The 57,671-nt window shown below is 61.1% G+C and carries 53 protein-coding genes and 4 pseudogenes; 19 read left to right on the top strand and 38 right to left on the bottom strand.

Going from position 1 to position 57,671, the window contains the following annotated elements; genetic code table 11:
* Positions 1-86: 86 nt before the first annotated feature.
* From radC to P0Y64_18310, 8 genes and pseudogenes are all read right to left on the bottom strand, one after another.
* Positions 87-716 carry a DNA repair protein RadC gene (gene radC / locus P0Y64_18345; GenBank protein WEK43250.1) on the bottom strand — a complete coding sequence of 210 codons (630 nt, stop codon included), beginning with the start codon at positions 714-716 and terminating at the stop codon, positions 87-89.
* Entirely contained in the window at positions 659-1,099 is a 441-nt protein-coding gene (locus P0Y64_18340) for a hypothetical protein (GenBank protein WEK43249.1), read from the bottom strand. The genes radC and P0Y64_18340 overlap by 58 nt, the downstream gene beginning before the upstream one ends.
* A gap of 53 nt (positions 1,100-1,152) precedes the next feature.
* On the bottom strand, positions 1,153-1,497 hold the full coding sequence (locus P0Y64_18335; protein WEK43248.1) for a hypothetical protein: 345 nt from the start codon (positions 1,495-1,497) through the stop codon (positions 1,153-1,155).
* Positions 1,498-1,973: 476 nt separating this feature from the next.
* Positions 1,974-2,561, bottom strand: a complete 588-nt coding sequence (locus P0Y64_18330) for a LuxR C-terminal-related transcriptional regulator (GenBank protein WEK43247.1) — start codon at positions 2,559-2,561, stop codon at positions 1,974-1,976.
* Positions 2,562-2,851: 290 nt separating this feature from the next.
* A pseudogene (locus tag P0Y64_18325) lies at positions 2,852-3,052 on the bottom strand (IS3 family transposase).
* Between the two features lie 374 nt (positions 3,053-3,426).
* Entirely contained in the window at positions 3,427-3,537 is a 111-nt protein-coding gene (gene cydX / locus P0Y64_18320; GenBank protein WEK43246.1) for a cytochrome bd-I oxidase subunit CydX, read from the bottom strand.
* Positions 3,538-3,618: 81 nt separating this feature from the next.
* Positions 3,619-4,767, bottom strand: a complete 1,149-nt coding sequence (gene cydB, locus P0Y64_18315; GenBank protein WEK43245.1) for a cytochrome d ubiquinol oxidase subunit II — start codon at positions 4,765-4,767, stop codon at positions 3,619-3,621.
* Between the two features lie 12 nt (positions 4,768-4,779).
* Positions 4,780-6,357: a cytochrome ubiquinol oxidase subunit I gene (locus P0Y64_18310; GenBank protein WEK43244.1), complete on the bottom strand. Its 1,578-nt coding sequence runs from the start codon at positions 6,355-6,357 to the stop codon at positions 4,780-4,782.
* A gap of 116 nt (positions 6,358-6,473) precedes the next feature.
* Here P0Y64_18310 and cydD point away from each other — a divergent pair, with 116 nt between their 5' ends.
* Complete coding sequence (gene cydD, locus P0Y64_18305) at positions 6,474-8,039, top strand: thiol reductant ABC exporter subunit CydD (protein WEK43243.1); 1,566 nt, start codon at positions 6,474-6,476, stop codon at positions 8,037-8,039.
* On the top strand, positions 8,036-9,730 hold the full coding sequence (locus P0Y64_18300; GenBank protein ID WEK43242.1) for an ATP-binding cassette domain-containing protein: 1,695 nt from the start codon (positions 8,036-8,038) through the stop codon (positions 9,728-9,730). The genes cydD and P0Y64_18300 overlap by 4 nt, the downstream gene beginning before the upstream one ends.
* 65 nt (positions 9,731-9,795) lie before the next feature.
* On the opposite strand, the gene P0Y64_18295 is transcribed toward P0Y64_18300, so the two are convergent.
* Complete coding sequence (locus P0Y64_18295; GenBank protein ID WEK43241.1) at positions 9,796-10,548, bottom strand: VIT family protein; 753 nt, start codon at positions 10,546-10,548, stop codon at positions 9,796-9,798.
* A gap of 343 nt (positions 10,549-10,891) precedes the next feature.
* On the opposite strand from P0Y64_18295, the gene P0Y64_18290 reads away from it, so the two are divergent.
* Complete coding sequence (locus P0Y64_18290; protein ID WEK43240.1) at positions 10,892-13,270, top strand: phosphoketolase family protein; 2,379 nt, start codon at positions 10,892-10,894, stop codon at positions 13,268-13,270.
* A gap of 24 nt (positions 13,271-13,294) precedes the next feature.
* Here the strand turns inward: P0Y64_18290 and P0Y64_18285 are convergent, their stop codons facing one another.
* From P0Y64_18285 to atpD, 8 genes are read right to left on the bottom strand one after another with little or no spacing between them, the layout of a single operon-like run.
* Positions 13,295-14,167, bottom strand: coding sequence for a F0F1 ATP synthase subunit gamma (locus P0Y64_18285; GenBank protein WEK43239.1), 873 nt, complete (start codon positions 14,165-14,167; stop codon positions 13,295-13,297).
* Positions 14,164-15,621 carry a F0F1 ATP synthase subunit alpha gene (locus tag P0Y64_18280; GenBank protein WEK45115.1) on the bottom strand — a complete coding sequence of 486 codons (1,458 nt, stop codon included), beginning with the start codon at positions 15,619-15,621 and terminating at the stop codon, positions 14,164-14,166. The genes P0Y64_18285 and P0Y64_18280 overlap by 4 nt, the downstream gene beginning before the upstream one ends.
* Positions 15,622-15,665: 44 nt before the next feature.
* Positions 15,666-16,403 (bottom strand): hypothetical protein, encoded by a 738-nt coding sequence (locus P0Y64_18275; GenBank protein WEK43238.1) that lies wholly within the window; start codon positions 16,401-16,403, stop codon positions 15,666-15,668.
* 12 nt (positions 16,404-16,415) lie between these two features.
* Positions 16,416-16,658, bottom strand: coding sequence for a F0F1 ATP synthase subunit C (locus tag P0Y64_18270; GenBank protein ID WEK43237.1), 243 nt, complete (start codon positions 16,656-16,658; stop codon positions 16,416-16,418).
* A complete protein-coding gene (locus P0Y64_18265) occupies positions 16,655-17,347 on the bottom strand; it encodes a F0F1 ATP synthase subunit A (protein WEK43236.1) in 693 nt (230 codons plus the stop codon). The genes P0Y64_18270 and P0Y64_18265 overlap by 4 nt, the downstream gene beginning before the upstream one ends.
* Complete coding sequence (locus P0Y64_18260) at positions 17,344-17,634, bottom strand: AtpZ/AtpI family protein (protein WEK43235.1); 291 nt, start codon at positions 17,632-17,634, stop codon at positions 17,344-17,346. Before P0Y64_18260 ends, P0Y64_18265 begins: the two co-directional genes overlap by 4 nt.
* Positions 17,631-18,047 (bottom strand): F0F1 ATP synthase subunit epsilon, encoded by a 417-nt coding sequence (locus P0Y64_18255; GenBank protein WEK43234.1) that lies wholly within the window; start codon positions 18,045-18,047, stop codon positions 17,631-17,633. Before P0Y64_18255 ends, P0Y64_18260 begins: the two co-directional genes overlap by 4 nt.
* On the bottom strand, positions 18,044-19,378 hold the full coding sequence (gene atpD / locus P0Y64_18250) for a F0F1 ATP synthase subunit beta (protein WEK45114.1): 1,335 nt from the start codon (positions 19,376-19,378) through the stop codon (positions 18,044-18,046). Before atpD ends, P0Y64_18255 begins: the two co-directional genes overlap by 4 nt.
* A 571-nt stretch (positions 19,379-19,949) precedes the next feature.
* On the opposite strand from atpD, the gene P0Y64_18245 reads away from it, so the two are divergent.
* The 5 genes and pseudogenes from P0Y64_18245 (at position 19,950) to P0Y64_18225 (ending at position 25,993) form a co-directional block, all read left to right on the top strand.
* On the top strand, positions 19,950-21,749 hold the full coding sequence (locus P0Y64_18245; protein ID WEK43233.1) for an alpha/beta fold hydrolase: 1,800 nt from the start codon (positions 19,950-19,952) through the stop codon (positions 21,747-21,749).
* A 43-nt stretch (positions 21,750-21,792) separates the two neighbouring features.
* Positions 21,793-22,704: pseudogene (locus P0Y64_18240) on the top strand (bifunctional enoyl-CoA hydratase/phosphate acetyltransferase).
* Positions 22,697-23,917 (top strand): acetate/propionate family kinase, encoded by a 1,221-nt coding sequence (locus P0Y64_18235; GenBank protein ID WEK43232.1) that lies wholly within the window; start codon positions 22,697-22,699, stop codon positions 23,915-23,917. The pseudogene P0Y64_18240 and the gene P0Y64_18235 overlap by 8 nt, the downstream one beginning before the upstream one ends.
* A 95-nt stretch (positions 23,918-24,012) precedes the next feature.
* On the top strand, positions 24,013-24,537 hold the full coding sequence (locus P0Y64_18230) for a GNAT family N-acetyltransferase (protein WEK43231.1): 525 nt from the start codon (positions 24,013-24,015) through the stop codon (positions 24,535-24,537).
* Positions 24,538-24,679: 142 nt separating this feature from the next.
* Positions 24,680-25,993 carry a divalent metal cation transporter gene (locus tag P0Y64_18225; protein WEK43230.1) on the top strand — a complete coding sequence of 438 codons (1,314 nt, stop codon included), beginning with the start codon at positions 24,680-24,682 and terminating at the stop codon, positions 25,991-25,993.
* 157 nt (positions 25,994-26,150) lie between these two features.
* On the opposite strand, the gene P0Y64_18220 is transcribed toward P0Y64_18225, so the two are convergent.
* Both P0Y64_18220 and P0Y64_18215 read right to left on the bottom strand, forming a co-directional pair.
* Positions 26,151-26,765, bottom strand: a complete 615-nt coding sequence (locus tag P0Y64_18220) for a response regulator (GenBank protein ID WEK45113.1) — start codon at positions 26,763-26,765, stop codon at positions 26,151-26,153.
* On the bottom strand, positions 26,755-28,629 hold the full coding sequence (locus P0Y64_18215) for a PAS domain S-box protein (GenBank protein WEK45112.1): 1,875 nt from the start codon (positions 28,627-28,629) through the stop codon (positions 26,755-26,757). The genes P0Y64_18220 and P0Y64_18215 overlap by 11 nt, the downstream gene beginning before the upstream one ends.
* Positions 28,630-28,821: 192 nt before the next feature.
* On the opposite strand from P0Y64_18215, the gene P0Y64_18210 reads away from it, so the two are divergent.
* The gene (locus P0Y64_18210) at positions 28,822-30,288 is read left to right on the top strand and encodes a CHAD domain-containing protein (GenBank protein ID WEK43229.1); all 1,467 of its coding nucleotides are present in this window, start codon (positions 28,822-28,824) and stop codon (positions 30,286-30,288) included.
* Positions 30,289-30,664: 376 nt separating this feature from the next.
* Here P0Y64_18210 and P0Y64_18205 read toward each other — a convergent pair whose 3' ends face one another.
* The 4 genes from P0Y64_18205 to P0Y64_18190 form a co-directional block, all read right to left on the bottom strand.
* Entirely contained in the window at positions 30,665-32,257 is a 1,593-nt protein-coding gene (locus tag P0Y64_18205; GenBank protein ID WEK43228.1) for an MBL fold metallo-hydrolase, read from the bottom strand.
* Positions 32,258-33,050: 793 nt separating this feature from the next.
* On the bottom strand, positions 33,051-33,707 hold the full coding sequence (locus tag P0Y64_18200) for a BON domain-containing protein (protein WEK43227.1): 657 nt from the start codon (positions 33,705-33,707) through the stop codon (positions 33,051-33,053).
* 17 nt (positions 33,708-33,724) lie between these two features.
* Positions 33,725-34,423 carry an ATP-binding protein gene (locus P0Y64_18195; protein WEK43226.1) on the bottom strand — a complete coding sequence of 233 codons (699 nt, stop codon included), beginning with the start codon at positions 34,421-34,423 and terminating at the stop codon, positions 33,725-33,727.
* 192 nt (positions 34,424-34,615) lie between these two features.
* A complete protein-coding gene (locus tag P0Y64_18190; protein WEK43225.1) occupies positions 34,616-35,653 on the bottom strand; it encodes a zinc-dependent alcohol dehydrogenase family protein in 1,038 nt (345 codons plus the stop codon).
* Between the two features lie 174 nt (positions 35,654-35,827).
* Between P0Y64_18190 and P0Y64_18185 the strand changes: the two genes are divergently transcribed.
* From P0Y64_18185 to P0Y64_18170, 4 genes and pseudogenes are all read left to right on the top strand, one after another.
* The gene (locus P0Y64_18185; GenBank protein ID WEK43224.1) at positions 35,828-36,391 is read left to right on the top strand and encodes a DUF308 domain-containing protein; all 564 of its coding nucleotides are present in this window, start codon (positions 35,828-35,830) and stop codon (positions 36,389-36,391) included.
* 27 nt (positions 36,392-36,418) lie between these two features.
* On the top strand, positions 36,419-37,432 hold the full coding sequence (locus tag P0Y64_18180) for a zinc-dependent alcohol dehydrogenase family protein (GenBank protein ID WEK43223.1): 1,014 nt from the start codon (positions 36,419-36,421) through the stop codon (positions 37,430-37,432).
* A gap of 49 nt (positions 37,433-37,481) precedes the next feature.
* Positions 37,482-39,020 (top strand): AAA family ATPase, encoded by a 1,539-nt coding sequence (locus P0Y64_18175; protein WEK43222.1) that lies wholly within the window; start codon positions 37,482-37,484, stop codon positions 39,018-39,020.
* Position 39,021: 1 nt separating this feature from the next.
* Positions 39,022-39,257: pseudogene (locus tag P0Y64_18170) on the top strand (HU family DNA-binding protein).
* Positions 39,258-39,394: 137 nt separating this feature from the next.
* Here P0Y64_18170 and P0Y64_18165 read toward each other — a convergent pair.
* The gene (locus tag P0Y64_18165; protein WEK43221.1) at positions 39,395-40,051 is read right to left on the bottom strand and encodes an NAD(P)H-dependent oxidoreductase; all 657 of its coding nucleotides are present in this window, start codon (positions 40,049-40,051) and stop codon (positions 39,395-39,397) included.
* Between the two features lie 132 nt (positions 40,052-40,183).
* Here P0Y64_18165 and P0Y64_18160 point away from each other — a divergent pair, with 132 nt between their 5' ends.
* From P0Y64_18160 to P0Y64_18145, 4 genes are all read left to right on the top strand, one after another.
* Positions 40,184-40,978 carry an NAD(P)H-dependent oxidoreductase gene (locus P0Y64_18160; protein ID WEK43220.1) on the top strand — a complete coding sequence of 265 codons (795 nt, stop codon included), beginning with the start codon at positions 40,184-40,186 and terminating at the stop codon, positions 40,976-40,978.
* A gap of 261 nt (positions 40,979-41,239) precedes the next feature.
* Complete coding sequence (locus P0Y64_18155; protein ID WEK45111.1) at positions 41,240-41,611, top strand: response regulator; 372 nt, start codon at positions 41,240-41,242, stop codon at positions 41,609-41,611.
* 90 nt (positions 41,612-41,701) lie between these two features.
* Positions 41,702-42,508: a universal stress protein gene (locus P0Y64_18150; GenBank protein ID WEK43219.1), complete on the top strand. Its 807-nt coding sequence runs from the start codon at positions 41,702-41,704 to the stop codon at positions 42,506-42,508.
* 151 nt (positions 42,509-42,659) lie between these two features.
* Complete coding sequence (locus P0Y64_18145; GenBank protein WEK43218.1) at positions 42,660-43,253, top strand: hypothetical protein; 594 nt, start codon at positions 42,660-42,662, stop codon at positions 43,251-43,253.
* Between the two features lie 182 nt (positions 43,254-43,435).
* Here P0Y64_18145 and P0Y64_18140 read toward each other — a convergent pair.
* The 3 genes and pseudogenes from P0Y64_18140 to P0Y64_18130 all read right to left on the bottom strand — a co-directional run bounded on the left by P0Y64_18140 (position 43,436) and on the right by P0Y64_18130 (position 45,966).
* Positions 43,436-43,669 (bottom strand): annotated as a pseudogene (locus tag P0Y64_18140) (DNA polymerase ligase N-terminal domain-containing protein).
* A 625-nt stretch (positions 43,670-44,294) separates the two neighbouring features.
* A complete protein-coding gene (locus P0Y64_18135; GenBank protein ID WEK43217.1) occupies positions 44,295-45,122 on the bottom strand; it encodes a universal stress protein in 828 nt (275 codons plus the stop codon).
* A gap of 49 nt (positions 45,123-45,171) precedes the next feature.
* A complete protein-coding gene (locus P0Y64_18130) occupies positions 45,172-45,966 on the bottom strand; it encodes a universal stress protein (GenBank protein ID WEK43216.1) in 795 nt (264 codons plus the stop codon).
* A gap of 128 nt (positions 45,967-46,094) precedes the next feature.
* On the opposite strand from P0Y64_18130, the gene P0Y64_18125 reads away from it, so the two are divergent.
* Positions 46,095-46,325 carry a hypothetical protein gene (locus P0Y64_18125; GenBank protein WEK43215.1) on the top strand — a complete coding sequence of 77 codons (231 nt, stop codon included), beginning with the start codon at positions 46,095-46,097 and terminating at the stop codon, positions 46,323-46,325.
* Here P0Y64_18125 and P0Y64_18120 read toward each other — a convergent pair.
* From P0Y64_18120 to P0Y64_18070, 11 genes are all read right to left on the bottom strand, one after another.
* On the bottom strand, positions 46,285-47,430 hold the full coding sequence (locus P0Y64_18120) for a glycoside hydrolase family 130 protein (GenBank protein ID WEK43214.1): 1,146 nt from the start codon (positions 47,428-47,430) through the stop codon (positions 46,285-46,287). The genes P0Y64_18125 and P0Y64_18120 overlap by 41 nt on opposite strands.
* Before the next feature lie 143 nt (positions 47,431-47,573).
* Positions 47,574-47,927, bottom strand: a complete 354-nt coding sequence (locus P0Y64_18115) for a hypothetical protein (protein WEK43213.1) — start codon at positions 47,925-47,927, stop codon at positions 47,574-47,576.
* The gene (locus P0Y64_18110; GenBank protein ID WEK43212.1) at positions 47,924-48,094 is read right to left on the bottom strand and encodes a hypothetical protein; all 171 of its coding nucleotides are present in this window, start codon (positions 48,092-48,094) and stop codon (positions 47,924-47,926) included. The genes P0Y64_18115 and P0Y64_18110 overlap by 4 nt, the downstream gene beginning before the upstream one ends.
* 67 nt (positions 48,095-48,161) lie before the next feature.
* Positions 48,162-49,124 (bottom strand): lysylphosphatidylglycerol synthase transmembrane domain-containing protein, encoded by a 963-nt coding sequence (locus tag P0Y64_18105; GenBank protein WEK43211.1) that lies wholly within the window; start codon positions 49,122-49,124, stop codon positions 48,162-48,164.
* Between the two features lie 130 nt (positions 49,125-49,254).
* Positions 49,255-49,905 carry a BON domain-containing protein gene (locus tag P0Y64_18100; GenBank protein WEK43210.1) on the bottom strand — a complete coding sequence of 217 codons (651 nt, stop codon included), beginning with the start codon at positions 49,903-49,905 and terminating at the stop codon, positions 49,255-49,257.
* 46 nt (positions 49,906-49,951) lie between these two features.
* The gene (locus P0Y64_18095) at positions 49,952-50,428 is read right to left on the bottom strand and encodes an Hsp20/alpha crystallin family protein (protein ID WEK43209.1); all 477 of its coding nucleotides are present in this window, start codon (positions 50,426-50,428) and stop codon (positions 49,952-49,954) included.
* A gap of 449 nt (positions 50,429-50,877) precedes the next feature.
* The gene (locus P0Y64_18090; protein WEK43208.1) at positions 50,878-51,684 is read right to left on the bottom strand and encodes a universal stress protein; all 807 of its coding nucleotides are present in this window, start codon (positions 51,682-51,684) and stop codon (positions 50,878-50,880) included.
* Between the two features lie 399 nt (positions 51,685-52,083).
* The gene (locus P0Y64_18085; protein WEK43207.1) at positions 52,084-52,278 is read right to left on the bottom strand and encodes a hypothetical protein; all 195 of its coding nucleotides are present in this window, start codon (positions 52,276-52,278) and stop codon (positions 52,084-52,086) included.
* 561 nt (positions 52,279-52,839) lie between these two features.
* Complete coding sequence (locus tag P0Y64_18080) at positions 52,840-53,652, bottom strand: universal stress protein (protein ID WEK43206.1); 813 nt, start codon at positions 53,650-53,652, stop codon at positions 52,840-52,842.
* A 504-nt stretch (positions 53,653-54,156) separates the two neighbouring features.
* The gene (locus P0Y64_18075; protein ID WEK43205.1) at positions 54,157-54,972 is read right to left on the bottom strand and encodes a universal stress protein; all 816 of its coding nucleotides are present in this window, start codon (positions 54,970-54,972) and stop codon (positions 54,157-54,159) included.
* Between the two features lie 225 nt (positions 54,973-55,197).
* The gene (locus tag P0Y64_18070; GenBank protein WEK43204.1) at positions 55,198-55,854 is read right to left on the bottom strand and encodes a BON domain-containing protein; all 657 of its coding nucleotides are present in this window, start codon (positions 55,852-55,854) and stop codon (positions 55,198-55,200) included.
* Positions 55,855-56,229: 375 nt separating this feature from the next.
* On the opposite strand from P0Y64_18070, the gene chrA reads away from it, so the two are divergent.
* Positions 56,230-57,414: a chromate efflux transporter gene (gene chrA, locus P0Y64_18065; protein ID WEK43203.1), complete on the top strand. Its 1,185-nt coding sequence runs from the start codon at positions 56,230-56,232 to the stop codon at positions 57,412-57,414.
* The last annotated feature ends 257 nt before the right edge of the window (positions 57,415-57,671 follow it).

Here is a 57,671-nt window from a genome sequence, read left to right as displayed (position 1 = left end):
CGCAACTTGGCCATCGCCCTCGACCAAGTCGCGGTCCGAATGGATTTGCTCGCTCCCGCTAAGGGCAACGCTATCCGCAGGCGAGCTCATAGATACCCGGCCTTACGGAAACTGGTCCAACCATGTTTTGCCACCACGAGGTGATCGTGGAGGACGACGTCGAACCAGCGGGCCGCGCTTGCGATGCGATCGGTCAGATCGAGATCCGCCTTCGAGGGCGCGGGATTGCCGGAGGGATGATTGTGCACGAGCAGGAGCGCGGTGGCACCAAGCTCGAGGCAGCGTTTCAATATCTCGCGCGGATAGGCGTGAACCGACGATACGGTACCGACGCCCATGATTTCGTCAGCGAGTAGCTCGTTCGCCGCGTTGAGAAACAGCACGCGAAATCGCTCGACCGGTTCATAGGCCATGCGGCATCGAAGATAATCGAGGACCGCCTGATCGCTGGACAGCACCGGGCGGCGCGCGAATTGGTCGCTCAACATATGAATCAGCGCCAGTTGGACAGATTGCAGCATCTGCTCGATCTCTGGCAGTTGATCGAGGACCGGCGCCCGATCTGCGGCGTGCGCGGAAATCACTTCGCCGAACGATCCGAAACGCTCTATCAGCCGACCTGAAAGCTCCCGCGCACAATCGGGGCGGGTCAGCCCGATCAGGGCTTCCAGGGCGCGTCGGCACCCAGATCCATCTGCCGGCGCTTCGTTCGCCATGTCGCAACGATCAGCATCAATTGCGCGATCCAGCCCCATAGCGCTGTCGCATCCATGTAAGCCTTCCAAGGGACACTCGGCGCAATGACCAAGCCGATGTGGACGATTACCTCCGCAGTCAGCATCGCGGCGATCCAGATTGGCCAGAAACGCGTACATCGAACGGAAAGCCATAGGAAAACACCCAATATAGCTACATCGGTCACAAGGACGCCGCTCTCGATATGAAAGAAGCGCAGGCCCAGCGGGTGCACGACGAGAGTGCTGATCCAGGCGCCAGCGAACAGGGTGGCCGCCCCGATTTGCTCAGGGCGACCGCCTCGCAGCACCGCATAAAGGGTGCTGACAACCAGCAGCACCAGGAACGCGATCTGTCTCGTCATGACGTTATCGAAACAAGAACTGTCGAGCTAGTCAACCGCTCGGACCGCAGGTCTCATGCGGCACGCAGGTGCGGCGCGTGGGGTTCCAGCGCGGCCTTGTTGGGTTTGATAAGGTCGCCATAGCTGACTTCGGCGAGGCCGATATCGTCGCTGGCCTGTTTGAGATTGGTATGCGTCGCGACGATTTTCGCGCGGGTTTTGGCGATGAGTTTTACCGCGGACGCTGAACTGTTGAGTGCGTCCTGTCCGACGACGGCCGAAAGGCCGACGTTCAGTCGGGCGAGAGGCAGGGCGGCATTGAGTTCGGCGATCCGCGTCGCCGCGACGTCGAGGGCCTCCTCAGCTGCGAAGAGGCGCTCGGCAACGGTGCGGGCAATGGCTTGGCGTTGAGCACGCATAGTTTTCCTATTCCCGCTTTCGAAAAAAAAGCGGGCCTTTTGCTGGATAATGACAGGATGGCCGCTCCGATGATGTGGGCTGTTCAGCCCAGAGCAGCGAATGATGGAACCGACATCGGCGGAGCCGGGCCGGTTGCGATCGCGGTCGCGATCAAAGCTTTCCTGGAATTCAGGTCATTGGCGCTTCTCCCACCCGTTTTGGGCGAACCGGGAGCGGGGAGGCGTTGGTCGGCTTAGCGCCATACGTTCGCTTCTCTGCATGACCGGTGCGTCCGTGTGGCCATCGATGGAGCGAGGAGAGGCGCAATTGCTGGGATCGGGAAGGCCTAAGAAATAGGTCTATAAATATACCAATAAGATCAGACAGTTGGCGCATTTTTTGGCGCGTCCACCGTGGAAATCGTCGCGGCCGGCTTGGTTGTCCGCGTGATCGACCGCCTCGGTGTTCATCGACTCTTACGGGAAACTTGCAGCGATTAGCGCAGCAGCCCGCTCAAACTGGTGAGCAGCGATACGGCGGACCCCAGTGCCACTAACGCCGCTGCGGCGAGGACTGCGATCGTAACGAGCGTTTCCCTCGGCGGCAGGTGGTTCGCCTGCTTTCCCCCAACGCGCAGCGGGACAAGCGTGGAGACGCGCGATACGACGTAAGATCGCTGCGGCTCGGCGAGGGGCGGCCCCGCCGTCACCGGTTCATCCGATCGATCCTGATCGCTGCGATCGTGCGGTGCGAGGATGTCGGGCACTTGCGCTCTTGGCGGGTGGGACTGCGCTGCGGCAATCTGCTCTTGCCGAGTCTCCCATTCTACGAACAAGCGTGCCACCGAGCCCCGATACTCGCCGTGGAGACTGCTGCGGATATCGAAGATGATCTTGTTGATCGTATGCTCGGAAAGCTCGAGGTGCCGGGCAATTTCCTTGGTCTTATAGTTTCGGGCAACCAGACGCAGGCAATTTCGATCACGCTCTTTAAGGGCGGCGAAGCACAAGTCGCAATCCTCCACGGTCAATGGACCGGCGCGGTGATTCATGTCGACGCTCGCAATCGTCGCTAACTCGCTCAAGCATCGCCGCGCGAGATGACGACCTTTACCTATAATATTCTTGTCACCAATCCGTAATGAAGTGCAACAAAATAATCCGATGGCTTACCCGTCCGGGTGCTGGCGCCCATGATTGGAAATTCGATGTGATTTCCCACCAGCGGCGCCGATCTGCCCCCCACGGGAGACAGAGATGGCCACCCAAATCATTGGAGAATTGCAGTGACACGTAGCTGAACGCGCCTCTCACCCCTCCATCAGTAGCAGCGGTGCGTCCTGCTCCTCGCGCGCAGCGCCCAACCAGTCGCGGGCAACCGCGCATTCTCCTTGTCGAGATCCTTCATCCGCCGCGCCTGGTCCGTCTTCAGACCACCATATTCCGATAATTAGGTCTGCTTACTGACCGCGATCCGCCGACATGCCTCAGGGGTCTAGGTGCCCTGCGCCAAAACGATCTCCGCTTCACGCAGTTTGGCGATGATCCCCTCCGGCTTGTGCTTCTTGAACGGCATTCCCAATCTCCTTCGTGATCCAAAATAACAAAGATTCTCGACCACTCAGAAGGGGGTGGATCACTCGGTGGGGGCTGATCACTCGCCAAGCCGATTGCGTGAACCTGGAAAACGCTTTTGGCGAGATCGAGATCTACGGTGATAATATCCCGCGACATCGAACGGCTCCTTTGACCTAGCTCAACGGCCATATCATCGCACACCTACGCTGGTGCAAAGGCCGACCACAGCATCAGGTCAGGAGCAGGTCAATGGATCAAGATCGTATCTAGATTATCATAAAGCGGGGTTGTCAGAACCTACGTTTAGAATCAATTTTTCAAGATTGCGGAGTGACGCTGCGTGCCCCCCCGTGCATCATTCTGAAGACAAGATCAAAAAATCACGTCATCATCCGGATCGGAATGGAATTCGTGCCATATTCCATTGAGTATGCCGAAGGCGACGGCGAGGCCGAGCCCCAATATCCAGCTAAAATACCACATGCGTCACCTCGTTGAGTCTGGGAAATGTCCTGTTTTTGTGAGTTCCGATTCCGCGATGATTCCATCTGGCCCGAAATCAATCTAGTAGAAATCGGGGTTGCTGCCGACCTCCTCGAGCGTCACGCGTCCAAACATCACGCGATAGGCCCAGGCGGTGTAGAGCAGCACGATCGGCAGGAAGATCAACGTCACCAGCAGCATGATGAACAGGGTCATCTGGCTGGACGACGCGTTCCACACCGTCAAACTCGAGGCCGGGTCGATTGAACTGGGCAAGATGAAAGGAAACATCGACAATCCGACGGTTACAATGATCCCGAACGCGCTAAGTGAGGATCCGCCAAAGGCCAATATTTCGCGCCGCATGCGAATGCCAATCAGCGCGATCACCGGCCCCAGCAGGCCAAGCAGCGGCGCGACCAGCATCCAGGGGTGGGTGTGGTAATTATCGAGCCAGGCGCCCGCCGCGGCAACGGTCGCGGTCAGGTGTGGATTGGACGGGCCCGCCGTGTCAACGACAGCGCTCACGCGAAAACCCATGCCCGTCGTCGCTACCATCAATCCGCCGGCCGCGAATAGCACGATCGACAGGATGGCGGCGAATTGGCCGAAACGGGCAGCCCGATCATGGACGGCGCCGTGCTCGACCTTGATGGCGAGCCAGCTCGATCCGTGGAGCACCAGCATCGCCACCGATAACAGGCCGGCGACTAAGGCAAAGGGGTGGAAAAGACCGAGCAGGCTACCCTCGTAGAAAGATCGCAAATCGCTATCGAGGCGAAACGGAATACCGGTCAGTACATTGCCGACCGCCACGCCGAAGACCAGGGCAGGCACGAGGCCGCCGACGAACAATGCCCAGTCCCAGCGGTTGCGCCACACGGGATCGGGGCGTTTCGAACGATATTTGAACCCGACGGGCCGCAGAATGAGCGCGGCAAGCAGCAGGAACATCGCCAGGTAAAGGCCCGAAAAGCTCACCGCATAGACGAACGGCCATGCCGCAAAGATCGCGCCGCCGCCGAGGATGAACCATACTTGGTTGCCTTCCCAGGTCGCGCCAATGGTGTTGATGACCATGCGGCGCTCCACATCGTCCCGCGCGACGAAGGGGAGCAGTGCGGCAACGCCGAGGTCGAAGCCGTCGGTCAGCGCGAAACCGATCAGCAGCACGCCCATCAGCACCCACCAGATCAGGCGAAGCGTCTCATAGTCGATCGGAGGTACCATGTCCGGGGCTCCTTATTCGGCGGGAAGCGGCGCATAGCCAGGGGTGGATGGGGACTCCGCATCCGATACGTCCTGTTGCTCGATCGGCCCCTTGCCGATGGTCGCGAGCATCAGGCGAATCTCGATCACCGCGAGCGCGCCGTAGATCAGCGTGAAGCCGATGATCGTGGTCCATAATGCCGGCACGCTGAGGCTAGATGCGCCGAGGAATGTCGGCAGCACGCCATCGATTGCCCATGGTTGGCGCCCGATCTCCGCCAATATCCAGCCGAACTCGATGGCCAGCCATGGCAGCGGAATGATCCATACGGCGGCGCGCAAAAACCAGCGTGCGTCGAAGCGCCGGACGGTCGAGAAGTAAAAGGCCAGCAGGAAGAATGCGATAAAGAAGAAACCGAGCCCTGCCATGACGCGGAACACCCAGAACATCACCGGCACATTGGGTACTGTCGACCACGCCGCCTGCACGATCTGCTCAGGCGAGGCGGTGCGTGGATCGGCGACGTAACGCTTGAGCAGGAGCGCGTAGCCAAGATCGAGCTTGTGTCGTTCGAACTGTTCGCGCGCTGCAAGGTCGTTGCGGTTGAGCTTGAGCTTCTCGACCGCATCATAAGCCTCAATCCCGTCTTCGATCCGCACCTGCGCCCTGGCGACAAGTTCGGTGATGCCGGAAACTTCGCCGGTCAGGCTGCGGGTGGAGATCAGGCCCAGTAAATAAGGAATCTTGATTTCGTAGCGTGTGTGGCGCCCTTCCAGGCTCGGAATGCCAAATATGGCGATTCCTGCGGGAGCTGGTTCGGTGTGCCACATCGCCTCGAGCGCGGCGAGTTTCATTTTCTGGTTGTCGGTAAGCGCGTAACCGCTTTCGTCGCCCAGCACGACGACCGAGAGGGACGACGCCAGGCCAAAGGCGGCAGCGACGGTAAAGGAGCGGCGGGCGACCGCGACCCATTTGCCCTTGAGCAGATACCAAGACGATACGCCGAGCACGAACACCGAGGCGGTGACATAACCCGCGCTCACCGTATGGACGAACTTGGCCTGCGCCACTGGATTGAACAGCACCGCCGCAAAATCCGTAACCTCCATGCGCATCGTCGCGGGATTGAACGCTGCGCCGACCGGATGCTGCATCCAGCCATTGGCGATGAGGATCCAGAGCGCCGAGAGGTTCGATCCCAGCGCGACCATGAAGGTCGTGAAGAGATGCTGGCGCTTGCTGAGCTTGTCCCAGCCGAAGAACATCAGCCCGACAAAGGTCGCCTCGAGGAAGAAGGCCATCAGTCCCTCGATCGCGAGCGGCGCGCCGAAGATGTCGCCCACATAATGCGAATAATACGACCAGTTGGTGCCGAATTCGAATTCCATGGTCAGGCCGGTGGCGACGCCAAGCACGAAATTAATGCCGAATAATTTGCTCCAAAACCGGGTTACCGTCCGCCAGATCGGCCGTCCGGTCATCACATAGATACTCTCCATGATGACCAGCATGAAGGATAGGCCGAGCGTCAGTGGCACGAACAGGAAATGATAGAGTGCAGTCAGCGCGAACTGGAGCCGTGAAAGCTCAATGACAGCCATGTCGACCATGTCGATGCACTCCCTGCAATTTTTTCAGGCCGTCCGAGTGCGTGACTCGGTTCTCTTCCAACAATAAACAATGATGCCAATTGTGCGTGTGTTCAATGGATATTAGGCAAACAGGCATGGCACGGTCCCACCTCTTGTCTCCCTGGCTGTTCGATGGCGTCGTTGCGATAGCTCTGGCGGCCGCGATCGCTATCACTGCTTCGGTCAGCGCGCGGTATTGCGGAATATACGTAATGGCCCTTGCCGGCATCGTTGCGGCGGGAATTGCGCGGGCGATAGTGGAATACCGCGCGGCGACGCGGGGACAGGATACCGCAGCCGCCGCCAAAAATACCTGGCGCGCCCGGATATTCCCGACGGTTCTGACTGCGTCGGCCGGCTCTCGGCACATGCTCGGTGAGCAGATCGCCGATGCTACCGATCGTATCGAAAGCCTTGATGGCTATCACGCGCGATTCCTGCCGTTGCGCCACGCGGCGGTGGTGACGCCGCTGTTGATCGCGGCGGCGGCCGCTCCGGCGAGCTGGGTCGCGGCGCTGATCATGCTGGTGACGCTGATCCCGTTCGCGATCGGCATGGCGCTGGCCGGTTCCGCCACCCGCCGCGCCGCTGCCCGTCAACTTGCGGCACTGGGCCGGCTGTCCGGACTGTTTGTCGATCGCGTGCGGGCGATGCCGGTCATTGTCGCCTTTGGTGCCGAGGAAAGGATCACCCGCCAGCTCGACAAGACCACGCGGGATGTCGCGGCGCGGACCATAACCGTGCTGCGTATCGCCTTCCTGTCGGGCGCGGTGATCGAATTTTTCGCCGCACTTTCGGTTGCGCTCGTCGCTGTTTACTGCGGCTTCAGCTTGTTGGGGCTGCTGCCCTTTCATGCCCCCGAACAGCTCGATCTTGGCCGCGCGCTGTACGTGCTGATTCTCGCTCCGGAATTCTATCTGCCCATGCGGCGACTGGCGGCGGCCTATCATGACAAGCAGTTGGGCGAAGCTGCGATGGAGCGACTGAATGCGCTGAAGGCTCCCGAACGCCCGGCGCCTTCGCCTGCGCAATTCGCGCGGCCGCCCGCGCTGGCTTTTGAGCAGGTGGTCATCGATTATGGTGAGCGTCGGGTAGGCCCTTTCAGCTTTGACGTTCCGCGCGGCCGGACCACCGTTTTGTCCGGCGAGACGGGCTGCGGTAAATCGAGCCTGCTCCACGCTCTGCTCGGGCTGGCGCCGCTTGCCGGTGGGCGGATATCGCTCGATGGCGAGCCGTTGGTCCGCGATCTGCGTGGCTGCGTGAGCTGGGCCGGGCAGGCGACCATGCTGCTTCCAGGAAACATTGCGGACAATATCCGGATGGCATGGCCGCAAGCCAGCGACGACGAGATCGACCGCGCCGCGCGACAGGCTGGTCTTGGCGCGTTGCTTGCTTCCCGCGCGGACGGCTTCGGCACGATGATCGACCCGCGCGGCTCCGGGGTGTCGGGCGGGGAGCGCCGTCGGATCGGCTTGGCGCGGGCGTTGTTGCGTGATGCGCCGCTGTGGCTGTTGGACGAGCCGACCGCGGATCTCGACGCCGTCGCGGCAGCGGGCGTGATAGAAACGATCGGCGGGATGGGCGGCCGCGCAACGATCCTTCTCGCGACGCATGACCGAAATCTGTGCGCTCGTGCTGACCATCATGTGGTGCTGGGGTGAAGCGCGAGGAGCTCGATCTGCTGTGCGCGGAGGCGCTGCGTCCACATGCGGCAGCGCAGCGTCTTTCCAGGCTGTGCGCGGCGGCCGCCGCGACAACGGGAATCCTACTGCTAGGCATCGCCGGCTGGTTCATCACCGGCGCGGCACTGGCCGGTGCTGCCGGTATCCTTGCGGTTCAGGCTTTCAATTATCTCTTGCCGAGCGCGGGCATCCGGCTGCTCGCCATCCTGCGCACCGTCTGTCGTTATGGCGAGCGGCTTTATGGGCACCAGGCGGCGCTTGGCGCGATGGCGACGATCAGGGTGAAGTTGTTTGCGCGCCTGCTTGGGACGCCCGACGCGCCGCTGGCGTCGGGCACGGTCGCGGCTGCGCTCGTGCAGGACGTCGATATCCTTGAGGACCGCTTCGTTCGTGAGCCGTCTCGGGTCGCGGCGATCGCTGCTGTCACCGCCATGTTCGTGCTCGCGATACCGGCGGGAGCAGGTGCCATTGCCGCGCTGGCGCTGATCACGCTTACGATCGTCGTGGTGGCCAAGACATGCGCGCCGCTTATCCTGCCGACGCGTGCGCATCGCCTTCAGGAAGCTGTCGCGACCCTCAAGCGCGACATGGTCGAATTTGCCTCCGCCTCTCCGGAGATCGCCGCTTATGCCATGGCGCCCGCCGTCGAGCGGCGGCTTCACCGCCTCGCGCGCGAGGTGGACGACAGCCGAAAGGCGCTTGTCGCCGCCGAAGCCATGCTCGCCGCGTTGACTACGGTGTGCTCGGCGCTAGCGATTGCAGTCACACTTGCCTTCTCAACGACGGGCCGGGCACTGACCCTGCTTGCCGCGCTTTCCGCAGCCGGCGCGATGGAGGTGATCGGCGCCTATGTGCGTTCGGTTGGGCGGGACGCAATCGTCGCCGCAAGCCTGACAAGGCTCGCGAGCTTGATGGGCCCCTCTGTAGTAGCGAAATTCGGGGGCGCGCCGGCCGGCACGAATATCCGGCTAGGTCAGGCCTCTGCCGAAATCATCCTTACCGCAGGCGACCGCCTCCTCGTGACCGGCCGATCGGGCGCAGGCAAGACGAGCCTGCTCGAATGTCTCGCCGGGTTGCGCACATTGTGCAGCGTGCCGATCATTATCGATGGCGCGCCGGTCGCCAACATGGCCCCGGGCGCACGTCGCGATCTGTTCGCGCTTGCGCCGCAGGACGGCCTGATGATTGCTGGAACGGTTGCGGACAATCTCAGGCTTGCGCGTTCGGGGCTCACCGAGGAGGCGCTTTGGGCCGCACTTGAGGCTGCCTGTCTCGATGGGGACGTGCGCGCCATGCCTCAGGGGCTACTGACCTGGATCGGTGACAATGGCGTGCAACTGTCGGGTGGGCAGCGCAAACGGCTCTCGATCGCGCGCGCACTGCTGGCGGAACGCCCCTGGCTGTTGCTCGACGAGCCGAGTGAGGGGCTGGATCCGAGAACCGAGGCGGCGTTGCGCGCGAATCTCGATCGCTGGCTCTCACGCACTGGCGCGGGCTTAATTCTCGTTACGCATCGGCCCGCGCTGCATTCGCTAGGCCAGCGGCATTTGGTGTTGGATCCGGAGACAGAGGTTGTGACTGGTGATGTACACGCAGAACCGCGCGAACATGGCACATTCCCGACCATGCCGATCTTGCCGCTGGTCAACCCGGTCAGCACTGGCCGTTGATAGTAGCTCATCCGGCGATAATTTTTAGTAGGCCTTCTTAGCGATCCTGCGGAGCATATGGGGACCTAGATAATCGTGCCGAGCAGTCGCCCAATGCCGGCGGTCACCAACATCGCCGATACCCCCCAGAAAGTAACGCGCACAACCGCGCGAGCGGGATTTGCTCCGCCCTCTTTTGCCCCTACCATGCCGAGGACGATCAATAGTATGATCGAGACGGCGGCAACCGCCGGCACCACCAGTGGTGTCGGCGCGAGAAGCGCTAGAGCGAGGGGAGGTAAGGCACCTGCGGTGTAGGTCGCGGCTGATGTTATCGCAGCCTGAATCGGTCTTGCGGTCAGCACCGGAGAAATGCCCAACTCGTCGCGAGCGTGCGCACCAAGCGCGTCGTTTCTCATCAGTTGTTTAGCGACCTGATCGGCCAGATCCCGGTCTAGCCCGCGCGACACGTAGATGCCGGCCAACTCGCGAAGCTCCGCCACCGGATGAGCCTGGAGCTCCGAACGCTCCTGGGTAAGGGCAGCCGCTTCGGCGTCCGCTTGTGAACTGACCGATACATATTCGCCGGCTGCCATGGACATCGAACCTGCAATCCATGCAGCACAGCCGGCGACCAGGATTTCCTTGCGGCCCGTTGCAGCCGCAGCAACGCCGATGATCAGGCTGCCTACCGATACGATCCCGTCATTGGCACCGAGCACGGCTGCGCGCAGCCAACCGATCCGGTCCACGAGATGCTGTTCCGCGTGTTTTTTGCTCAATCCTTCCTCCTGTACGATGTGACAGTGTGTCTCGGTCGGGTTCAGCGAACTCGGCATGCCTGTCTCCGTATGCGCAAGGCCGTGCGCCCCGGGAAAACCAGTGCTGGCAGACTAACTCATTGGTGTCGTTGCCTCGATGGGCAGAAGGATTGCCATCCGCAAAGCTACGCAGGTTTTCAATCCGCGATCCCAAGTCGTCGCTCTGGCGGAAGACGCTGCGTGGCCTGCTCTAATGGCGGCGAGGCGCGCGACCTCGGTCTTGCTGGCTGATTGCGTAGCAATACGCATGGTGTTCGGCGCAGCCGCTGGCCAGTATCCGAATGAGGCTGCTTATGCGGCGCCCGCCTAGGGCTGGCTGACTGGCCTCCATCTAGCCACGGAGGCGACATTGGCGAGCATATTGAACGACCGTATCCTCGCGGCGGACGCCGTCGAGGATTATGGACTTCTCGATCGCTACTGGCGCGCTGCTAACTACCTCTCGGTTGGCCAGATTTACCTGCTGGACAACCCGTTGCTCAGGACGCCCTTGACGGCAGAACATATCAAGCCGCGATTGCTCGGTCATTGGGGCACGACCCCGGGCTTGAATTTCATTTATGCTCATCTCAACCGGGTGATCCGCCAGCGCGATACGGATGTGCTGTACGTCTGCGGGCCTGGACACGGCGGACCGGGAATGGTGGCTAACACCTGGCTCGAAGGAACCTATTCGGAAATTTACCCCGAGATCGAACAGAATGCGGAAGGCATGAAACGCCTGTTCCGCCAATTTTCCTTTCCCGGCGGAATACCCAGCCATGCGGCGCCAGAGACGCCCGGTTCGATCCATGAGGGCGGCGAACTCGGTTACGCCCTTGTCCACGCTTTCGGCGCCGCCTTCGACAATCCGGCGCTGGTGGTGGCCTGTGTGGTGGGCGATGGCGAGGCGGAGACGGGCTCGCTCGCGGCGTCCTGGCACGGCAACACGTTTCTCGACCCAGCGCGGGACGGGGCGGTCCTGCCGATCCTGCATCTCAACGGGTACAAGATCGCCAACCCGACAATCATGGGCCGCATGGAGGACGGGCAGTTGCATCGGCTGTTCGAGGGCCTCGGCTACAACCCCCTCTTTGTCGAGGGAAGCGATCCCATGGCGATGCATGAAGCGATGGCCGCCACCTTGGACCACGCTTTCGATCAAATCCGCGCGATCCAGGACGATGCGCGCCATGGCAACGGCGTGCAGGGCGTGCCGCTGTGGCCAATGATCATTCTGCGTAGCCCCAAGGGTTGGACGGGGCCAAAGGAAGTCGACGGCAAGAAGGTCGAAGGCTTCTGGCGCGCGCATCAGGTGCCGATCGCCGACCCCCGGGGAAACGAGGCGCATCGACACCTGCTCGAAACCTGGATGCGCAGCTATCGCGCCGAGGAATTGTTCGACGAACAAGGGGTGCTGAGATCGGAATTGCGAGCGCTCGCACCGGCCGGCGACAAGCGGATGGGAGCAACACCTTATGCCAATGGCGGTCGGTTGCGAACGGTGCTCAAGAGGCCAGACTGGCGCGATTTTACCCTCGAGGTGCCGGCGCCGGGTGACGTTGATGGCGAGGCGACCCGGGCGCTCGGTGCTTATCTTGCCGAAGTGATGCGGCTTAACGCCGATGCAAGAAACTTCCGGGTGATGGGGCCGGACGAGACTGCTTCCAATCGTCTTGGTGCGTTGTTCGATGTAACTGATCGTGTCTGGATGGAGCGGATTGAACCCTATGATGAGAGCCTGGCACAGAGCGGTCGGGTGATGGAAGTTTTGTCCGAGCACCTTTGTCAGGGCTGGCTGGAAGGATATCTTCTTACCGGGCGCCACGGCCTGTTCAACTGCTACGAGGCGTTCGTCCACATCGTCGATTCTATGTTCAACCAATATGCCAAATGGCTCAAGGTGTCGCGTGCACTGGACTGGCGCCGGCCGATTTCATCCTTCAACTATCTGTTGTCGAGCCATGTCTGGCGCCAGGACCACAATGGCTTCAGCCATCAGGATCCGGGCTTTATCGACCATGTCGTGAACAAGCAGGCGGACGTGGTCCGCGTGTATCTGCCGCCTGACGCGAACTGCCTGCTGCGGGTCGCCGATCATTGCCTCGCAACCTACGATCGGATCAATGTGATCGTTGCCGGCAAACAGCCTCAACCGCAATGGCTTACTGCGGAACAGGCCGAGACCCACTGCGCGAGCGGGATCGGCATATGGGAATGGGCAGGCTCCGATAGTGACTGCAACGCGCCGGACGTGGTGATGGCTTGCGCCGGCGACGTGCCGACCCTCGAAACGCTGGCCGCCGTCAAGCTGTTACGGGAGCATTTGCCGAAGATCAGGATACGCGTGGTGAATGTCGTCGACCTGATGACGCTTCAACCTCATTTCGAACACCCTCACGGGCTGACCGACGCTGCATTCGACGCGCTCTTCACGAATGATCGTCCAGTCATCTTCGCCTTCCATGGTTACCCTCATCTGGTCCAGCGGCTCATTTATAGTCGGAGCAACCACGCCCATTTTCATGTGCATGGATTCATTGAGGAGGGCACCACCACGACGCCCTTCGATATGGTGGTGCGTAATCAACTCGATCGTTTTCATCTCGCGATGGATGTGATCGATCGCGTGCCCGACCTCTGTGTCAGTGCAGCGCATGCCCGCCAATCTTTCCGGGATCGGCTGGTCGAGCACAAACATTATATCTGCGTGCACGGCGAGGATATGCCGGACATTGAGGGCTGGCACTGGCAACCATGATCGCCGGAAGAGCGGGCCTGAACGTCACCGCCTGATCGGGCGCGTGCTCGCCGAATGTCTCCGCGCACCAGCACCTGCGGCCAGTTCGACAACCTCGGCGGTGATCTCCTCCTGGCGCGTGAGCCGCTCGGCGGCGCGCAGGTCGGTCAGTCTGTGTTCAATGCTACTGGCTGCGGATGCCATCGTGGCAACCCGGCACTCATTCTCGGCGGCGAAGGTTTCGGCCGTGCCCTCGCACAGGCGTGCGAACAGATGTTCGTCTGCCAGTTCGGCCAGTAGACGCTGGAGGGGAATCTGGATGAGTGGCGGCAAACCGCAGGACGTGGTGGCGATAGCGGCTGTATTGACTGGAAGAAGTGTTTGGTTATCGATGCTAAGCCGTTGACCATCGGTCCAGCGCGGCAGGATCATCGCAACGTGCGGATGCGATGCCTGTTCGAGCCACGCCGCGACAGCGTCTCCCATGCGGGTCGCCAGTGCGGTGAGGCCCGCCGCGCGGGTCGGCATCGCGAAGCCCTGTGCAAATTCGAGACCGCGATCACTGGCAAGCGATGCCAGTCGGCTGCCCACCACCAGAACATATGAACCGGCGAAAAGTGGCGCCGCGACTTCAAGGAGGCGATCAGCCAGCGCACCGCAGAACCCCTGCTCCGGGCCGAAGACGACGAGGCAGCGCGTTGGTGTAGCTGCCGCATTTGATATCGGTGTGGCATTGTCGACGCGCATCGCGGCAGCGATCGCCTGGGTCGCCACCGCCTCATACGCATGCACTGCCGGGATAAGCGCGCGGGCCTGAGCGGCATGGGCCGCCGCCATGCCGCGCATCGCATTGACCACCGCACCGAGCTGCGCGACCGTCCCGATATGATGACGAACGTCGGAGAGCCTGTCGGTCATGGCTGGGCCACCAGGCGCCTGAGCGCGTCAAGCAGCATCGCGCGATCCGCGTCCGGCAACAGGCCGGTCTGGCCGATCCTGTCACAGCTTTCCTGGCATTCGGCATCGAGCCATGAAGGCAAGCGGTGGCGCAGTGCCGATATCGCTTCGGCCGGAACGGAATCGAGCACGCCTTCGGAAACCGCGAGTGCTAGTGCGACCTGATCGGCAAGCCGGAGCGGTTCGAACTGTGGCTGGCTGAGCACTGCGCGCAGCCGTCGTCCCCGATCGATCTGGGCCTGGATGCGTGGCTCAGGCTTTTCCCCGAAGCGCGTGAACATTTCGAGTTCGAGAAACTGGGCGTATTGCAATCTGAGCGACCCTGAAACCGCGCGCAGCGCCTGTGACTGCGCCTTGCCACCGACCCGGCTAACACTGGTGCCTACATCGACCGCCGGCTTCTGGCCGGCTGCGAACAATTTGGCGTCGAGTACTATCTGTCCATCGGTGATCGAAATGAGGTTGGTGGGGATATAAGCGCTAAGATTGCCGGCGTCGGTCTCGGCGATCGGCAAGGCGGTCAACGAGCCGCCGCCTTTGGCGGCGGAGAGTTTCGCCGCGCGTTCGAGCAGCCGAGCGTGCAGATAGAATATGTCGCCGGGATAGGCTTCGCGCCCGGGCGGCTGACCGGTGAGCAATGCGATTTCGCGATGCGTGGCGGCATGTTTGCTGAGATCGTCCAGCACGACCAGCGCATGCCCGCCGCTATCGCGGAAATATTCGGCCATGCTGAAACCCGCAAACGGGGCGATCCATTGCAGCCCGGGAGCGCCAGCCGGACTCGCGACCACGAAAATGCAGCGTTCGAACGTACCATGCGTGCGCACCTGCTCGATCACGCGCGCGACATCGGAGGATTTTTGGCCGATGGCGATATAGACGCAGATGATATCGCTTGTGCGCTGGTTGATGATCGTATCGACTGCCAACGATGTCCTTCCGGTCGCGCGATCGCCGATGATGAGTTCGCGCTGACCACGCCCCAGTGCGAACAGCGCATCGATGGCGAAGCTGCCGGTCTGGACGGGCTGGGTGACGAGATCGCGGTCGACAATCGCGGGCGCGGGCTGGTCGATTGGACGCTGTTGCGCAGCCTCGATTGGGTTTCCTCCATCGAGCGGCCGTCCGAGCGGATCGACCACGCGGCCGAGCAAAGCGGGGCCGACAGGGGTACGAACTATCTCGCCTGTCCCGATGACCTCGTCGCCTGCTCGGATTGTATCGGCAGCATCGAGCAGGACGCACCCGATGCGATCAGTGTCCAGCGTCTGGACGAAGCCATATTGTCCGTCAGCGAAACGAAGCACCTCGTCGAGCCGGGTGTTGGGCAACCCCGAGATAATGGCGATACCGTCGCCGGAGGATTCGACGCGTCCGGTTTCGCAAAACCGGGGCGATAGCGCAGCGGCCTGCACAGCCCTGCCGGCGCGCTCAAGCCATGTTTCGGGCGGTGGCGCCGTCACTCGCCCTCCTTTTCAAGCTCTTGCAGGATGTCGCCCAGATCGGTCTTCCAGCTGTTGCGCACCGTCATATGGGGCGTTCGCAGCTCGCATCCGGCCAGCATGTCGGCATCTTCGGTGAAAACGATATCGGTTGGTTGCGGCAGGACGGTCGCCAGCGCGGCGGTCCAGGCCTGCCGCCGCCGCGCGTCGATCACTGCAGGTGTCGCCAACTTGCAGGCACCTGTGGAAGACAGCGCGGCGTGCGCATCCGGTGTGGCGTGGCGGAGCTGATCGAGCAGTGCCTCGAACATCGCATCCTGAACCACCGTCTGCGGCAGCCGCAACAACAAGCGTCGGGCGATGCCGGCCGCAAGCGTCGCGGCATCCGTTTCGAGCGCGCTACGGCGCGCCGCAAGCTCCACGTCAGCGGCATCATGGGCATTTCGGCGAATATCATCGGCTTGTACCCGGGCAAGCGCGAGGAGCCGGTCGCGCTCTTCGGCGGCGGCGGCGATCGCATCGGTGCGCATCCGCTCGGCGTCGTCGGCCAGCTGCTTCTGCTGCCCGGCCAATGCCGTCTCATGCTCCTTCGTGCGCTGTAGGGCTGCGCCGGCATCGTCGAGCAGTTTGTCCGACGCGCGCTGGCGCGCGGTGATCGCCGCGACGATCGGCCGGTAAAGAAACCGACCCAGCAGCCAGACGAGTACGAGGAAGTTGATCGCCTGAAGCACCAAGGTCCACGCATTCAGGCGCATATCCCGGCGTCTTCAGGCGTAAGGGTTGGCGAACAGCAGCAGCAGCGCCACCACCAGGCAGTAGATCGCGAAAGTTTCGATCAGCGCAAGGCCGACGAACAACGTGCGCGTTATCGCACCCGCCGCTTCTGGTTGTCGTGCGATCGCGTCCAGTGCCGAACTTACCGCGCGCCCTTGTGCAAGCGCAGGCGCGATGGCTCCCGTGGCAATGGCCAGTGCGGCACCAATGATGCTTGCCAGATGGATCCAGTTCATGTGGAAATCTCCTTGTTCTGAGGGGCGGAAGTGTCGCCGAGTGCGCCTGCGATGAAGACCGTCGCCAGCATGGCGAAAATATATGCCTGCACCGCGCCGATCAGCACTTCGAGTGCCATCAACGGGATCGGCACCAATAGCCCGGCGAGGCTGAGCACGATCCCGATGATGAACATGCCGCTCATGATGTTGCCAAACAAGCGAACGGTCAGCGACAGGCTGCGCGTGAGCAGTTCCACCATGTTGAGCGGCGCCATGAACAGGCTGGGGCGGGCGAAGGTCCTGAGATAGCCGATCAAGCCGAGACCGCGCACGCCGAACCATATGGTGGCGCCAAGCACGATGAGCGCGAGCGCAGCGTCGGTCTCGATCGTTGCCGTGGGGGCCTCGAGGCCGGGGATCAGCGAGGTCCAGTTCGCAGTGAGCAGGAAAAGAAACAGGGTCCCGACCAGCGGCAGATAGGGCGCGGGGTCGCTCCCGATTGTGTCGCCGATCTGGTTCTGGATCGTCTCGATCACAAGCTCGAGTCCCGCCTGTGTTCGCGAAGGGCGGTCTGCAAGCCGTTTGGTCGCAAGCCATGATCCGGCAACGAGCGCAATCATGATCGCCCAAGTGGTGACGACCGCCGTTACCACCGGCACAGGGCCGACGTGGAACAGGACATGCTGATCGAATGGCGACGCGATCATCGCCGGGTGATCCAGCGCCAACCCGACCAGCAACCTGCCGCCAGCCCGATCAGGAGAAGCGGCGCGGTCCAGAATATTCGGCTGCCGGTCTCGCGATCGAGCCACCGGCCAATGCCTAATCCGATCAGCGCAGGCAAGATGATGGTCCAGCCCAATGCGCCAATCTGGCCAAGATTGCGCCCGATGGACCCTTCCCCGAAGAGCCGCCATCGCCGCCGCCGGTCGGCGCGTTTGCGGGCGACCTCGGCGAGCCGCTGTCGCGGATCCGGCGGGGGATCGACGGTCATGGTCGCGGTTCGCTCGGCATGCCGTCACCGCGCAACGCCATCACCATCTGGCGGATCGCGCGCATGCGCACCTTCGCGGCAGCGATGCGCGACTGGCGTTCGGCTTCGTCGCTCTCCTTGAACTCGGCCACGATCACCTGCTCAAGCGTGTCGAGATCGTCGCCGAGATGCCCTTCGCGCGTCGCGATGGCGACCTCGCGTCCTTCGGTCACCGTCAGAATGCCGCCACGGACTGCACAGAAACCAAGCTTGCCCGACAGTTCCTTCCACGAAACGATAGAATCGACGAGTCTCGTCAGCAGGCCGGTATGGCCAGGCAGGATGGCGAAGCAACCGCTCTCGTCTTCGGCGCGCACGGACGCCACGGGGAGGTCGGCGACAATTCGCATCGGCTCGGTGATCAGCAGCCTCATGGCATTGGCTCCGCCTGCTTGGCGCGGGCTTCGTCGAGGCCGCCGATCATGTAGAGCGCGCTTTCTTGCCAATTGTCGGTCTCGCCCGTCAGGATGGCGCGGCACCCGGCCAAGGTCTCGGCGAGCGGTACCGACCGCCCAGCCATACCGGTGAAGGCTTCGGTCACGGTGAATGGCTGTGTCAGGAAACGCTGCAGACGCCGCGCGCGGCCGACAGCGAGACGATCGGCCTGGCCAAGCTCCTCGACGCCGAGCAGCGCTATGATGTCCTGCAATTCCCGGTAATGCGCGATCGTTTCGCGCACCTGCTCGGCGATGTCGAAATGCTCCTGGCCGACCACCAGCGGATCGAGCAGGATCGACGACGATCCAAGCGGATCGATCGCGGGATACATGCCTTCGGCAGCCATTGAGCGCGAGAGGACGACTGTGCTGTCGAGATGATCGAGAATCGCGGTGACGGCGGGGTCGGTGAAATCGTCTGCTGGAACATAGACCGCCTCGATCGCGGTAACGGCGGCACCCTGGACCGACGCGATCCGTTCCTGAAGTGCGGCGACCTCGCTTGCGAGCGTCGGCTGATAACCGACGCGCGATGGCAAGCGGCCCAGCAATCCCGAAACCTCGCTTCCGGCCTGAACGAAGCGGAACACATTATCCATCAGCAGCAGAACATTGCGCTTCTGCTCGTCACGAAAATATTCGGCAATGGTCAGGGCGGTAAGCGCGACGCGCCAGCGCGCGCCCGGGGGTTCGTTCATCTGCCCGAAAATCAGCGCCGTGCGATCGAGAACGCCCGAAGTCTGCATGTCGCACAGGAGTTCGTGACCCTCGCGCGATCGCTCGCCAACACCGGCAAAGACCGATACGCCCTGATAATGGGCGACCATCGCCTGGATCAGTTCCATCACCAGCACGGTTTTACCGACGCCGGCTCCGCCAAACATTCCGGCCTTGCCGCCGCGCGCGATCGGGCTCAGCAGGTCAATGACCTTGATGCCCGTTTCGAACATTTCGTTCGCTGCGCGCTGTTCATCCAGCGGGGGCGGTGCGCGATGGATCGGACGGCGTGGTACATCCGGACCAAGGGCGGCCCCCGCGTCGCCGACGGCGCCGGTCATATCAATCAGACGCCCGAGTACCATGTCACCGACAGGCACGGTGAGCGGACCACCGCTTGCGGTTACGGCTGTGTGGCGGGCGAGGCCGGCGGTCGATTGAAGGGCGACCGCGCGAACCGTTTCACCGTCGAGATGGCACTGAACCTCGGCCACCAACGATACCGCCCCGTCCCGGCCGATCAGAAGGGCGTCGTTGACGGCCGGAAGCATGCCAGCGTTAAAGCTGACATCGATCACCGGCCCGCGTACGGCGGCCACGCGGCCAAAGGCTCCTTCGCGGGTGATGAACACGCCATGCCTCGCAGTTTCGTCCGCGAATTGAGGACATCGCCACGTTCTAGGCCGGAGGAACCGATGCCGACATAAGGGACCTTACGGAGGTAGCGGGACGTCGCATCGAAGGCCGGTGGGTCGCTTCCGTTGTCTTACCAATTAAGGCGCGCACCGCGTCGTGGCAGGCACTCGTTCGGGGCGAGAATCGACACGTGATCGCGATCAGGCGCTGTTCCTGATCCAGGGAATTGTCACGCCCAAATAACCCGAAAGGCCGGCTGACTGGATGAACGTTTCCACAAATCCCTAGCCCGCTGACTTTTCATCCTATGCGCTAATGCGGCTGCGCATGCAGGTAATGGGCTGCGCGCCATGCCGCCCATGCAAAGGGAATTGCCAGCGATCGACATGATGATCTCCCCTGTGATCGCCGAACATAAGGAAGATTACGAATGCCGGGTCGTTCGGCTGAGACCTAGGGATGCCCCGAGCCTTCAGGAGGTTGGCGATGGACATGTCAACGAGTGCAAAGGGGCAGGCGGCGGACGGCGTCGATGCGCAGCCCGCGCCAACTGAATATACCGACGACCGTTGCGACGACTGGCAGAATTCCAGCGACGCATTCCAGGCGTTCGATCGCGTGCTGCATGGCCTGGAGGGAAAGATCACCGGCGGCATATCGCCAATCGCCATAGCGATGGCGGGGTTCGATTGGGCGGCGCACATGGCCAACGCGCCATTCCATCGTGCCGAACTAGCGATCGACGCCTGGATGTGTGGGCTCCGGATGATGGCGGCGCTCGCGGGAGTGAACGAGATAGAACCGGCGGCGGATGATCATCGATTCGTCAGCGAGGGCTGGGCGAAAGAGCCTTATCGCGGCTTTATGCAATGGTTCCTGCTCGCCCAGGGTTGGACGGAAGAAGCGACATCATGCCTGTCGGGCGTCAGTTGTGAGAATGGCCGGATCGCGCGGTTTGTCGCCCGGCAGGGGCTCGATATGTTCTCGCCGTCGAACATTCCGTGGGCCAATCCCGAGGTGATCGCGACGACGCTGGCAGAAGGCGGTCGCAACCTGTTTGAAGGTGCCGTCAATGCCTTGACCGACATGAGCGCGCTGGCGACCGGCAGTCCCCCGCTCACGCGTTTCAAGCCGGGGAGAAATGTCGCCGTTGCGCGCGGGAAGGTGGTTTTTCGCAACGAGTTGATCGAGCTGCTCCAATATGCGTCGACCACCGGAACAGTCCGTGCCGAACCGGTGTTGATCACGCCGGCATGGATCATGAAATATTATATCATGGATCTCTCGCCGCATAATTCGCTGATCCATTTCCTCGTCGCGCAGGGATTCACGGTGTTTTGCATCTCGTGGCGTAATCCTGGGGTAGATATGCGCGAGACCTCGTTCGATGCTTATCGCAGCGATGGGTTTCTGGCGGCGCTCGATGCGGTGGGCCATATCTGCGGTGATGTTAGGGTTCACGCTTGCGGCTATTGCTTGGGCGGTACGTTACTGGCGATCACGGCGGCGGCAATGGCACGCGACGGCGACAAGCGCCTCGCCAGTGTGTCACTGTTCGCGGCACAGACCGATTTTAGTGAGGCAGGAGAACTTCAGCTCTTTATCAATGAGCCGCAGATCGCCTTTCTCGAGGACGCGATGGCCGACCGCGGTTATCTTGATGGCAAGCAGATGGGGGGTGCCTTTCAACTGCTGCGCTCGCGCGATCTGATCTGGTCGCGAATGGTCAAGAATTACTGGCTCGGGCGTGGTGACGAACCCAATGATCTCATGGCATGGAACGACGACGCAACAAGGCTACCGGCGCGGATGCATTCCGAATATTTGCGCCGACTGTTCCTCCATAATGATCTGGCAGAGGGTCGATATCTGGTCGATGATCGCCCGATTGCGTTGTCCGACATTCAGGTACCGCTCTTTGTGGTCGGTACGGCTGCCGATCATGTTGCGCCCTGGTGTTCGGTCTTCAAAATTCACTTGCTCAACCCAGGCGAGATAACCTTCGTGCTGACTTCGGGCGGTCACAACGCCGGAATCGTCAGCGAGCCCGGCCATCCGCAGAGACATTTCCGGATCGCCACACGGATGCCCGGGACGCCCTATGTCGGCCCCGAGAGCTGGTTCGAGTGCATATCTCCCCAGGAAGGATCCTGGTGGCCGGTATGGACGAACTGGCTTGCCGCGCGGTCGCGCGAGGAAGAGATCGCACCTCCTTCGATAGGCAATGCGGCGGCGGGCCTGCCTGCAATCGACGACGCACCTGGTAGCTATGTCCTCGAGCGCTGAGATGATCGATATCCGCGTGGCGCATCATCACCGTTACCGCATTTTGCTTGAGGCCGCTGCCGGTGGCGTCCCGCTAGCAACTGCCGTTGTTCACCCATGTGACGCGACAGCGATCGGGGCCGCCATCGCGGCTGCTGACGCTGGCCTCATCACGCCGATCCTCGTCGGCCCCGCCTCCAAGGTTCAACGGGCCGCGATCGATGCCGGCATCGATATTGCACGCTTCCGGCAGGAAGACGTGCCCCATAGCCACGCGGCGGCGGCGCGCGCCGTGGAACTGGTGCGGAACGGCGAGGCCCAACTACTGATGAAGGGCTCGCTGCACACCGACGAGCTTATGTCGGCGGTCATGGCGCATCAAACCGGGCTTAGAACCGATCGCTGGATCAGTCATGTCTATGCAATGGATGTTCCGGATTATCCCCGGCCGCTGTTGATCAGCGATGCTGCTATCAACATCGCGCCGACCCTCGATGCAAAGGCGGATATCGTTCGCAATGCGATCGGCCTGGCGCATGCCATTGGCATCGTTCGGCCGCATGTCGCAATCCTGTCGGCAGTGGAGACGGTGAACGCAAAGATGCAATCGACATTGGATGCGGCGGCGTTGTCGAAAATGGCCGATCGCGGTCAGATCGTCGGTGGTCTGGTCGATGGCCCGCTGGCCTTTGACAATGCGGTGAGCCCTGCCGCCGCGAAGGAAAAGGGCATCGTTTCCCCGGTCGCCGGGCGCGCCGACATCCTGATCGTTCCCGATCTTGAAGCGGGCAATATGCTGGCGAAACAACTCAGCTTTCTCGCCGGTGCCGACGCGGCCGGGGTCGTGCTTGGTGCGACGGTGCCGATCATCCTGACGAGTAGGGCGGACAGTGAACGCACGCGGATTGCGTCATGCGCGCTCGCGGTTCTGGTTTATCGCCACCTTACGATGCGCGAACGGGCCGATAGTGTCTGACGCATTGCTCAGTCTTAATGCGGGTTCGTCGAGCCTCAAATTCGCGCTTTTTGAGCGGTCGGGCATTGATGGCCTGAGCTGCATTGCCAGCGGGAAGATCGAAGGCATCGGTTTGATCCCGCATTTGATTGCGCGCGATCAGCGCGGGGCGGTAATCGAGGAACGGTGCTGGGACGAAGCAGGGTGCGCGGGACTGTCGCACGAAGCCTTTCTCGGCGAACTTCTCGACTGGGCCGATGGGCATCTTGGTGGCGACCGGCTGATCGCAATCGGGCACCGCGTCGTTCATGGTGGTGTTCATTATGCCGAGCCAGTTGTTGTCGGTCCCGCGATCCTTGAGACCCTCGATACACTTTGCCCACTAGCGCCGCAGCACCAACCCCATAATTTATCGGCTATTCGCGCTGCCATGAACGTGCGCCCCGGATTGCCCCAGATTGCCTGCTTCGACACGGCTTTCCACCACGGCATGCCTGCTGTCGCGACGCGTTTCGCGCTGCCGCGCGCGCTCGAGGCGGAAGGGATACGCCGCTATGGCTTTCATGGTCTTTCCTACGAATATATTACCCGCCAGATTGCACGGATCGAGCCCCGCCTCGCGCGCGGGCGCCTGATCGTCGCCCATCTCGGTAATGGCGCGAGCCTTTGCGCTATCAATGCCGGTCACAGTGTCGAGACCACGATGGGTTTCACCGCGCTGGACGGACTCGTGATGGGAACCCGTTGCGGCACGATCGACCCCGGCGTGCTTCTCTATCTCCAGCAGCAGAAGGGGATGTCGGCTACCGAACTCGAGGATTTGTTATACAACAAGTCTGGCCTACTCGGAATCTCGGGTCTTTCGAGCGACATGCGCGATCTTCTTGCGAAGGCAACGCCGGACGCCGACGCCGCCATACAATCCTTCGTCTATCGTATCGTACGCGAAGTGGGCGCGCTTTCGAGCGTGCTTGGCGGTCTCGATGGCCTAGTCTTCACTGCGGGGATTGGCGAAAATTCGGCGGAGATACGCAGGCGTGTCGCCTGCTCCTTAAGCTGGCTCGGTGTTGAGCTCGACGAAACCGCGAACAGCACTGGCAATCCGGTCATCAGCACTGCTGCGAGCCGTGTCATTGTCCGCGTCATTCCGACCGATGAGGAAAGAATGATCGCCATGCACGCCGACAGCCTCGTGCGTGCATTTCAGGACAACAGGGCAACTGGCGACCAGTGATAGCCGGTTTCCTGGCGGTGGGGCACCTAGGGCTTTCACGCATAGAGGGGGGGCACAGCGCGAGGCAAAGTGGCGGCGATTTCAGGAGGCATATGATGACGAACGCGTTTCAGCAGAAAAATCGCGTGACCCGCAGCGGTCTGCGCCTCGATCTGCGGCCCGCCCAAGCCGAGGATGAAGCGCCGCTTGAGGAGTTTTTTCGTCACGTATCGGCGGACGATCTGCATTTTCGTTTTCTTTCGGCAGCACCTCGCGTTGCGCATGACGTCGTCGTCGCGATGACGCATGTCGACCATCATCAAACCGAAAATTTCCTCGCGTTCGAGGCGAATACAGGGCTGCTCGTCGCCACCGCGATGCTGGCCTGCGACAAGACGCTCGAGCGCGGTGAGGTCGCGATCGCGGAGCGTGCCGACTTCAAAGGGCGCGGAATTGGCTGGGCATTGTTGCAATATGTGACCGACGCGGCGCGCGCGCGTGGGGTCAAGATGATCGAGTCGATCGAGAGCCGCGACAATCACGCGGCGATCGAGCTTGAAAGCGAGATGGGTTTCTCGGTGGAAGCCTGCCCGGGGGACGCGACGCTGCTGGTTGTCCGAAAGTATCTTCAACCTGTTTGAACCGGTTCCTTCCGCAGAGCGGCACCTTATGAATATTCGCAAACCGACGGATTTCGCACGGGTCGGGATTGGCAGCGCGAGATCGGCCTCGCCGACAGCGTGAGGCGATATACGTGTTTCATACCGATCCGAGGATTCCGGCATGCAGGCCGTAGAGGACGAAGCAGACACACGACGGGCGTCTGGCGTGTTGCGGATGCTTTTCGAACGCCTCAGGGAACATCCGCTGGCACGCGTCGGACCGGGCCTGATCACGGGCGTTGCCGACGACGATCCAGGCGGCATTGCTACCTATTCTCAGGCGGGCGCCCAATTCGGGCTCAACATGCTGTGGACGATGCCGCTCGCCTTGCCGTTGATGGCATCTGTTCAGTCGATGTGCGCACAGATCGGCCGGGTAACCGGCAAGGGCTTGGCGGCAAACATCAAGGCGTCCTTTCCACCGGTCATCCTGCGAAGCGTGGTGATCCTGCTGCTGATCGCCAACACACTCAATATCGCTGCTGATGTCGCGGCAATGGGTGAGGTTGCGGAACTGATCATTGGCATAAACCGCCATCTGATGACGGTCGTCTTCGTTCTGGGGACGCTACTGCTTCAGATATTCGTGCCCTATCATCGCTATGTGCGTTTCCTGAAATGGTTGACGTTGTCGCTTCTCGCTTATGCAGCGGTGCTGTTTACGGTTCATGTGCCATGGGGACAGGTCGCTCTGCGGACAGTCTGGCCGAAAATCGCTCTTAACACTAACACCGCGACGGTCGTGGTCGGCGTATTTGGTACGACGATCAGCCCCTATCTCTTCTTCTGGCAGGCATCCGAAGAGGTGGAGGACATGCAGGCGAAGCATGGCACCGCGTTATTGCATGATGCGCCGGCTGCTGCTTCTGAACTCCGCCGCATTGGCTGGGATACCTGGAGCGGGATGTTCTATTCCGATATTTCCGCGTTTTTCATCATTCTCGCGACAGGGGTGACGCTCCATGTGGCGGGCGTCACCGATATTCAGACTGCTGCCCAGGCCGCCAGTGCGCTGCGTCCATTGGCGGGTGACTTTGCCTATATCCTCTTCGCGCTCGGCATTTTGGGGGTGGGGCTGATTGGTGTGCCGGTTCTGGCCGGCTCGGGCGGCTATGCGTTGAGCGAGGCGATGGGTTGGCAATGGGGTCTTGAGCGCAAGACCCGCGATGCGCGTGGTTTTTACGGGGTGATCGCCGTGAGCGTCTTGCTGGGGATGATCATCCAATATTCGCCGATCAGCCCGATGAAAGCCCTCTTCTGGAGCGCGGTGATCAATGGGCTCGTCGCCGTTCCGCTCATGGTGGTGATCATTTTGTTGGTGTCGAAAAAATCCGTGATGGGCCGCTATACGGCCGATTGGAAACTGCGGGCGTTCGGCTGGATCGCTACCGCTGTGATGGGGTTTGCTGCAGCGATGATGTTTCTGCCGCATTGACGAGCCCGTGCGTTCCTACGCCGCTCCCGCCAGCGGAACATACAGCATCGGCGTATCGAGCTGGGGCATCAATCAAGCGCGATGAACCTAGACGATGTCGAATGGTGCCGGTGTAATACTCATGGTCGGATAATTTCCACAACGGCCGGTCCTGTGATCAGGCGCCCAGGCCGGCCGCGAAAGCGATACGCAGCGCGTCCGAGAGACTATGCACCTGGAGCTTGGACATCAAATTGGCCCGGTGGACCTCGACGGTTCGCGGTGAAATGCCGAGATCATAGGCGATTGTTTTGTTGGGGAGGCCGCGGGCCAGTCCCTCCAGCACGTCGCGTTCGCGCGGGGTCAATGTCCCTAGAATGACCTCCGCTTCGGCCGCTTGCACAGTGCGTCCACCAGCTGCGGCGATACGGTCGAAGGCGGCTTGGATCGCTCCCAGCAGGGCGACTTTCTCGAATGGCTTTTCGAGGAAATCGACCGCGCCGTCTTTCATCGCGCGGACCGCGATAGAAACATCGCCATGGCCGGTAAGGACGATGACGGGCATGGTGACGCCACGCTCATGAAGGGCCCGCTGTACCTCAAGCCCGTCCATTTCGGGCATGCGGACATCGAGCAGGATACAGCCATCCTCGACATGCCGCGCTTCCTTCAGGAAGGCGACACCGGTCGGCCAGGTCTCCACGGCATAGCCCGACGTTTTGAGCATGAAACTTGTCGAGCGGCGAATAGCGTCTTCATCATCGATGATATGGACCAGCCCTTTAGACGTCATCCCTGTCCTCCGTTTCCGCTCGTGGGAGCGTGAAGTGAAATTCAGTGCCGCCACCGGAACCTGGCTGCATCCAGATCCGGCCGCCATTGGCTTCGATGATCGTGCGGCAGATGGAAAGACCTAGTCCCATGCCGTCGCTCTTGGTGCTGGCGAAGGCGGAGAAGAGCTGCTTCCCGACAATCGGCGACACGCCAGGACCTGTGTCGGTGACGATGACACGGACAAAGCCGGGCTCGTCAGAACGGCTGGTGACCGTCAGACGGCGTAGCCGGCTGTCGGCCATTGCCTCGACCGCGTTCCGGATGAGGTTGATGAGGACCTGCTGGATCTGGACTTTGTCGACCAGAACCGGGGAGGCATAGGGATCGAGATCGAACCGGGGCTCGACACTCTTTTCGTGGGCGCCCAGCAATCCCAGCACTGCCGCCTCGTTGATGAGGGCAGGGAGCCTTTCGATCGATTTCTCGACCTCGCCGCGCGCCACGAAATCTCTCAACCGTCGTATGATATGTCCGGCGCGGAGCGTCTCTTTGGCGGTATCGTCGAGCGCCTCTCGGATCATGGGAATATCATCGGGATCGAGCGAGGCGAGCATGTCGCGCACGGTTTCGACGTAATTGGTGACGGCGGTGATGGGTTGGTTGAGTTCATGGGCGAGAGTGGCGGCCATGGTCCCCATCGCACTCAGTCGTGCGACGTGGATCAGTTCGGATTGCAGGGATTCCAGGCGCTGCTCGGTCCGTTGATGCTCGGTCAGGTCGCGGATGAAACCGGTGAAGAGGCGTTGCACGTCGCCGGTCGCTTCACCGATCGAAAGCTCCATCGGAAAGGTCGAGCCATCCTTGCGTTCGGCGAAAACCACCCGTCCGATGCCAATGATCCGTTTCTCTCCGGTTTTCAGATAGCGTCGGAGGTAGCCGTCATGTCGCTCGCGATCGGGCGAAGGCATCAGCCGGCTGACATTGGCGCCCAGCAGTTCAGTTTCGGTATAGCCGAACAGTCGTTCCGCCGCTGCGCTGAACGAGAGAATTAGCCCCTGATCATCGATGACGACCATGGCATCGGGTACAGCTGACAGGATCGAGCGCAAATGGCTTTCGCGCGAGCGGACCGCCTCCTCGGCTGCGCGGCGATCCGTAATATCGGAGACGATCTTGGCGAAACCGCGCAGGCTGCCATCCTCATTTCGAAGGGCGCTGATCGAAACGCTTGCCAGAAACTCGGAGCCATCCTTGCGGACCCGCCAATCCTCTTCCTCCACCTTGCCATCCGACCGGGCCCGGGCAAGGTCTCGGGCGGGCTTGCCGTTTGTTATCGCATCCGCCGGGTAGAAGATCGATGTATTGCGTCCGAGCACTTCCGCCTCTGTCCAGCCCTTGAGACGCTCGGCCCCCTTGTTCCAGATCGTCACATTGCCATCGGGGTCGAGGAGATAGAGGGCATGACCCTGCGCGCCATCGATCAGCAGGTTCAGTTCTTCCGCCACAATATTTGCTTCGTCAGCGCGTCGATCGGCGCGTCGATCGCTTTCCACCGCCCGCTTTCTTGAGCGGTTGATAGCGCCCGCCAGCCAGATGATGCCAGCGGCGGTGACCAGGAACGTACCGCCCTCAATCAGGTCGATCGTTTCCATGTTGCGTAAACCGGCGAAATAGACGCCGAACAAAAACGCTGGAATGGTCGCGATCGTGGCGGGGATCGAACCTGAAACAATGACGGCGACAAGGATGGCCAGCGTAAACGGAAGGAACGGCGAGCGGTCTCCAAGCCATGGGTGCAGCCCGTAACGCAGCAGCGCCGTGAGAAAGACGATAGCGAGCGCCAATATGATGCGGGCGGGTAACGGGCGCTGTGAAGCTAACATAAACAGCGAGACCTCCACCCATGCGGACCAAGCGGCGGAGCGTTGCATCGAGCCCCGCGAACGCACCTCTTCCTGCGGGAGTATAGCCTTTATGGTTCGCATATGAAATGGTGCGGTGTTTGCCCGATTTTGAAAGGTTTATTCTTGAGCACCATCCCTCGAGAGGGGGATAATAACGGGAGCAAAAGGCGCATGCCGGCTGAAATCGAACTGAAGCTCGAAGTGACGCGTGAGGCGGCTGATGCATTTGAAGGCTCAGGGTTACTTCCCGGAAAGCCTGTAAAAGCTCAACAACGTTCGATTTATTTCGATATGCCCGATCATTCGCTGTCGAAGAATGGCTTGTCCCTGCGTATTCGTCGTTCGGGCGGAAAGCGTATCCAGACGGTGAAGGCGAAGGCGAGGGGCGGCGGCGGCGGTGCTGGCCTGTTTGTGCGATCCGAATGGGAGTGCGCGGTCACGAGCGATACCCCGATCCTCGACGATACGACCCCGATCCGCGCGTTGGTTGGTGACAGCGCTGATCACATTGCTCCCCTATTCCAGGTGCGGATAGAGCGACGCACCTGGCTGGTGACCGAGGACGGCGCATCGATTGAGCTGGTCATCGATCGTGGAGTGGTGGAGGCGGGGGATCGCACCGCTGCGATATGCGAGATCGAGCTGGAGCTGAAGAACGGCGAACCCGCCGCCTTATTCGCTTTGGCGCGCCGGATCGATGCGGTGGCACCCGTACGGCTCGGTGTTATCAGCAAGGCTGAACGAGGGTATCGGCTTCTCGCAGCGTTATCCGAGGCGGCCGGGGCCGAGCCGGTGTCGCTCTCAGGTGGCATGAGCATTGCCGACGCTTTCCGGCAGATCATCCAAGCCTGTATGCGCCAGTTTCGGTTGAACGAGGAGGTGCTTCTCCAAAAGCGGCGGCCGGAGGCGTTGCATCAGGCGCGGGTAGCACTGCGCCGAGCGCGATCGGCGTTCTCGATATTCAAACGAATTGTCAGCGGTGAAAAGGGTGATGGCGTGCGGGAAGAACTCGGCTGGCTAGCGTCGCAGCTGGGTGATGCCCGCAATCTCGACGTCCTCCTGGAGCGCGCCGAGTCCGGTACGCTGCATGACGGGATCGCGGCAGCGAGTACAGCCGCCTATGATCGGGTCGAAGGGGTGTTGGCGTCGGCGCGTGCGCGGGCCCTGATGCTTGATCTTGCGGAGTGGGCGGCAACGGGTGATTGGCTCAACGCGCGAGGTGCGGAGACCGACCGTCGTCAGCTCGCGCGTACTTTTGCCATTACCGCGCTCGATCGCCTCCGGCGTAAGGTGAAGAGGGGCGGTCGCCATCTCGCCGGTGCGGATGATCGGGCCCGGCATGAGCTTCGCAAAAATGCCAAGAAGTTGCGCTACGCGTCGATGTTTTTCGTCACGCTGTTCGAAGATGAGCACAAAAAGCGGCGATACAAAAGATTCGTCGCCTTGCTGGACAAGCTTCAGGACGAACTGGGCACGCTCAACGACCTTGCGATGACCCCCAAAGTCCTCGAAAAATTCGATCTGGGAGCTGTTGCGGACGCGCAGTCATTGTTCGAAGGGGGCGCAAAAAAGGTGGCGCTGGAAGCAGCGGTCGACGCTTATGCGGCGCTGATCGATAGCAGGCGCTTTTGGCGGTGAGTGTTGGTGCGGTCGATGTTGTGTTGATTTATCTGGTAGATAAGAAGTCGTTCCATCAATCTTCCAGCTAAAAATTTGGTTACTGGCGGTAAAATACGCAGTTTGCGGAAGCAACAACGGAAAATCAGCGCCCCTTTTGAGTATCTGCCGGCCGGATGCTTGCCCGTTTCCATCGAAAATTTTCTATCAAAGCAGCGTCTTCGAGCGCTGTATCCTCAGTTTTGCGTGTTGGTCATTCTGGCCATATTGCGCCCGCACCCGAGTTGCCGAATTGGAATCCTTGGACGATATTGCTGATCAGGGCTGTTTGCGCGCTTGCCTGCGGATGGCTCGATGCGCGACTCTGCGTGGCGATCTTCGCCTCACGGGCGGGGTCTCAGGCTGCAATCGGATCCGTAGACGCAGGCACGGGCTGGGAAGCGGCCAGCGCCTGTTCAACCGAGGCCAGGGCTGCGTCGCGGGCGGCATCGCTCGTCAGCGCGCGAAGTCGCGCGTCGAGCGCGACACGGATCGCCGCTGAGCGGCTACGCCAATCCCGGCCGGAGACGAGGCGGTCGGCATCAACCCGTGGCGGGGCCGACCGGAGCGGAATGGTGTTGGGCTTGAGCGTGAAGCGCTCACCCAGCGCTGGGACGATTGGCGAGGGCAGGTCAGTTACGGCACCGGCGTCTGCCGCCAGTCTGGCCAGTGCTGGTGGTTCGCCATGGTCGAGGAACAGGCCGCCGCGGATCGGCGCGCGCTTGCCGAGCCAACGCAGCAATCCGGCATGGTCGGCATGCCCCGAATAGGCGTCGATCGTCTCGATCCGCGCGCGCACGCGCACGTCGTTGCCCGAGATGCGGACGACCTCAGCGCCACCCTGAAGCACCGCCCCGAGCGTGCCCCGTGCCTGATAGCCGACGAGTAGCACGGTGGAATCGCCGCGCGGCAGGTTACGCAGCAGGTGATGGCGAACGCGCCCGCCGTTGCACATCCCTGATCCGGCGATGATGATCGCGCCCGAAATGCGGTTGAGCTTCTTGGACTCATCGACGCTGCGGGTGAAATGGATTTGCGGATGGTCAAATGGCGAAGGGCCCCGCTTGGACGGGTGTTCGAAGCGCCGATAGGCTTGGGTAATCTTGTCGGCGAGGGGGGCGTCTACAAACACTGGGGTGGGCTTGATCCGACCTGCGGCGAACAAGGCGACAAGGTCCTCGATCACCATCTGCGTACGCTCGAGTGCGAACGCCGGGATGATCAAATTTCCGCCGCGCGCGAGCGCGGCCTCGACCGACGCACCGAGCAGTTCGCGCCGTGCTTCTGGCGTTGGGATCACTCGGTCGCGGTCACCATAGGTCGATTCGCAGATGACATGGTCCCAACCGTTTTCAGGCGCCGCAGGGCCGCCGATATCCGCCGCCTCGGGGCCTATGTCCCCAGAAAACAGCAGCTTCTGGCCATCGATGTGGAGCTCGACCGACGCGGCACCGAGGATATGGTGCGCGTCCCAGAAGCGCAGCGATAGCCCGACGCTCGGCTCTGCCAAATGGCCATAGTCGAGGCAGTGCAGCTGCTCGATCACCCGCTCGACGTCGGTGAAATCGTAAAGTGGTTCGAACGCCGGCAATCCGGCACGGTCGGGACGCTCGTTGCGGCGCTCGGCATCGGCGGCCTGGAGCTTGGCGGCGTCGGTCAGCAGCGGCCCGAGCAGCTGGCGGTTGGGAGGCGTGCACCAAATCCCCGCGTGGCAGCCCTCGCGCATCAACAATCCAAGCCGGCCTGAGTGATCGAGATGGGCATGGGTCAGGATGATTAAATCGATATCGCGCGGGTCGAATGGCAACGGCTCATAATTGAGCGCCTCGAGCGCGCGCGCGCCCTGAAACAGCCCGCAGTCGACCAGCACGCGGTGCTCGGCAGTGCGGAGCTCCATACATGAGCCGGTGACCGCGCCTGCGGCGCCATGGAACAGGATCTCGAGCGGCATCGGCGGTCCTTCGCTTGGGTTTTGGGCTCGACCCGCGCGCCCATCGACAATTGCGAAGATTGTCCCGGAGATCGCAATTCCCCTGAATCCGTATTATCCCGTACGCCGTTTTGGCTGTTTCCGGGTCGCGCTATTGTCGATCACGCAGCTTCGGGATCGGCGATCTGTCCCCTGCGGTCGGCGATCAATCTCAGCCGGAAGTGCCTAACCGGGGGCGTGCGACCCGGGTTCCTCGTCGGGCAGTGGCGCATCCGGGATGGGCGTATCGTTGGGAATAGGACCCTCGGGCGGGCAGTCGTCCGGAACATAACGGTCGGGCGTCGTTGGCGCAATTTCAGGTGTGCGTGGCGCAGGGCCTTCCGGGATGGGTGTGCACGGCGCTTCGGACGGGAAAGGTTCCGTGCCTATGTCGGGGGTGGAGATCGGCGGGCGCGCGGTCATTGGGGGGAATCCTTGTCAATGCATCGGCCATGGCGTTGACCGTTCGCTCAGGGAATTCGCAATGTTACGCAGTGGCGGCCATTCGTGATGAACGCCCTTCGCCTGCTACGGTCAGATCGACGTGCTCATTAGGCCGCCGATATCATTGATGCGTCGACACATGTCAGCTGGCCGTTGAACGCTTGCGTCAGATCAAGTGCCGTCGTCGAGCTTCCTGGCCGTCGTCATGGTGAAGCAGCGATAAAGTGTTCAGCCTCGTCGGCCCCATCATCTTGGCGTGACGCTATTGCTTGGTTCTGACACCTGATATGCGGGATGATGCGGACGCTTTCTCAGGGCGCGAGCGCGGTCTTCAGAAGACGACGATGATATTGTCCTCGACCCTGGTGACACCCGGCGCCGCCCAGGCCGCTCGCTCGGCGATGCCGCGCCTATTCCAGGCATTGACTTTGCCGCCGAGCTTCACTGTGCCGCGATCGGTGACGACCGTAACGGTATCAGCATCGAGATCCGCCTGGCGAGTGAACGCAGCCAGAATTTGGTCCCTTACGTTGTCGCTGGTTGGCTGTTCCCGCACCTCAAGCAGGTTGCTGATGCCCAGAACGCCACCAATTTTTCCCGCAACCGTGGATGCCTCGTTGCTCTGGTAAAACCAGTCAACAACGCCTGTCAGTGTTACCCAGCCATGTTCGACGGTTGCGTTGATATTGTCGTGGGAAACAGAGACGTTCCACGCAAATGCGTCGAGGATGCGTTTCGCGATCTCATGATCGGCCGTCTCGGGATCGGGGACGAGGCGCACCATGATCTCTTCGATGATTGCCCTGACACCAGCCACCCGTCGCGCTGCCTTCTCGGCGGCGACCTTTCCGGGGTAGTTCTTTGCATAGCCGGACAGCGTGACGACACCCCCGTTTACCGCGACATTGATGTCGCCGTGATCAACGCGCGGTTCGCATTCGAGCTCAGCGAGCACGTCATGCTGCACTTGACTGTCGGTCTTTTTCACGGGCTCTCTCCATTCTCTCAAGGCCCGCAGACGCCGCCACCGCGCGCGCTGGCGGCCAGCCTCAGGACCATCGGCAAGCTAATCGATGCCACCGTGCCCCGCCCGGCGCGGCTGTGGATGTGGAATTGCCCATGGGCGGAACGCGTGAACTGCTGCACGCGGCGCAGGCCGGCGCCATGCGTGCATTGGCGATCTTCGCAGCGTCGCGCTCGTGCGAGCGTCGCCGGGTCCATACCGCGGCCATTGTCCGCGATCGTCAACCACGCCCTAGTACCAGTCAGACGCGTGCGGATTGTGATCGCTGCCGCCCCCGCCGCGCGCGCATTGGCCAGCAATTCGCAGATCACGGCTTCGATCGCATTCGGATCCAGCCCAAGCGAAAGAAGATCGTCGCACAAATCGAACGAGACGCCTTGGGAAATAGCCTGGATCATTGGTTCAATCGCGATGATCTGACGATTAAGCTCTAATCGCTTTGTTGGTGCTTCGCCGCGTACCGCTGCAAGCAGGTTCGTCGTCAGTTCGCCGCCCGGAACTGCCGCGGATTCAATGGCCTGGAGCAAGGCAACGCGGCGAATCTCGGCAGGATGACACTCCAGCAGATGCGTGGCTGAACTGACAATTCCGAACAGGTTACGCAGATCGTGGATGGACTCGCGTGGGGTGGCGAATGCAAGTAGCCGGGCTGGCGAAGTCTGAGCTAGGGGTTGCGGCATGATTCCCTCACATGAATGTCGCTGAAGTTCTGAAGGGCTCGGGCAGGCGCTAAAATCCGCAATTGTCCGTAGGGCCGAGGCTTGGGCCCCGTATTAAGCGGCGTCGACGTCGATCTTGCGACCGAATACGGTCTGTAGGCGCACGATCTCCCGCGCGAGTTTCTCCATGTGCGCCGTTATCGCCGGGCCAACTCATGGCGTAATCAGCACCTTGAGCGCGTGCGTTTCAGCCGCGCGCGCGAATATATCATAGGCGGAGATCGCGTCATCGAGCGAGAAGCGATGGGTAATGAGCCGCGTGGGATCGATTTTCTGTGCGGCGACGGTCTTGAGCAGCATGGGGGTCGTCACGGTATCGACGAGGCGCGTTGTGATAGCGATGTTCCGCGACCAGAGTCTTTCGAGATGGAGATAGGCCTTCACCCCATGGACACCGATATTGGCGATGATGCCGCCTACAGCCACGAGATCCTGACACAGTTCGAAGGTGCTGGGTATGCCGACGGCTTCCACCGCTGTGTCGACCCCACGGCCGTCGGTCAATGCCATTACGGCGGCTACCACATCGCATGCTCTGCTGTTGATGATGTGCGTGGCGCCGAAACGGTGCGCCGTCTCGAGGCGATTGTCGTCGAGATCGATCATGATGGTCTCGGCCGGTGAATAGAAGTGCGCCGTCAGCAGGCACGCGAGCCCGATCGGACCCGACCCGACGATCGCAACACTGCCGCCCGGCGCGACCTTGCCATTGAGCACGCCGCATTCGAATCCCGTCGGCAGGATATCACTCAGCATCACCAGCGCCGCTTCATCAGCACCGGCGGGGATTGGATAGAGGCTGGTGTCGGCATGCGGAATGCGGACATATTCGGCCTGCGTACCATCAATGACATTGCCGAGAATCCAGCCGCCCGTCGTGCAATGCGAGTACATGCCACGGCGACAATAATCACACCGGCCGCAGGATGTGATGCAGGAGATGAGGACATGATCTCCCGGTTTGAACGCCGAAACGCCTGCGCCGACTGCTTCGATAACGCCAACCCCCTCGTGGCCCAGAATGCGGCCCGGCGTGCAGGTGGGCACGTCCCCTTTGAGAATGTGAAGGTCGGTGCCGCAGATCGTGGTGTGGGTGATCCGCACGATGGCATCACCTGCGTCAACAAGTCTCGGTTTGGAACGCTCGTCGAGCGACTTATTGCCCGGGCTGTGATAAACAAGTGCTTTCATGACGATGTCCCGCGTTCGCTAAATCACCGTGAGTCGGTGCGATCCCGTCCTCGTTCGTGCCGTCATGATCGCAGGGAAGGCCCCGGCAAATTAGTAGATTCACGGACAGCTGCGGGCCTGCGGGGCCTTTATCCTAACCGCCAATGAACATGAAAAAAATGGAAAGGATTGGCCATGGAGAGCCGAAGATTGCGGTCCTCGGCCGACATTGCGACCAGCGAAGGCTCTGTATGGGGATGGTTTGTCGGAATTGGCGCGGCTGCAGCGTTACTTGGCTTGATAGCATCCGCCCATCTCGTCATGGCGACGATCGCCGCGACCTATTTCGTAGGTGCGATCATGTTCGCCGGTGGTATTCTGCAACTGTTGCACGCGCTGAGCGTAAGCCGCTGGGCCTCGCTCGCTTTGTGGGGGTTGAGCGGCCTTCTCTGCTTGGGGCTCGCGGCAGCGGTACTTTACGATCCGCTGGTCGCTGGTCGTGTCCTGACCCTCGTTCTGGCGATTTTGTTCGGCGCGTCGGGACTTGTGCGCATTTCCACTGCGCTCGACCGAAATGACGGCGGCCGGGGTTGGCTGTTCTTTTCGGGCGGCGTCTGTGTCGCTGCAGTTGCGATCATCGCGTGGGGATGGCCATTCGATGCAATATGGATGCTCGGGCTATTGTTTGCCGTTGATTTCGTGATTGAAGGGGGGATGCTCATACTGCTTGGCTTTTCACTGAAATCGGGCGGTATTTGATCAGCATCCAGCTTCAGGGCAACCGCCATGTCTCAGGTGACCGCAATGCAACTCGACGCGCCGGGAGAGCGGCTGCGCTGCGTCGAACGTCCGATGCCCCAACCCGGCAAAGAAGAGCTTCTGATCCAGGTTATGGCCTGCGGTGTTTGCCGCACCGATCTTCATGTCGTCGATGGGGAGGTGACGGCGCGCCGGCCGATCATACCTGGACATGAGATCGTCGGACGTGTCGTCGAGATCGGAGACGGTGTTTCCGGTTTCGAGATTGGGCAGCGCATCGGCGTGCCGTGGCTTGGCCGTACGTGCGGCACGTGTGCTTATTGTCTGTCCGGTCGCGAAAATCTCTGCGACCGGCCAGAATTCACGGGTGCGACGCGGGATGGCGGCTATGCGACGCACGTCGTCGCCAATGCCCGCTATTGCTTCGCGCTACCCGAACGGTTCACCGACATAGAAGCCGCTCCCTTATTGTGTGCAGGTGTGATCGGCTGGCGCGCGCTTCGTCTTTCAGGTGAGGGACGGCGGATCGGCCTTTACGGGTTTGGCGCTGCGGCGCATATCCTGGCCCAGGTCGCCGTCTGGCAGGGCCGGGAGGTCTATGCTTTCACGCGCCAGGGCGATGTCGAAGGACAGGCCTTCGCCCGTTCGCTCGGATGCCGATGGGCGGGGGATTCATCGCAGCCGCCCCCGGTTAAGCTCGATACAGCCCTGATCTTCGCCCCGGTGGGCGCGCTGGTTCCGGCCGCGCTGAAGGCGGTGGGCAAGGGCGGGTCGGTGGTTTGTGCTGGCATTCATATGAGCGACATTCCGGGATTTCCCGATGCCGATTTATGGGAGGAACGCCGTATCCTCTCGGTCGCTAATCTGACGCGGGAGGACGTCACCTCCTTCTTCGATATCGCCGACCGGTCCGGCCTGAAAACCGTCACGCAGGAATTCCCACTCGATCAGGCCAACGAGGCGCTGGAGCGGTTACGGCGTGGAAGCCTGACCGGCGCCGCCGTACTGGTACCCGGTTCCTTGTGCGGGCTATGCCGATAGGGGCGGCCAACCCGGCTCGTTGGCGTGTCGGGCTTGAAAGGAAGTGGCGATGACATCGCCTTCGAGCGACCACGACAATGAGACCGACGTCCCCGGATGGCTCCAGTCGGGCAAGGCCTTTGCGAACCGCGGCCTCGTAAAGCGGATCGATACCCATGCCGCGATCGTCTTTCTCAGTGGCGATCGTGCCTGGAAGATGAAGCGGCCAGTGTCGCTCGGCTATCTGGATTTTTCCACGCCCGCCAGGCGCAAGGCTGCGTTGAACACCGAATTGAGGCTCAACCGCCGAACCGCACCTTCGTTGTATCGTGCTGTTCACCCGATTACCGCTGGTGCGGATGGGCGCTTGCAACTCGACGGAGCCGGCGAGCCGATCGACTGGCTATTGGAGATGCAGCGATTTCCCGACGATGCGCTCCTTGCAGAGGTCGCGAATCACGGTGGTCTTGATGAGCCCTTGCTGCGGAGTCTGACGGATTCCATTGTCGCATTCCATGGGGATGCTGCGGTTTCTGCCGACGGGCACGGCAGTTCCAATGTCCGCGATGTGATCAAAGGCAATATGGATAGCATGGCCAGGTTTCCGGCGGTGCTGGATCAAGCCAGCGTCCAGGCGGTGTCGAAACGGTTGCTTATGATGGCTGATAAGTATGCCACTTTGCTTGACGCGCGTGCGCGGGCTGGTCGTGTCCGGCATTGCCATGGCGATCTGCATCTGGCCAATATCGCGCTGATCGATGGTGTTCCGACACCCTTTGACTGCCTCGAGTTTGATACCGCGCTCGCCACCACCGACGTGCTCTACGATCTGGCGTTCCTGTTGATGGATCTGTGGGAACGCGGGCTCCGTCATGAATCCAATGTCGTCTTCAATCGCTACCTCGACCTCTCCGCGCAAGATGAGGCGGGCGTCGGTCTATTGCCGATGTTCATGGCCATGCGAGCGTCGATCAGAGCGCATGTCCTCGCCGCGCAGGGTGCTGGCCCAACCGATCAATTGTTTGTTCGTGCGCGCCATTATCTCGCCTTGGCGAGCGACCTGGCAGGGGTATCCGAGGCAAGGCTTGTTGCAATCGGTGGCCTGTCGGGCACGGGCAAGTCGACGTTGGCGCGATCGATTGGCGGCGATGTGGGGAGGGCGCCCGGTGCCAGGATTCTCAGGAGCGACGTTTTGCGCAAACGGCTCGCTGGCTTCCGGCCGGAAGTGAGATTACCCGCATCCGCCTATACGCAAAAGATGAGTACGAAGGTTTATCGGGAATTGGACCGGGTGGGCGGCGCGACGCTCGCTGCCGGTATCAGCGTTATTGCCGACGCGATGTTCGCGCGACCTGTCGAGCGTAGCACGATTAAGAGCGTCGCCGATGCACATCACGCGCGTTTTGCGGGCATGTGGCTCCACGTCTCGGATGCGGTGCGCTTGCAAAGGGTAGTCGAGCGACCGTTGGAAGCATCCGACGCCGATATAACGGTGGCCCGGGCTCAGTTTGTACAACCCGGTTCTGAACCGCTGGATTGGACCATCGTCGATGCCAGGGTATCGTTGGATCAACTGCGTTCCATTGTCATGGGAGTATTGAACGCCTGATATTTGCACTGCCAAGCCTGATGCATGACAATATGTCGATGATCTTTTTGCCGCGATCACCGATGCCACTACGAGAGGCGACGGGATTCCTCGGCGGCCTTGGGCAAGTTTAGCGGCAAAAATAACCCCGCGCGCGAAGGCGGCAATCCCGCACCAAGTGAGACCTTCAAGATTGTCGCGTTGAAGAATCTGACGTTCATACCCACCAAGGCAGTGAAGGACAGACTTAACAACTGACGATGATGGCGCCGGCACTGATGGGGCCGCTCAGGCGATTCGTCAGGTATCAGTATGGCGGCCACTTATCTGCGGCGCGGCCGACATCAAATCACGTGACGAGGCTTGGTTATGCCTTCTGAAACGGGTTGCGCCGGTTAGGCGTTCGCCAGCATTGCACAAGCACGCATCGCGGTCTGCCTGACGCGTTCTAGCTGCTCGGCTGCATAAGCGGTGCTCATGCCAGGCACTACGGCATCGATCATGACATGCTCGCTCTGCTTCATGCCGAATCCACGCCACAGATAGACGTCGAAAATCTCGCGCAGGGATAAGACCTGATTCTTTTCGTGAAGCCACGTCAGGGGCATGCCCGAGGTGCTGAACGACAGCAGCGGTTTGCCGACGATCGGTGGCTGCCCGGCCTGGTCGTGGAAGTCCTGGAACGAATAATTCGCACCGAGGACCCGATCGACATACCCCTTGAGGATCGCGGGCGGCGATCCGTACCAGATCGGATAGACGAGCACGAGGATATCGGCGCGCCTGACATGCTCTAGTTCCGCCGCGACATCCGGAGAGGGGGTCCAACCGCTGGTCGTTGGCCGTTCTTCCGCCTTTAGCACAGGGTCGAATCCCATGGCGTAGAGATCGCGGACAACCAGTTCCTGTCGGCGAGCCGTAACCGCGCTCGCATAGGTATCTACAATCGCCTGATCGAAGCTTTTCGCTGACGGGTTGGCATATATGAGCAAATGTCGCCCCGGAATCTGCCGGGTGGCGGTCTCGATAGTATTGGAAGTGGCGCTGGCCATGACGGGCTGATCCGGGTTCAGGAAAGGGCGCTCAATTCATCAATCCGACTGGCGAGCGAGACCATGCGTAGATGTACGTAACGCGATTGCCGAAAGGCGGCGCTATCGTTTCGCCATTAGCAGGAGGCTGCAATGCAACACACCACGCACGTCGCCGCGCAGGAAACCGGCGGCCCGCAGTTCCATTCGTCGCTGGTCGACAATCCGATGATGGGAACCGACGCTGATCCTGCGCATATCCGGCATCTTGTTGTCATCGGCCATCCAGCGCCTGATAGCTTCAACCATGCGATCGCGCGCGCTTATTGCGATGCGGTCAGCGACTGCGGCGAGACAGCGGTGTTGCGCGATCTTTATGCGACGGGGTTCGATCCGCTGCTCAAGGCGCATGAGCGTCCGGGCACGCCTGGTTTCCGGTTGTCCGCCGACGTGGAGGAGGAGCTCGCGCTGGTGGAACGCGCCAGCGCGATCGTGCTGGTCTATCCGATCTGGTTCGGCATGCCCCCGGCCGTCATCACCGGCTACGTCGATCGTGTGCTGGGTGCTGGGCTGAGTGCGCGGGCGATCCGGCAAAACGAGCCGCACGACTTATTGCTCGATAAGCAACTCGTGCTGCTCACGACTTCCGGTTCTACCTTGCCCTGGCTTGCCGAGCGAGGCCAATGGCACGGCATGCGCGAAGCGTTCGATTTTTACCTGCAATCGATTTTTTCGTTCGCGGACTCCACGCATGAGCATTTCGACTCGGTGGTCTCACCGCTCTCCTCCATCTATGCGGACGAATGTCTTGGCCGCGTCGTCGAATCCGCGCGCACGATTTGCAGTACGTTGCTGAGTGATGCCCATGAGCGACAAAAGCATGCCGCGCTGTCATTACGGCAGGAATCGACAGGCGACGTGAAGAACGGCGCTAGGCGAGATTCCTGAGCAGCGCTTGCGTGATCGCGCTCCACCGCGACGGGTGGTGAGGCGTCCGCCGCTTAGCAGAATTTTAAGCCAACCGTCGCGCACGGTTGAGATGAATCACGCCGCCGTGATGAGGTCGCCTGAGGTTCTCCGCCTGCTGGGCACGCTGTACATCGCGTTCGCCATCGGGATTGGGGATGCAACTGCGGAAGTCACGTAGAGACAATCGCTACTCAAAACGGGAAGTTGCGGGTGATGTATGAGGATTTGCCCGTGTCCGTGATGATCACCGCTGACGGGGAAGCGCCACGCCGCGCGATCTTGATTGAGGATGACGACGGCGTCCGACGTTCGTTGCAATTATTGTTGCACTGGCATGGCTTTGATGTGCGCTCATTCGCTTCAGCCTTGCGGTTGTTGGGCAGCCCGCTGGTGTGGGACGCGGATGTTCTTGTGGCGGATTATCGACTTCCCGACGGCAACGGCATTGATGTCCTGCGTGAGCTCAGGCGGCAGGGATGGAGCGGTCGATCGGTGCTGATCACCGCGTTCCCGAGTGACGACCTGATCCGTGAGGCGAAGGAAAGCGGCTACGACACTGTGTTGGTGAAGCCGCTCCGTGAGCAAGCACTGATCGCCGCGCTCGCGGCGTGACCGGCTCCGTATAATCCCGAATGCCGACACTGTGCACGAGGACCTAGCATCGGTTTTCGAAATCTCCCGCCCCACCAAAAGGTGCTCATGATGAAAAACATCCTCCTTCTCGCCCATGACGATGGTGGCCAGGAAGCCCGTTTTCAGGCCGCGCTGGATCTTGGGCGCGCGCTTGAAGGGCATATCACCTGCCTGGATGTCACGTACATCCCGCCGGTGCTGGGCAGCGGATATTATGACGACAGCTATGCCGTCGCGGAGATGGTGACACAAGAGATGGTGCGCGAAAACGCCAACAAGCAGACGCTCAAGGCCCGGCTCGCCAAAGAGGATGTGCCTTGGGACTGGATTGATGTGAGCGGAAGTATCGCGGACTGTCTCGAACGGTTCGCCAAACTGGCCGATGTCATCGTCGTTGACCGACGGCTGGGCGACTATTCATTTGCCGACCAGCGCGGAACCGCAAGCGATGTGATCGTGCGCTCGGGCAGCCCGGTGCTCGCGGTGCCGCCCGATTGCCGGCGTCTCGATCTCGGTTCTGTCATGGTCGCCTGGGACGGATCATCCTGCGCGGCGACCGCCCTGCGGACGGCGGTGCCGCTGCTCAAGCGTGCCGAGCAGGTGGCGATCGTCGAGGCGGAGGACGGCTCGGTAATCGTGCCTGTCGAGGATGCTGCACGTTACCTATCACGGCATGGCATCCATCCACTCATTAGCCGGCTCAAAGCCCGGCCGCATGGCGCAGGTGAGGCGCTGCTCGCGCGAGCGGCAAGCGGCGAATATGGCTACGTCGTTATGGGCGGTTTCGGTCATCGACGGTTCGTCGAAGCGCTGTTTGGCGGGGTCACGCGCGCGATGCTGATGAACAGTCCGGTGCCCGTTTTCCTGGCGCACTGATTGCTCGATAAAGGAGCTTAAACCTCTTCAGATAATCCGCGTAGCGCCAGTCAGTTAAGTCGCAGAGCCTTCGGGGCGCCGGCGATAGCCATGGCATCTTAAAATATCTTGTCATAGAGGTCGGGTATATTTTGATCGGTGATATCGCGTCGTGACCTCTCTCGTGGTTCTCTTCCTGATTGTGTTGAGTATCAATCTCTTGCCGGCATTCGGTCCGCCGACCTGGTCGATTATCCTCTTTTACGGCCTGAATAGCGCGCTGCCAGCACCGCTGATCGTCGTTGTCAGCGCGCTGGCAGCCGCGAGTGGGCGGTTGCTGCTTGCTAATGGTTTTCGTTACTTGCGCGCCTATCTTCCCGAAAAGGTCAGACACAATCTGGTTGCCGCCAACGCATTGCTCGGGCGCAGGAAGCGCAGCCTTGCCGTGGGGTTGGGTCTCTTTGCTCTATCGCCGCTGCCATCGGCACAACTATTCGAAGCCGCCGGACTTGCTGGCGTTAGGTTGCTGAGCTTTACTATGGCGTTTTTCTTCGGTCGGCTGGTTTCATATTCCATTTATGCAGCGTCAGCCAAAGGAATTCGCGGTACTAGCCTAGGGGACGCTGTCGTGAATATTTTTTCAAGCCCTTGGGGCATTGCGTTACAGATTGGTATGATCGCGCTTCTGGTTCTGCTTGCGCGGATCAACTGGAGCAAATTCGGTTCAAAGGATAATGATCAGCAGGCGTCCGATCAGAAATTCTGACAATTGGTCGGTTATTCTTCGAATATGCTCCAGCGATTGACGCTGATCAGCTGCCAGCGGGATGGCGTAGACATAAAATCTGCAACTTCGCGGATGAGTTAAGGCGCGGGGAGGGGCTGCTGGGCAATGCCCCAACCGCGCAGATCGGGACTATGTAAGGGTTCCAGGAGTGTGGGGGCATCGGCGAGGCGTTTGTCGTTGGGATTGAGGCTCGGTCCTCGAGTCACTGCCCAGCTCTTGAGCACGCCATCCATTTCCAGTCGGAAACCCCAGTGGAGCCGGGTCGCATCATGTTTCTGCACGACGAACAGGCGGTCGTTCGAGGTCTCGCGCATGCCATCAGGCTCGCGCGTCTTCGAAAAATCGCGCTTGCGGTTGTAGGCTGCGAGCGGGGCGGATGCTTGCTGCGCGGCCATCTCACGCGCTCCCGCGGCGGCGCGCGCGTTTCTTCGCCTCGGCCCGTGGCGTCGGTCTCGTCAAAGCCGGCCAAACGCGCGACTTCTTGAGCGCCCACTCGCGTGTATCGAGATAGCGACCGTGGAATTCAATCGAGACCAGCGCCAGACGGATCTGACGCTGGCAATATGCACGCGCGGGCATCGCGTTCTCCGTGGCGGACCACTGCCACCAATCCCGTGTGGGCGACTCTGTTCCGTCACTGTCACCGGTCGATAAGGTGCGACCGCGTTCCGGAAGTGGGTGAGTAGAGGTGCGGGGCAACCACCTATTTTCTTTCGATGCGGGATTCTACGATTAGGTCGATATGTAATCAGGAATATATTCTTCGTCATTCTGCAAGGCGAAGTAGATGCGTGTCGCTCTCATGATAGTGGGGACAATCGTTGTGACGGGATTCGTCATTTTGGGGACATTGATCCTGATAAAAGGGGATTTTCGTGTTATTTTGATATCGCTGATGCAGCCTAGAGATTGATCAGATAAATCATACATGGAACTTCTGTTCAAAGTGTCAGATTTTCCACGTTGGATATCAATTCTGACGGTGTTGCGTAAAATAAGATCGAAAGAATTTTCGATAAACTACCGACTCATGAATACCGGCAGCGCCGTGTTTTCAAGGATGTGCCGGGTAGTCCCGCCGAACGTTTCTTCGATTAGATGGGCATGTCCATAAGCTCCCATTATCAGGAAATTCGCGCCGAAGTTTTCGCACGCGTCCAGAACTCGTTCGGCAACGTGGCCAGCCGCGCAATGTCGCACTTCTGCACTGATTCCGTATCGTGTGAGATGTGTCGATAAACCGGCTCCCGTGCACATTGTTACTTCCGCAGGATGGCCGACCGTCAGGATCCGGACCGCCCCGGCTTGTTCGAGCAGCGGCAATGCGTCCGCCACGGTACGGCTTGCTTCCCGAGATCCATTCCATGCGACGATCACGCGCTCCAGAGCGACCGGCGACCTCAGCGGCGTGGGGACGAACAGACATGGAGTAGCGGCCTCCATAAGAAAGGCGTCGGCGAGCGCCAGGCTTCGTGGGGTCGCGTCGTCAGGCCGCGCCATTATGGTGAGATTGACGAGGCGTGCATGAAAAGGAGCGTCCGCCTCCGCGAGGCAATTGTCGATGCGTACCCAGTCTCCTGAAACGCCGCGGAGTGACAGCTCCCTGCGGAACGCCGCCTCGATCGGCTCGACCGCCGCATCCTCTTCGTGCCGTAAACGCTGCGTGACCGACGCCTCAGCGTCCGCCCCGAGCGCGAAACATTCCGCCATGGTTGGATTGGTGGGAGTGACGAGGCATAACCCGTGCAAATGGGCGCCGAACTTCGCGGCGAGCCACGCGGCGACCGTCAGCGCCGGACCATTGTCATATTCCATCGACTGGACGACGAGGAGATCCTTGAACGTCATCTGTAGTTCCCTTGTATCCGTGCCGATGGCGAGAATTGTTTGTGGATCGTCAGTGAGAGAAAAGGATCGGGACCGACGCATCCTCGATCAGATCACGTGTGACCCCGCCAAGCATTATTTCCTCGAAGCGCGAATGAGCAAAGGCGCCGATGGCGAGCAATTGCGCCTGCCGCTGTTCGACGAAGCGCAGCAACTGGTCGCCCGTCGGGTCCGTGCCAGTCAGGAGATGCGGCTCGACGACGAATTCAGACCGGCGCAGATGCTCGCACAGCGGCTCCAACGCGATTGGGGCGTCTGCCGGCGAAACGGCGACGACATCGACGCGAGCATTGCGTTCGAGCAGAGGTAGGGCATCGTTCAGCGCGCGCGAGGCCTCTCGGGTGCCGTTCCAACCGAGAACGATATGTTCGAAACGGTCGGCCACGCCGCTGGGCGGCACGATCAACACCGGCCGGCCGGAGCAAAGCGCAAGATGTTCAAGGGCGCGGCGCCGGAAGTAGGTGTCGCCATAGCCGCTCGGCGGTCCGAAGAGGGCCAGGTCGCTGATGCTCGTTCGGGCAGCGAGTATTTTGACGATTTCGGTTGTATCGCCTTCGTAGCAGAGGATAGCGATGTGCGCGAATTGTGCGATGAGCGCATCTTTCTTGGCTCGCACAGATGCGCGCAAATTGTCCGCGATCGGATAACCGCCAGCTTTTGCGAGCGAGGCTTCAAACGAATTAACCAGCACGGACACGGCGATTGTTAGATGGGCATTCCGGGTGCTGGCGAATTGCACCGCCTGAGCCACGAAGCCCGCGTCCGCCGAGCCCAGATCGAGAATCGCCAGCACATCGGCAACCATCCCACACCTCCATAACTTGGAACCTGTGTCTATTTGTCCGAGCGGAATGACATGTCTGGCGGTCGCAACGCTATCCGGAATAGTGCGTGGTTTTCCGGCTTAACCGGCCGCCGATAACCAGCAGCGGAATGAGTTTGGGCATCCCCTCTTTCCTTTTGGGGGAATGGGTGGGCTTCCCGCAACTTCACGCGGATTTTCTTCATATTTATCGGAATCTGGGTGTCGGCGATGTTGTCGATTGCCAGTCTTGCCGTCGCTTCGCGCGTGCAGAAGACCGTGGCGGTCAGCCGACAGGCGCGAGCCTCGTGCCAGAACGCTTCAACACCGCACCATCGCCGAAAGAAGCGATGAAACATTGACGCGCGCAATACAGGCGAATGAATCCGCGACGCCAAACGGAAGATAGAGCGTTCCTGCGTGCACAAGTCCTCCGCAACTGTAGACCGTGTTCGGGACATAACCTGCCCACTGCCGCGTGCCAGGGGAGAGCAATGGGCGTTCGAGGCGGGCGATCAGGCGGGTGGGATCATCGCGATCGAGCAGGCACGCACCGACCGTATAGCTGCGCATCGGTCCGACCCCGTGGGTGAGGACTAGCCAGCCTTGCGGAAGCTCGATCGGTGCGGCGCAATTGCCGATCTGGACCATTTCCTGCGGTTCCGCTGGCGAGATGACGCGCACGCCTCCGTCCCACTGGTACAGGTTATCGGACGACAACAGCCACAAGCTGTCGTGATCAACACGTCCCAGCATGGCGTAGCGCCCGCCGATGCGGCGCGGGAATAATACCATCCCCTTGGTCGCGGCGTAGGGACCGGCGATCGGCGTCAGGTCGAAGGAGCGGAAATCGTTTGTGTGCAGCAACTCCTGCCGAACGCTTTCCGTACCAACGCCAGTGATCGTGCCGATGCAGCTATGCTGCCCATCGTCATCGACGAAATCGACCATGCGCAGATCCTCCAGCCCGCGCCGGTGCGCCTTGCACGTCGGGAACAGCACCACGCTGGAGAGTTGGTGGTCATCGTCGCAGATGAGGCGGATGCCTGGTTTAGTGGGCGACGTGCCCCGGATCGGCTCGGCCCGCGCGCTGCGGGGGTTTGGGGCAGGTGGATCGATCCGGAGGCCGCCATCGGGCGCAATGTAGCCGGTGCGGAAAATGATCGACGACACATGTCCCTCGCCGACCGCGCGCAAGGAGAGGATGAAGCGGAGGCCGCCAGGGGCGACGTCGTGTTGTGACGGGTGTGCGATGATGCTCGGATTGAACAACGCTGCGGCCTCGAAGGCATATTCCTCGGTGAAGCATGCCCCGATCAGCCGCGCGTAATCTGACGCAATACGACCGAGATCGGGGCGCAGGTTCCGGATTTCGATGAAACGGCGATCGAGCACCGTCGTAGCGTTGGCGTGGCGGGTTCCGATTTGATCCAGCAACTGTCGGAGTTCGGCGGCGGCGGCGCCCACGCCGAGCGCAAGCACCCGCGCTATTACCGCGTCGCGATGTTCGCTGACCGCATGGCCGGGAAGGGGGGTATCGGCGGGCATGAACGGGCGCAGCACGACCCGGGTGGGATCGGGGCGGATGACAATCGGAAGATGCTCGATCTTCAGCGGCACCGGAAACACTCAGCCACGTCGTGCATATCCTCGCTGCCTGTCCGTCTCCAGATGTCCGTACTCGTCGCGCAATGCGGTTGCGCTTTCTTGCTGGCGAGCACCGGATCGATCTTGTGAGAGGTGCCCATGCGGTGATCAATCATGCGCAGCGGGCAATTGATGTCCGGCAGCAGGTAGATTTGCACCCGATCCATTTTTTCATGGACGACATGATCGATCGAACCGGGATCCCAATAGCAGGTAGCATTGTACTCCCGCAGCCGGACAGGTCTGGGCAACTGGGTGTTGAGCGGCGGGTTCAGCCTGCCTACGATCTTCAGCCACCTTGCATGCTGGTTGGTCATCGCCGCGTTTCCCGGTCACGACGGCGTTCGGCGCGTGACTGGGTTCCCGCAAAGAAAGCCCCGGCAATGCCAGCGGTGGCTGCTAGCGCAGCGATACCGATGACGCGGAAAATCTGACCGAGCATAATGCGCGATAGTTCGGCGATGGAAAGGAACAGACGGATCATTGGACACCTCGACGTGACGAAGCCAAGATATGCTAAGCGGGTCGCGTCACTGCGGGGATGCGTACACCTACGTAGCCGGCGGCGGCTTGGAAGACGCCCTGGCGCTACGAGCCGCACGGATCAGCCGCCGCCGACCCACCATCACCATCCCGGCTGCCAGCGGCAACCAGGTCGCAAGCAGCCGGAACAGCATTGTCGCCGCCAGCGCGCCCGCGACCGATACGCCGAGCAGATGGAGAACCATGACGCAGGTTGCCTCGAATGTGCCCAGCCCGAACGGGATCGGGCCGAGTGTCACCACCATCGATGCCGCGATCAATGCCACAAACGCACTCGTCGGTATAACTGGTCCGCCGAGCGCGGCGAGGCAGGCTGTCAGCGTCATCGCGTCGCACAGGAAGACCGCCGCGTTGAACAGTGCGACGCGCGCCAGCAGCCTTCGGTCGGAGAGCACCATCGCTGGCGTTTCGCCGATGATGCGCAAGAGCGAGGCGACCGCGCTGATCCGTTCCAGTCGGGGCGGAAGCGGGCGGCTGCCGCGCGCGCGAAGCCGCAGCGCCAGCGCGGGGATTGCCAGCGCGACGAGCATGAAGGTGGTCGTCAGTCCAACGAACAGCGGCGTCGCGTCACGATGCAGCCATAGCGTGCCGAGTGTCGCCAGCGCCATCACGGCATAAGCCAGGTAAAAACCAATCGTCGAAACGATCAGAGTCGCCATCGCGTCACCCCGCGGTACGTCAATCGCGGTGAGCCGCTCAATCAGAACAAGGTTGCCACTGATTCCGGCGCTGGGCAGCATTTGGTCGGCGAACAATTTGACCACGGAGATCGGGGCTAACTGCCAAAGCGACCGGATAGACCCAGATCGCCGCAACACGGTCTGCCATCCGGCCGCGACGCAAAAATAGGTCAGGAACTGACAAGCAAGTGCCACGATCAGCCATGCGGGCCGGGCATGGTGGAGTAATTCTCCGAAGCGTCCAATTTCGTTGCGGTGCTCCACGAAGAAAACCCCCGCCAGCGCGATCATCACCCCGGCGACTAAGTGGAGCGGGCGAGTGGAATGGCGAGCGCGCACGGGTGAACGGCCTCCTTGCAACGGGAAGGAGCGGCACCGGGAAGGACACCTTCCGGGAGGCACACCGCCCGGAAGCGGTCCATCAGGCGAGCATGATCTCGTCTTCGACCGCGACGACGCCGGGGGCCGCCCAGGCAGCGGCCTCAGCGGTGCGACGCTCATTCCAGCCGCGGACCGCGCCGCTCAGCCGAACCTTGCCACCGTCGATCCGGACCTCGATCGTGCTTGCGTCCACCTCGCTCGAACGCTTGAGGGCGGCGAGAATCCTTTCACGGACATCGTGGGGTGTCGGGCGTGCACGGACCGTAATATAGCTTGCCACGCCGAGAACTCCGCCGATCCGACCGGCCGCTTTATAGGCGGCCTGTTTTTGGTAATTCCATTCGACCTCACCGGTAAGCGTGACATAGCCCCGCTCGACCTTGACCTGAATCGCGTTGGCCGGGATCAGCGCGTCCCAAGTAAAGATTCGCACGATCCGTTCGGCGATCTCCTCGTCCGAAGTCTTTGGATCGTTCGCGAGGTGAACCTTGATCTCCTCCGCGATCGCCTTCACCCCCTTCACGCGGCGAGCGAGCCGTTCGGCGGCGATTTTCATCGCATAACTGGGGACATTGCCGGAGAGCGTAACGACGCCATCACGCGCTGTTACCCCGACATGGCCTTGCTCAATCTCTGGCGCCCAGGTCAGTTCATCGAGAACATCTTGCTGCAATTCGCTGTCGGTCTTCATCGGATTCACTCCTGCTTCGGCAGCGACGAGGCGCGGCCAGGTGATTTCAATCGCTGTTCGTGATCGCGATCCTGCGCGAGCGCTCCGCCGCCTCCGCGTTTTTCGGTAGCGTGACAGTCAGGACGCCCTTACGGAATTCGGCGCTGATCGCGGCGTAATTGACATCCGCCGGGAGAGGGAGATTGCGCTCGAAACTGCCGTAGCAGCGCTCGCCGAGCAGATGGCCATCTTGCTTGTGATCCTGCACTTCGCGCTTGTCCCCTCGCAACTTCAGCATGCCATCGGCGACGCTGAGTTCCACATCGTCCTCCTTGATGCCCGGCAACTCGGCGGTGAGACGATATTCGTTGTCGCCCGAAGTCATCTCCAGCGCCGGCGCGGGAGCAAAGCCTTCCGTCCCGAAATGAAGGATGGCGCGTGAAGGCGAGAAGTCGTCGAACAGCCGATCGATCTCGGTACGCAGCCAGCCAAAGGGCGTCTGCGATACGCTGCGTCGGGGTGGGGCATGGGTGATTGGGGTCATGATGCTTTTCCTTCATCAGCGCATCGGGTTGGACTGACCGGCGCGTCGTGCATCCGCATGGACGGGATGTCGCGCTGGCAGGGTGATCCCTGCCGACAATCGCGCTGGCCAGTGACTCGAATTGCTATCTGGCAGGTAGAGCTAAGGCTGACGCGCCGCACGCCGCCATTAGGAACTGTACTTAACCGTGCAGCGGGCCGTTGCGAACGCGCGTCGGAACGATTCGCACATTCCCCAATACCCGTGCGCCGGCAGGTGCCAGTACAATGGCGCGGCCATCGAACCCCGTCGAACTCAGTGGACAGTAAGCCAGCGCGTGACTTGGAGCGTAAAGGGACGGCGGCGATAGCGTCGAGCGCCGGCGCGCGGGAGGCGACCTTATTTCGTGCGGCACCGTAAGGCCGGTGATCGTACGCACCAGACAGGGGAAGCGCGAACGCTCCTTGCCGTCAGTGCGTCAGGAACACCGGGATAGGGCTGTTCGCCAGCATCGAGCGGGTGACGCCGCCGAACAGTGCCTCGGTCAGTCGAAGGTGGCTGAATCCGCCCATGATGCAATAGCCGTAGTCGCTCCCGCGCGCTTCCGACAGCAGCGTCGCGCCCGCTTCGCGCGGCAGGCTCTTGAGCCTGCGGATTTCGGGATGGATGCCGTGCCGTGATAGGTAGCGAGCGGCATCCTCGGCTGGAACGGTGATCGATCGGTCTTCCGCTTCGACGAGGATGACCCGCTCTGCGATTCGTAACAAGGGAACCGCCGCTCGCAGCGCAGCACCCGCGCTGCGTGATCCATCCCAGGCGACCATCGCCGAACTGGTATCGAACTGCGGATGGTCCGGCGGCACCGCGATCACGTTGTTGCCCGATCGCACGATCAGTTCGTTGACGGCCCAGCGCGTGTCGGGGAAGGAGAAGTCGCCCAACTGCCTATCGACGATGATGGCATCGGCGAGTGTGGCCGTCCTTACAAGACAGGGGACGAATGCGCCGCGAGCCTCTTTCCAGTCCCACGACAGACCCTCATTGGCGAGTCTCGCCTCAAGCTTGGCCTTGTTGGCTATCTCCCGCTCAGCTTCCTGCGTCACCAGTGTCGCGATGGCATAGCTATCCTCATAATATCCGCCGCCGATGATCGGCGGGATATAGGTGACGTCCATGCAGCTGAGGTGTCCTTCCACCGCGCGGACAAGGTCCAGCGCGACCTGAAGGCGAGCTTCCTGACCGGCATCATCGTGGATGAGGAGGAGGATATTCTTCATTACGTTTGCCTTTTGTGGTTCTGGAATATTCCGAAGCGGCGCTTGGCCCGAGTGATGGTGGTGTGAATCTGCCGCATATCGAGCGCAGGCTGCAGTGCTGGCATATTCGGCGATCGAGGTCGGGCTGCGTTACGCAGCGGGCAATCAACAGGCGTGTCATGCTTTCGTGAGCGACGCGCGCCTCGCGGCAACGCGCATGACTACCCATTGCCCGCTCCTGCAGTCCACGTTTACGATACCATTGGATCACGAATTCGGTCCCTCGCTATGCCGGAGCATTTCGGCGAGGATGCGTCGCATTGGGAATCCGTATCATTGCGGATGCCGCTTGCATCCGTTCATCATCATTCTTCTGGCATAGTCTGGAGATGCATTATGAAACGCAGTGTGCCGATGCTGTCATTCCTGCTCCTCGCCGCAGCCTGTTCCCGCCCAACGCCGGCCCCTGAAAATGTGGTTGCCGTAGGGAACGCGGTGGCCGCAATCGAACGTCTGCCGCGCGGCGAGCAGGAGGCGGTGCTGTTTCGCGCGGTCCGCGATGCCGGATTGCCGTGCCAGCAATTGACCGACGTAGCCCGTCAGCCCGATGAGCATGGTCGCCCGCTCTGGCGCGTGCGTTGCGATGATGGGCAGTTCCACCTTGTAGAGATTGGCGCGAATGGCATGGCGACGGTCACAAGCCGGACGGACGCCCCGACAGAATGAGCCGTGGGTCCCCCCCTTTCCGAGAGAGGCGCTCACATGGCCTGGCCGCCGTTGCGGTCGTGGATAGTTCGGGGCTGGGAAAGGTGGTGATGAAGGTAATAGGACGCGTGTCGGAATGGCTATGGGCACTTTTGGTGATGCGCGTTCGCGACAGTCGCGGCGCGTATCAAGTTTAGCATATTGACCTGGCGTCCTGGAGTCTGCGCGGCCTGAGAGGCGAATAATCGCGTCCTGTGCTGAGCGGAGCCGCGGCGATATTCCAGTCATCAAGCAACATGGAACGAGCGCTCGACAACGTAGCAGATTGACTCACTATTGGTCCGTTGCGGCAATTCTGCATCATGCCCAGCGTCCATGTCCATGTATCGATCAGCTTGATGACGGTGAACCTGAGCACCCACCAGTTCGATGGACGATGCTAGACTTGCCATTGTGCCAACGAGGCGAGAGTTAAGCGCGATGGGCGATCAGCAGCGGCACGTTGCTGACGGCGAGCAGATGCCGGGTGACGCTACCCAACAGCGCATCGTGCACGCGCCCATGGCCGAATGCCCCCATTACTATAAAAGCCGGTTCATGACGGGCGATGTGACGGGTGATCACCTCCGCTGCGGTATCACCACACGGGTCGTGACGCAGTGGGTGCCCAACGAGCCCTTGACGTCGCAGATAATCGGTGGCGTCCCGTAATGATGCGCCGTGCGAGCCGTCATCCACCTGAAGCAGAATGATTTCGCCGGCGAGCGACAGAAGTGGGACCGCCGCGCACAATGCCGCTTCGGCGTCAGGCGAGCCATCCCACATGACCGTAGCCCGCCCGTTAGCATGGAAACCAGTAGCGGATGCGGGCACCGCCAGAATCGGTGTCCGCGAATGTTTTGTCGTTGCCCGGATCATTCCGACCATACCGCGGGTGTCATCATCTGGTAGGATTGTGCTCAGTATGACGAGATCGGCCAACTGCGATTCACGAATCAATAGGGTGTCGAGGCTTCCGGTCAAATCCTTCCATGAAAATGAGACGCCGCTTGCGGTCAGCCGCACATCGAGTGCTGTTTTGTCGCGCCGAAGACCCGCATTCCTTTCCTGCTCCAGCACCATCGTCGTGATTGCGCCGTCGAGCGCCCGCAAAAGGCGGTTGGGGGGCGCCGCGACGTCGAGGCAAGTAAGGTGGCCACCCAGCGCGCCCGCGAGATCGATTGCGACGCTCAGTCGTGCTTCCTGTCCTTCATCGTCATGAACCAGCAGCAGAAGATTCTTCATGGCCGCGTCTCCGTTCGATAATATTCGACGCTAACGACGAGGAGCGCGCTGCCGCCATCCGCAAGTTTACCTAGGGGCGGGGCCAGGTTGAGATATCAGGATGATGTGCGGTTTGCTGCATTGCGACCCAAACATGATGCGGTGCAGGCATTTGCTTGCGTGGGAACTGCCGTTCACCGAAGTCCGCTTCTTATAATGATGCCGAGATATCGGTGGGGTCGATAGGGTTTGTGTCGGTGAGCGAGGCGCAAGTTGCTGTGGTGTCCAGCTTATTCTGGATGCGCCCGGCAAAACCCCCGCTCGACCAACTGTGGATGCAGGCCGCATTAAACACTGTGCTGGCGCTTTCGCGGATCGGATGAAGTTCAGTGCCTTAACGCGGATGCGCCTGAAACAGTCTGCAATTGATCAGGATGCTTTATTTTCGGTCTCCGATTTTGAACCACAACCCGATGATGCGACTGGTTCGGAACAGCGCCTGACAGTACGTGCGCAATGCTATGTTCAATGCACCATAAGAATAGGGAGGCGTGGCTCCAGGACGAGCTGCCGGGTCACTCCGCCGAGAACAAGCTCGCGTGCTCGCGTGTGGCCATAGCCACCGACAGCGAGCAGGTCAGCGCCCTGTTCTAGCGTGAACGCCGACAGTCGCTCGGATACTCGCTCGCCTCGTTTGAGCATATAGGTTTCGACCCCGAAGCCATGTCGGGCGAGCATTGCCGCCACCCGTCCGAGCGGCACATCGGGTTGGTCCGCGACATCTCGTTTGACATAGGTGACATCGATCCTCGCCCCCGGTTCGGCCAGCGCGACAAGTTCGTGAAGCGCGCGCACGGTGTGGGCGTCCGGCCTCCAGCCCAGCACGGCATGGTCAACACGCCGTACTGCCCGTCCCGCAGGAAGAAGCATCAGCGCCGTACCGGAGGACAGCAGGAGTGTTTCGATCACGTGTCGACGAAGCCATTCGATCTCCCAGTCCTCCGGCGGCGCGATCATGATCAGATCAGCGAGCGGCGTGGCTTCGCGCACATCGGTCGGCACCCGGTCGACATCGTCGATCTGTGACATCACCTCGCTGCTGATATCGTCGGGAATGAGAGGACGAAGCGCCCGTTCCTGCTCGCCGCGGATCTGCCTGCGTTCGCCAGGCACCGGGTTGAGCGTTCCGAAAGGGGCAAGTCGGGGAGAAATAAGGGGAGCGGCGGTCACGATATCGAAGACGACATGCGCCTGTAGCTGCCGCGCTAGCGTCGCAACGGAAGCGATGAAGGCCTCGGCACGTTTTGCCTCTTCGACCAGCGCCAGAATTGTCTTGATCATGATCGCCCTCCTTGTCGAAGAACAGGGGATACATCTGGCGCGGGCGAGACGGCTGTACGTAGAAATGGCAATAGCGCCGTCGCGATCAATCGAAACACTGTCGGATTGTCGATTGCCAATCGTCAGGCGTCGTACCAGCGACCAGGATTTGCGGACAGGGAGCTTTTCGACACATATGGGCGGGCAACATGGGTTGTGGGCCGCCGCCCATTGGGATGGGCCCGTTCAAACCGCGACTATAATATCGTCCCTGACCTCGGTTACACCGGGTGCCGCCCATGCCGCTCGTTCGGCGATGCCGCGCGCGCTCCAGTGGCTGACGCGTCCGCCGAGGTAAACGGTCCCTCCTTTGGTGCTCACGCTGATCGCGCCGGTATCAAAGATCGCCTGCCGTTTGAAAGCGGCGGTAATTCGCTCCTTGATGTCCACATTGGCGGAGGCCTGGCTGATCTCGATCAGGTTGCTGATCCCGATTACGCCATTGATACGCCCGGCCGCGTTGCGGGCCTCGTCGCGTTGATACGACCATTCGACCGTACCGCTCAGCGTCACCAAGCCATGTTCTACCTTGATCGTGATTTCATCCGACGGGATCAGCACGTTCCAGTGGAATATATCGACGATCCGCTTGGCGATCTCGTGATCAGCGGTCTTCGGATCCGATGCGAGACGAACCCCGATTTCTTCGGCGATTGCCTTCACCCCGGCGACGCGGCGGGTCGCTTTCTCCGCAGCCTTTTTCTCCGGATAGCTTTTCACAAACCCTGAAAGGGTAACGACGCCTTCGTGAACGGCAACGCCGATATCGGTGGCATCGACGCTGGGCTCCCAATCCAGTTCGGCGATCACGTCATGCTGCAATTGATTATCGGTCTTATACATGATCCGTCTCCTCGAAGTGGTTCGCGGCCAGGAAAGCGGGCTGCGACGCGTGGGGGAGGAATGGGCTGCACGACCGTTTCATTCTATTCGGATGTTTACGGATCTGCGAGACAGAACCAGCCGGCGGTTTGCCGCGCGGAGATGAACCATCTCGATCTTCACATCTGTTCTTCTGGCAGATCCGGGGCACCGGATGGCGGAGCAGCCTAGCGCATGGCGCATGCTTCCATCCGGTTTTCACCCATATGGGAGCCTGATCCCGTCCAAGGCACTGGTCAGGAATTGCGCTGCTCATTATCGGTTCCCGATAACGGAAGTCGGTTCGATTGCGGGCGGATATGACTTGTCCGGAGCGTTCATCGAGAAGGAGGCGGGGTGAACAGCACCGGAAGCGGGCGGGGCACGGCAACTGAGGTCTTCCACGCGTTTTTGAAGCTCGGCCTCACTTCATTCGGCGGCCCAATTGCACATCTTGGCTATTTTCGCGACGAACTGGTGACACGCCGCCGCTGGCTGGATGATGCGGGCTATGCCGAATTGGTGGGGCTGTGCCAGTTCCTGCCAGGACCGGCATCGAGTCAGGTCGGCTTCGCGCTGGGACTAATGCGCGCGGGCCCATTGGGCGGCCTCGCTGCGTGGACAGCCTTTACCTTGCCTTCCGCGCTTCTGATGATGGGTTTCGCTGTTGTTGCCGGATCGCGCTCCGGCCCGGCTGTCGATAGTGTTGTTCACGGCCTCAAGCTGGCGGCGGTGGCGATTGTCGCGCAGGCGCTGCTCGGCATGGCGCGAACGCTCACCCCGGATATCCGTCGCGCCATGATCGCCATTTCGGCGGGAGCGACGATGCTTTTTCTGGCGTACCCGCTGGCGCAGGTCGCGTTGATTGCGGCTGGAGCATGCGCGGGGATGTTGCTCTGCCGTGGCTCGCCGGCGCCTCGCGCGGATATTATGGGCTGGCATCCTTCGCGCCGAAGCGGTGCCTTGCTGCTCGCTATTTTTGCGATTCTACTGGTTTCCCTTCCGTTTCTGGCGGCGATCGGAGCCTGGGCGGCGCTTGTTGGGATCTTTTACCGGGCAGGTGCGCTGGTATTTGGTGGCGGTCATGTCGTGCTACCGTTGTTGCAGGCGAGCCTCGTCCCTGGCTGGATGAGTAACGACACATTCCTTGCGGGTTACGGTGCCGCGCAAGCGGTTCCCGGCCCCTTGTTTACGCTCGCCTCCTATCTCGGAGCGGTGGCCATGCCGCAAGCAACGGCTGTTGGGGCATCGCTCGCGCTTGTCGCGATTTTCGCACCGGGGCTCCTGCTCATCGCGGGTCTGATGCCGTTCCGCCGCGCTATCGCTTCGAACCGTCGCGTGAGCGCGGCGATCGCGGGCATCAACGCCGCCGTTGTCGGGTTATTGGGTGCGGCGCTTTATAATCCTGTCACGATTAGTGCACTTGGCTCCGGGCTTGACATCGTAATAGTTGTGGTGGGGTTTCTGGCGCTACAATTGAGATTGGCACCGGTCGCGATCGTCTTTTGGTCCGTGGGGGCCGCTTTATTGTTTTCTCATTGAGAGGCTCTGGCACGCACAGGACGGTGATCGTGGTGGTGCAGATGAAAGGCGCGCGGCTCTTCGGGCAGTTGGGCCGCCTCCTCATCGACTGCGAGCGCATTCAAGTCGTCGCGGAAGGACAGGACGCCGGTGGTGAGTAAGCAACAGCCAGGGCCGAACTCGCCAAACGCCGATTGGAGCAACGCGCATTGCCGGCGATAAAATTCGCCATGCTCTTGCATGGTCCGCCCTCGTTTACGCTTGGGGCTCGGCTTCGG

It is taken from the genome of Candidatus Sphingomonas colombiensis, from assembly GCA_029202845.1.
Lineage (GTDB): Bacteria > Pseudomonadota > Alphaproteobacteria > Sphingomonadales > Sphingomonadaceae > Sphingomonas > Sphingomonas colombiensis.
This window is presented reverse-complemented; position numbering and strand designations above follow the sequence as displayed.

Coding starts and splice junctions, on each gene's coding strand:
- P0Y64_18270 (WEK43237.1), bottom strand. CDS start 16,658: ATGAACTGGATCCATCTGGCAAGCATCATTGGTGCCGCACTGGCCATT.
- P0Y64_18220 (WEK45113.1), bottom strand. CDS start 26,765: ATGACGTCTAAAGGGCTGGTCCATATCATCGATGATGAAGACGCTATT.
- P0Y64_18095 (WEK43209.1), bottom strand. CDS start 50,428: ATGACCCCAATCACCCATGCCCCACCCCGACGCAGCGTATCGCAGACG.
- P0Y64_18285 (WEK43239.1), bottom strand. CDS start 14,167: ATGACCGACAGGCTCTCCGACGTTCGTCATCATATCGGGACGGTCGCG.
- P0Y64_18225 (WEK43230.1), top strand. CDS start 24,680: ATGCAGGCCGTAGAGGACGAAGCAGACACACGACGGGCGTCTGGCGTG.
- P0Y64_18175 (WEK43222.1), top strand. CDS start 37,482: ATGACATCGCCTTCGAGCGACCACGACAATGAGACCGACGTCCCCGGA.
- P0Y64_18335 (WEK43248.1), bottom strand. CDS start 1,497: ATGCGTGCTCAACGCCAAGCCATTGCCCGCACCGTTGCCGAGCGCCTC.
- cydB (WEK43245.1), bottom strand. CDS start 4,767: ATGGTACCTCCGATCGACTATGAGACGCTTCGCCTGATCTGGTGGGTG.
- P0Y64_18260 (WEK43235.1), bottom strand. CDS start 17,634: ATGACCGTCGATCCCCCGCCGGATCCGCGACAGCGGCTCGCCGAGGTC.
- P0Y64_18085 (WEK43207.1), bottom strand. CDS start 52,278: ATGCTCATCGGGCTGACGGGCTACGTCGGTCAATTGCTGGCACGGCAA.
- P0Y64_18190 (WEK43225.1), bottom strand. CDS start 35,653: ATGAAAGCACTTGTTTATCACAGCCCGGGCAATAAGTCGCTCGACGAG.
- P0Y64_18110 (WEK43212.1), bottom strand. CDS start 48,094: ATGATCCGTCTGTTCCTTTCCATCGCCGAACTATCGCGCATTATGCTC.
- P0Y64_18205 (WEK43228.1), bottom strand. CDS start 32,257: ATGCCGCTCGAGATCCTGTTCCATGGCGCCGCAGGCGCGGTCACCGGC.
- P0Y64_18125 (WEK43215.1), top strand. CDS start 46,095: ATGAGTTTGGGCATCCCCTCTTTCCTTTTGGGGGAATGGGTGGGCTTC.
- P0Y64_18075 (WEK43205.1), bottom strand. CDS start 54,972: ATGATCAAGACAATTCTGGCGCTGGTCGAAGAGGCAAAACGTGCCGAG.
- P0Y64_18230 (WEK43231.1), top strand. CDS start 24,013: ATGACGAACGCGTTTCAGCAGAAAAATCGCGTGACCCGCAGCGGTCTG.
- P0Y64_18150 (WEK43219.1), top strand. CDS start 41,702: ATGAAAAACATCCTCCTTCTCGCCCATGACGATGGTGGCCAGGAAGCC.
- P0Y64_18185 (WEK43224.1), top strand. CDS start 35,828: ATGGAGAGCCGAAGATTGCGGTCCTCGGCCGACATTGCGACCAGCGAA.
- P0Y64_18295 (WEK43241.1), bottom strand. CDS start 10,548: ATGCCGAGTTCGCTGAACCCGACCGAGACACACTGTCACATCGTACAG.
- P0Y64_18340 (WEK43249.1), bottom strand. CDS start 1,099: ATGACGAGACAGATCGCGTTCCTGGTGCTGCTGGTTGTCAGCACCCTT.
- P0Y64_18215 (WEK45112.1), bottom strand. CDS start 28,629: ATGTTAGCTTCACAGCGCCCGTTACCCGCCCGCATCATATTGGCGCTC.
- P0Y64_18210 (WEK43229.1), top strand. CDS start 28,822: ATGCCGGCTGAAATCGAACTGAAGCTCGAAGTGACGCGTGAGGCGGCT.
- P0Y64_18195 (WEK43226.1), bottom strand. CDS start 34,423: ATGCCGCAACCCCTAGCTCAGACTTCGCCAGCCCGGCTACTTGCATTC.
- P0Y64_18090 (WEK43208.1), bottom strand. CDS start 51,684: ATGAAGAATATCCTCCTCCTCATCCACGATGATGCCGGTCAGGAAGCT.
- P0Y64_18275 (WEK43238.1), bottom strand. CDS start 16,403: ATGCGCCTGAATGCGTGGACCTTGGTGCTTCAGGCGATCAACTTCCTC.
- P0Y64_18080 (WEK43206.1), bottom strand. CDS start 53,652: ATGAAGAATCTTCTGCTGCTGGTTCATGACGATGAAGGACAGGAAGCA.
- P0Y64_18255 (WEK43234.1), bottom strand. CDS start 18,047: ATGAGGCTGCTGATCACCGAGCCGATGCGAATTGTCGCCGACCTCCCC.
- P0Y64_18245 (WEK43233.1), top strand. CDS start 19,950: ATGGACATGTCAACGAGTGCAAAGGGGCAGGCGGCGGACGGCGTCGAT.
- P0Y64_18310 (WEK43244.1), bottom strand. CDS start 6,357: ATGGTCGACATGGCTGTCATTGAGCTTTCACGGCTCCAGTTCGCGCTG.
- radC (WEK43250.1), bottom strand. CDS start 716: ATGGCGAACGAAGCGCCGGCAGATGGATCTGGGTGCCGACGCGCCCTG.
- P0Y64_18130 (WEK43216.1), bottom strand. CDS start 45,966: ATGGTTGCCGATGTGCTGGCGATTCTCGATCTGGGCTCGGCGGACGCG.
- P0Y64_18165 (WEK43221.1), bottom strand. CDS start 40,051: ATGGCCAGCGCCACTTCCAATACTATCGAGACCGCCACCCGGCAGATT.
- P0Y64_18155 (WEK45111.1), top strand. CDS start 41,240: ATGATCACCGCTGACGGGGAAGCGCCACGCCGCGCGATCTTGATTGAG.
- P0Y64_18070 (WEK43204.1), bottom strand. CDS start 55,854: ATGTATAAGACCGATAATCAATTGCAGCATGACGTGATCGCCGAACTG.
- P0Y64_18105 (WEK43211.1), bottom strand. CDS start 49,124: ATGATCGCGCTGGCGGGGGTTTTCTTCGTGGAGCACCGCAACGAAATT.
- P0Y64_18115 (WEK43213.1), bottom strand. CDS start 47,927: ATGACCAACCAGCATGCAAGGTGGCTGAAGATCGTAGGCAGGCTGAAC.
- P0Y64_18135 (WEK43217.1), bottom strand. CDS start 45,122: ATGACGTTCAAGGATCTCCTCGTCGTCCAGTCGATGGAATATGACAAT.
- P0Y64_18100 (WEK43210.1), bottom strand. CDS start 49,905: ATGAAGACCGACAGCGAATTGCAGCAAGATGTTCTCGATGAACTGACC.
- atpD (WEK45114.1), bottom strand. CDS start 19,378: ATGCTTCCGGCCGTCAACGACGCCCTTCTGATCGGCCGGGACGGGGCG.
- P0Y64_18160 (WEK43220.1), top strand. CDS start 40,184: ATGCAACACACCACGCACGTCGCCGCGCAGGAAACCGGCGGCCCGCAG.
- cydX (WEK43246.1), bottom strand. CDS start 3,537: ATGTGGTATTTTAGCTGGATATTGGGGCTCGGCCTCGCCGTCGCCTTC.
- cydD (WEK43243.1), top strand. CDS start 6,474: ATGGCACGGTCCCACCTCTTGTCTCCCTGGCTGTTCGATGGCGTCGTT.
- P0Y64_18180 (WEK43223.1), top strand. CDS start 36,419: ATGTCTCAGGTGACCGCAATGCAACTCGACGCGCCGGGAGAGCGGCTG.
- P0Y64_18265 (WEK43236.1), bottom strand. CDS start 17,347: ATGATCGCGTCGCCATTCGATCAGCATGTCCTGTTCCACGTCGGCCCT.